Annotated in this window: 57 protein-coding genes and 4 tRNA genes (1 of these 61 cut by a window edge); 25 read left to right on the top strand and 36 right to left on the bottom strand. The window is 55.8% G+C overall.

The annotated features are described in order from the left end of the window. On the top strand, window positions 1-57 hold the 3' end of the coding sequence (locus UR504_RS19085) for an OapA family protein (RefSeq protein ID WP_271369014.1). 582 nt of this gene lie to the left of the window's left edge; only the last 57 of its 639 coding nucleotides appear in the window; its start codon lies off the left edge, out of view; it ends in the stop codon at window positions 55-57. 68 nt (window positions 58-125) lie between these two features. Here the strand turns inward: UR504_RS19085 and rplI are convergent, their stop codons facing one another. From rplI to rpsF, 4 genes are read right to left on the bottom strand one after another with little or no spacing between them, the layout of a single operon-like run. Further along, window positions 126-575 (bottom strand): 50S ribosomal protein L9, encoded by a 450-nt coding sequence (gene rplI / locus UR504_RS19080; RefSeq protein ID WP_024907318.1) that lies wholly within the window; start codon window positions 573-575, stop codon window positions 126-128. A gap of 41 nt (window positions 576-616) precedes the next feature. Then, window positions 617-844: a 30S ribosomal protein S18 gene (gene rpsR / locus UR504_RS19075; RefSeq protein ID WP_000135199.1), complete on the bottom strand. Its 228-nt coding sequence runs from the start codon at window positions 842-844 to the stop codon at window positions 617-619. A 4-nt stretch (window positions 845-848) separates the two neighbouring features. Continuing rightward, entirely contained in the window at window positions 849-1,163 is a 315-nt protein-coding gene (gene priB / locus UR504_RS19070) for a primosomal replication protein N (RefSeq protein ID WP_008502895.1), read from the bottom strand. Between the two features lie 6 nt (window positions 1,164-1,169). Continuing rightward, on the bottom strand, window positions 1,170-1,565 hold the full coding sequence (gene rpsF, locus UR504_RS19065) for a 30S ribosomal protein S6 (protein WP_014068637.1): 396 nt from the start codon (window positions 1,563-1,565) through the stop codon (window positions 1,170-1,172). A gap of 341 nt (window positions 1,566-1,906) precedes the next feature. On the opposite strand from rpsF, the gene yjfY reads away from it, so the two are divergent. After that, the gene (yjfY, locus tag UR504_RS19060) at window positions 1,907-2,182 is read left to right on the top strand and encodes a DUF1471 family protein YjfY (RefSeq protein WP_302235575.1); all 276 of its coding nucleotides are present in this window, start codon (window positions 1,907-1,909) and stop codon (window positions 2,180-2,182) included. A gap of 166 nt (window positions 2,183-2,348) precedes the next feature. Here the strand turns inward: yjfY and yjfP are convergent, their stop codons facing one another. Beyond that, window positions 2,349-3,071 (bottom strand): esterase, encoded by a 723-nt coding sequence (gene yjfP, locus UR504_RS19055; protein WP_302235574.1) that lies wholly within the window; start codon window positions 3,069-3,071, stop codon window positions 2,349-2,351. 137 nt (window positions 3,072-3,208) lie between these two features. Between yjfP and bsmA the strand changes: the two genes are divergently transcribed. The 3 genes from bsmA (at window position 3,209) to UR504_RS19040 (ending at window position 6,066) form a co-directional block, all read left to right on the top strand. Continuing rightward, window positions 3,209-3,538: a biofilm peroxide resistance protein BsmA gene (bsmA, locus tag UR504_RS19050; RefSeq protein ID WP_111965385.1), complete on the top strand. Its 330-nt coding sequence runs from the start codon at window positions 3,209-3,211 to the stop codon at window positions 3,536-3,538. Between the two features lie 136 nt (window positions 3,539-3,674). Then, window positions 3,675-3,962 (top strand): DUF1471 family protease activator YjfN, encoded by a 288-nt coding sequence (gene yjfN, locus UR504_RS19045; RefSeq protein ID WP_111965386.1) that lies wholly within the window; start codon window positions 3,675-3,677, stop codon window positions 3,960-3,962. A gap of 172 nt (window positions 3,963-4,134) precedes the next feature. After that, window positions 4,135-6,066 (top strand): methyl-accepting chemotaxis protein, encoded by a 1,932-nt coding sequence (locus UR504_RS19040; protein WP_302235573.1) that lies wholly within the window; start codon window positions 4,135-4,137, stop codon window positions 6,064-6,066. Here the strand turns inward: UR504_RS19040 and UR504_RS19035 are convergent. Beyond that, complete coding sequence (locus UR504_RS19035; protein WP_302235571.1) at window positions 6,063-7,685, bottom strand: isovaleryl-CoA dehydrogenase; 1,623 nt, start codon at window positions 7,683-7,685, stop codon at window positions 6,063-6,065. The genes UR504_RS19040 and UR504_RS19035 overlap by 4 nt on opposite strands. A 193-nt stretch (window positions 7,686-7,878) precedes the next feature. Here UR504_RS19035 and UR504_RS19030 point away from each other — a divergent pair, with 193 nt between their 5' ends. Then, window positions 7,879-9,153 (top strand): MFS transporter, encoded by a 1,275-nt coding sequence (locus tag UR504_RS19030; RefSeq protein ID WP_126349343.1) that lies wholly within the window; start codon window positions 7,879-7,881, stop codon window positions 9,151-9,153. A gap of 82 nt (window positions 9,154-9,235) precedes the next feature. On the opposite strand, the gene rlmB is transcribed toward UR504_RS19030, so the two are convergent. The 14 genes from rlmB to nnr all read right to left on the bottom strand — a co-directional run bounded on the left by rlmB (window position 9,236) and on the right by nnr (window position 25,001). Continuing rightward, window positions 9,236-9,967 carry a 23S rRNA (guanosine(2251)-2'-O)-methyltransferase RlmB gene (rlmB, locus tag UR504_RS19025; RefSeq protein ID WP_320740019.1) on the bottom strand — a complete coding sequence of 244 codons (732 nt, stop codon included), beginning with the start codon at window positions 9,965-9,967 and terminating at the stop codon, window positions 9,236-9,238. A gap of 66 nt (window positions 9,968-10,033) precedes the next feature. Continuing rightward, window positions 10,034-12,475: a ribonuclease R gene (gene rnr / locus UR504_RS19020; protein ID WP_302235570.1), complete on the bottom strand. Its 2,442-nt coding sequence runs from the start codon at window positions 12,473-12,475 to the stop codon at window positions 10,034-10,036. Between the two features lie 38 nt (window positions 12,476-12,513). Continuing rightward, window positions 12,514-12,939, bottom strand: coding sequence for a nitric oxide-sensing transcriptional repressor NsrR (gene nsrR, locus UR504_RS19015; RefSeq protein WP_111965420.1), 426 nt, complete (start codon window positions 12,937-12,939; stop codon window positions 12,514-12,516). A gap of 192 nt (window positions 12,940-13,131) precedes the next feature. Further along, window positions 13,132-14,430, bottom strand: coding sequence for an adenylosuccinate synthase (locus tag UR504_RS19010; RefSeq protein WP_006178975.1), 1,299 nt, complete (start codon window positions 14,428-14,430; stop codon window positions 13,132-13,134). Window positions 14,431-14,534: 104 nt separating this feature from the next. After that, window positions 14,535-14,732 (bottom strand): DUF2065 domain-containing protein, encoded by a 198-nt coding sequence (locus UR504_RS19005; protein ID WP_003855996.1) that lies wholly within the window; start codon window positions 14,730-14,732, stop codon window positions 14,535-14,537. A 71-nt stretch (window positions 14,733-14,803) separates the two neighbouring features. Further along, entirely contained in the window at window positions 14,804-15,808 is a 1,005-nt protein-coding gene (hflC, locus tag UR504_RS19000; RefSeq protein ID WP_111965392.1) for a protease modulator HflC, read from the bottom strand. Between the two features lie 2 nt (window positions 15,809-15,810). Beyond that, window positions 15,811-17,067, bottom strand: a complete 1,257-nt coding sequence (hflK, locus tag UR504_RS18995; protein ID WP_133293628.1) for an FtsH protease activity modulator HflK — start codon at window positions 17,065-17,067, stop codon at window positions 15,811-15,813. 56 nt (window positions 17,068-17,123) lie between these two features. Beyond that, window positions 17,124-18,404 (bottom strand): ribosome rescue GTPase HflX, encoded by a 1,281-nt coding sequence (hflX, locus tag UR504_RS18990; RefSeq protein ID WP_023310136.1) that lies wholly within the window; start codon window positions 18,402-18,404, stop codon window positions 17,124-17,126. Window positions 18,405-18,478: 74 nt separating this feature from the next. Continuing rightward, window positions 18,479-18,790: an RNA chaperone Hfq gene (hfq, locus tag UR504_RS18985; RefSeq protein ID WP_023334248.1), complete on the bottom strand. Its 312-nt coding sequence runs from the start codon at window positions 18,788-18,790 to the stop codon at window positions 18,479-18,481. 85 nt (window positions 18,791-18,875) lie between these two features. Further along, the gene (miaA, locus tag UR504_RS18980) at window positions 18,876-19,826 is read right to left on the bottom strand and encodes a tRNA (adenosine(37)-N6)-dimethylallyltransferase MiaA (RefSeq protein ID WP_025758256.1); all 951 of its coding nucleotides are present in this window, start codon (window positions 19,824-19,826) and stop codon (window positions 18,876-18,878) included. Then, on the bottom strand, window positions 19,819-21,663 hold the full coding sequence (gene mutL, locus UR504_RS18975; RefSeq protein WP_143344561.1) for a DNA mismatch repair endonuclease MutL: 1,845 nt from the start codon (window positions 21,661-21,663) through the stop codon (window positions 19,819-19,821). The genes miaA and mutL overlap by 8 nt, the downstream gene beginning before the upstream one ends. A gap of 9 nt (window positions 21,664-21,672) precedes the next feature. Beyond that, window positions 21,673-23,007 (bottom strand): N-acetylmuramoyl-L-alanine amidase AmiB, encoded by a 1,335-nt coding sequence (amiB, locus tag UR504_RS18970; RefSeq protein ID WP_136195719.1) that lies wholly within the window; start codon window positions 23,005-23,007, stop codon window positions 21,673-21,675. A 16-nt stretch (window positions 23,008-23,023) separates the two neighbouring features. After that, window positions 23,024-23,485, bottom strand: coding sequence for a tRNA (adenosine(37)-N6)-threonylcarbamoyltransferase complex ATPase subunit type 1 TsaE (tsaE, locus tag UR504_RS18965; RefSeq protein ID WP_013095283.1), 462 nt, complete (start codon window positions 23,483-23,485; stop codon window positions 23,024-23,026). Then, a complete protein-coding gene (gene nnr / locus UR504_RS18960; RefSeq protein WP_320740017.1) occupies window positions 23,478-25,001 on the bottom strand; it encodes a bifunctional ADP-dependent NAD(P)H-hydrate dehydratase/NAD(P)H-hydrate epimerase in 1,524 nt (507 codons plus the stop codon). Before nnr ends, tsaE begins: the two co-directional genes overlap by 8 nt. On the opposite strand from nnr, the gene queG reads away from it, so the two are divergent. Further along, window positions 25,000-26,139, top strand: a complete 1,140-nt coding sequence (queG, locus tag UR504_RS18955; protein WP_127729345.1) for a tRNA epoxyqueuosine(34) reductase QueG — start codon at window positions 25,000-25,002, stop codon at window positions 26,137-26,139. The two genes, nnr and queG, sit on opposite strands and share 2 nt — an antisense overlap. A gap of 270 nt (window positions 26,140-26,409) precedes the next feature. On the opposite strand, the gene UR504_RS18950 is transcribed toward queG, so the two are convergent. From UR504_RS18950 to orn, 4 genes are all read right to left on the bottom strand, one after another. After that, a tRNA-Gly gene (locus UR504_RS18950) sits at window positions 26,410-26,485 on the bottom strand. Between the two features lie 36 nt (window positions 26,486-26,521). Next, window positions 26,522-26,597, bottom strand: a tRNA-Gly gene (locus UR504_RS18945). Between the two features lie 36 nt (window positions 26,598-26,633). Continuing rightward, window positions 26,634-26,709: transfer RNA gene (locus UR504_RS18940), tRNA-Gly, on the bottom strand. Window positions 26,710-26,905: 196 nt separating this feature from the next. Then, a complete protein-coding gene (gene orn / locus UR504_RS18935; RefSeq protein ID WP_023310130.1) occupies window positions 26,906-27,451 on the bottom strand; it encodes an oligoribonuclease in 546 nt (181 codons plus the stop codon). Window positions 27,452-27,558: 107 nt separating this feature from the next. On the opposite strand from orn, the gene rsgA reads away from it, so the two are divergent. The 3 genes from rsgA (at window position 27,559) to mscM (ending at window position 33,020) form a co-directional block, all read left to right on the top strand. Continuing rightward, window positions 27,559-28,611, top strand: coding sequence for a small ribosomal subunit biogenesis GTPase RsgA (gene rsgA, locus UR504_RS18930; RefSeq protein ID WP_302235567.1), 1,053 nt, complete (start codon window positions 27,559-27,561; stop codon window positions 28,609-28,611). Window positions 28,612-28,708: 97 nt separating this feature from the next. Continuing rightward, window positions 28,709-29,677 carry an archaetidylserine decarboxylase gene (gene asd, locus UR504_RS18925; protein ID WP_302235566.1) on the top strand — a complete coding sequence of 323 codons (969 nt, stop codon included), beginning with the start codon at window positions 28,709-28,711 and terminating at the stop codon, window positions 29,675-29,677. Window positions 29,678-29,696: 19 nt separating this feature from the next. Then, window positions 29,697-33,020: a miniconductance mechanosensitive channel MscM gene (mscM, locus tag UR504_RS18920; RefSeq protein WP_302235564.1), complete on the top strand. Its 3,324-nt coding sequence runs from the start codon at window positions 29,697-29,699 to the stop codon at window positions 33,018-33,020. Window positions 33,021-33,064: 44 nt separating this feature from the next. On the opposite strand, the gene epmA is transcribed toward mscM, so the two are convergent. Further along, a complete protein-coding gene (gene epmA, locus UR504_RS18915; protein WP_024907345.1) occupies window positions 33,065-34,042 on the bottom strand; it encodes an elongation factor P--(R)-beta-lysine ligase in 978 nt (325 codons plus the stop codon). 310 nt (window positions 34,043-34,352) lie between these two features. On the opposite strand from epmA, the gene frdA reads away from it, so the two are divergent. The 4 genes from frdA to frdD are packed head-to-tail and all read left to right on the top strand — an operon-like array spanning window position 34,353 to window position 37,646. After that, complete coding sequence (gene frdA / locus UR504_RS18910; protein WP_008502932.1) at window positions 34,353-36,143, top strand: fumarate reductase (quinol) flavoprotein subunit; 1,791 nt, start codon at window positions 34,353-34,355, stop codon at window positions 36,141-36,143. Then, window positions 36,136-36,870 (top strand): succinate dehydrogenase/fumarate reductase iron-sulfur subunit, encoded by a 735-nt coding sequence (locus tag UR504_RS18905; RefSeq protein WP_023310124.1) that lies wholly within the window; start codon window positions 36,136-36,138, stop codon window positions 36,868-36,870. Before frdA ends, UR504_RS18905 begins: the two co-directional genes overlap by 8 nt. A 10-nt stretch (window positions 36,871-36,880) precedes the next feature. Then, window positions 36,881-37,276: a fumarate reductase subunit FrdC gene (gene frdC / locus UR504_RS18900; RefSeq protein ID WP_111965403.1), complete on the top strand. Its 396-nt coding sequence runs from the start codon at window positions 36,881-36,883 to the stop codon at window positions 37,274-37,276. Between the two features lie 10 nt (window positions 37,277-37,286). Beyond that, window positions 37,287-37,646: a fumarate reductase subunit FrdD gene (frdD, locus tag UR504_RS18895; RefSeq protein ID WP_032662398.1), complete on the top strand. Its 360-nt coding sequence runs from the start codon at window positions 37,287-37,289 to the stop codon at window positions 37,644-37,646. 29 nt (window positions 37,647-37,675) lie between these two features. Here frdD and ampR read toward each other — a convergent pair whose 3' ends face one another. Then, on the bottom strand, window positions 37,676-38,551 hold the full coding sequence (gene ampR, locus UR504_RS18890; RefSeq protein WP_271369029.1) for a LysR family transcriptional regulator AmpR: 876 nt from the start codon (window positions 38,549-38,551) through the stop codon (window positions 37,676-37,678). A gap of 132 nt (window positions 38,552-38,683) precedes the next feature. Here ampR and blaACT point away from each other — a divergent pair, with 132 nt between their 5' ends. Next, on the top strand, window positions 38,684-39,829 hold the full coding sequence (gene blaACT / locus UR504_RS18885; protein ID WP_320740015.1) for an ACT family cephalosporin-hydrolyzing class C beta-lactamase: 1,146 nt from the start codon (window positions 38,684-38,686) through the stop codon (window positions 39,827-39,829). A gap of 105 nt (window positions 39,830-39,934) precedes the next feature. After that, window positions 39,935-40,465: a lipocalin family protein gene (locus UR504_RS18880; RefSeq protein ID WP_302235561.1), complete on the top strand. Its 531-nt coding sequence runs from the start codon at window positions 39,935-39,937 to the stop codon at window positions 40,463-40,465. Here the strand turns inward: UR504_RS18880 and sugE are convergent. Further along, a complete protein-coding gene (gene sugE, locus UR504_RS18875; RefSeq protein WP_006178944.1) occupies window positions 40,462-40,779 on the bottom strand; it encodes a quaternary ammonium compound efflux SMR transporter SugE in 318 nt (105 codons plus the stop codon). The genes UR504_RS18880 and sugE overlap by 4 nt on opposite strands. Window positions 40,780-41,040: 261 nt before the next feature. On the opposite strand from sugE, the gene UR504_RS18870 reads away from it, so the two are divergent. Next, a complete protein-coding gene (locus UR504_RS18870; RefSeq protein WP_115876639.1) occupies window positions 41,041-41,640 on the top strand; it encodes a helix-turn-helix transcriptional regulator in 600 nt (199 codons plus the stop codon). Between the two features lie 35 nt (window positions 41,641-41,675). Here UR504_RS18870 and ecnB read toward each other — a convergent pair whose 3' ends face one another. The 3 genes from ecnB to efp all read right to left on the bottom strand — a co-directional run bounded on the left by ecnB (window position 41,676) and on the right by efp (window position 42,687). Continuing rightward, window positions 41,676-41,822, bottom strand: a complete 147-nt coding sequence (gene ecnB, locus UR504_RS18865; RefSeq protein WP_003025482.1) for a lipoprotein toxin entericidin B — start codon at window positions 41,820-41,822, stop codon at window positions 41,676-41,678. A gap of 108 nt (window positions 41,823-41,930) precedes the next feature. Further along, window positions 41,931-42,062: an entericidin A/B family lipoprotein gene (locus UR504_RS18860; protein ID WP_024907352.1), complete on the bottom strand. Its 132-nt coding sequence runs from the start codon at window positions 42,060-42,062 to the stop codon at window positions 41,931-41,933. 58 nt (window positions 42,063-42,120) lie between these two features. Continuing rightward, the gene (gene efp, locus UR504_RS18855) at window positions 42,121-42,687 is read right to left on the bottom strand and encodes an elongation factor P (protein WP_008502940.1); all 567 of its coding nucleotides are present in this window, start codon (window positions 42,685-42,687) and stop codon (window positions 42,121-42,123) included. 40 nt (window positions 42,688-42,727) lie between these two features. Here efp and epmB point away from each other — a divergent pair, with 40 nt between their 5' ends. Further along, window positions 42,728-43,756 (top strand): EF-P beta-lysylation protein EpmB, encoded by a 1,029-nt coding sequence (gene epmB, locus UR504_RS18850; RefSeq protein ID WP_115876640.1) that lies wholly within the window; start codon window positions 42,728-42,730, stop codon window positions 43,754-43,756. A 47-nt stretch (window positions 43,757-43,803) separates the two neighbouring features. Here the strand turns inward: epmB and UR504_RS18845 are convergent, their stop codons facing one another. The 3 genes from UR504_RS18845 to UR504_RS18835 form a co-directional block, all read right to left on the bottom strand. After that, window positions 43,804-44,157 (bottom strand): DUF4156 domain-containing protein, encoded by a 354-nt coding sequence (locus tag UR504_RS18845; RefSeq protein ID WP_023310115.1) that lies wholly within the window; start codon window positions 44,155-44,157, stop codon window positions 43,804-43,806. A 134-nt stretch (window positions 44,158-44,291) separates the two neighbouring features. Continuing rightward, entirely contained in the window at window positions 44,292-45,935 is a 1,644-nt protein-coding gene (gene groL, locus UR504_RS18840) for a chaperonin GroEL (protein ID WP_302235558.1), read from the bottom strand. A 31-nt stretch (window positions 45,936-45,966) separates the two neighbouring features. Further along, on the bottom strand, window positions 45,967-46,260 hold the full coding sequence (locus UR504_RS18835) for a co-chaperone GroES (protein WP_003855929.1): 294 nt from the start codon (window positions 46,258-46,260) through the stop codon (window positions 45,967-45,969). A 179-nt stretch (window positions 46,261-46,439) separates the two neighbouring features. On the opposite strand from UR504_RS18835, the gene yjeH reads away from it, so the two are divergent. Next, window positions 46,440-47,690 (top strand): L-methionine/branched-chain amino acid transporter, encoded by a 1,251-nt coding sequence (yjeH, locus tag UR504_RS18830; protein WP_115876641.1) that lies wholly within the window; start codon window positions 46,440-46,442, stop codon window positions 47,688-47,690. Window positions 47,691-47,714: 24 nt separating this feature from the next. Here yjeH and UR504_RS18825 read toward each other — a convergent pair whose 3' ends face one another. Further along, window positions 47,715-48,179 (bottom strand): FxsA family protein, encoded by a 465-nt coding sequence (locus UR504_RS18825; protein ID WP_023616652.1) that lies wholly within the window; start codon window positions 48,177-48,179, stop codon window positions 47,715-47,717. Between the two features lie 334 nt (window positions 48,180-48,513). Between UR504_RS18825 and aspA the strand changes: the two genes are divergently transcribed. The 5 genes from aspA to UR504_RS18800 all read left to right on the top strand — a co-directional run bounded on the left by aspA (window position 48,514) and on the right by UR504_RS18800 (window position 54,096). Continuing rightward, window positions 48,514-49,950: an aspartate ammonia-lyase gene (aspA, locus tag UR504_RS18820; RefSeq protein ID WP_003855923.1), complete on the top strand. Its 1,437-nt coding sequence runs from the start codon at window positions 48,514-48,516 to the stop codon at window positions 49,948-49,950. A 115-nt stretch (window positions 49,951-50,065) separates the two neighbouring features. Beyond that, window positions 50,066-51,367, top strand: a complete 1,302-nt coding sequence (locus UR504_RS18815) for an anaerobic C4-dicarboxylate transporter (RefSeq protein ID WP_024907357.1) — start codon at window positions 50,066-50,068, stop codon at window positions 51,365-51,367. 113 nt (window positions 51,368-51,480) lie between these two features. After that, entirely contained in the window at window positions 51,481-51,804 is a 324-nt protein-coding gene (gene cutA, locus UR504_RS18810; RefSeq protein ID WP_111965412.1) for a divalent cation tolerance protein CutA, read from the top strand. Then, window positions 51,780-53,471, top strand: coding sequence for a protein-disulfide reductase DsbD (locus tag UR504_RS18805; RefSeq protein ID WP_320740013.1), 1,692 nt, complete (start codon window positions 51,780-51,782; stop codon window positions 53,469-53,471). The genes cutA and UR504_RS18805 overlap by 25 nt, the downstream gene beginning before the upstream one ends. Window positions 53,472-53,520: 49 nt before the next feature. Further along, the gene (locus tag UR504_RS18800) at window positions 53,521-54,096 is read left to right on the top strand and encodes a transcriptional regulator (protein ID WP_032643754.1); all 576 of its coding nucleotides are present in this window, start codon (window positions 53,521-53,523) and stop codon (window positions 54,094-54,096) included. Here the strand turns inward: UR504_RS18800 and UR504_RS18795 are convergent. Then, window positions 54,093-54,683, bottom strand: coding sequence for a LysE family translocator (locus tag UR504_RS18795; protein WP_302235555.1), 591 nt, complete (start codon window positions 54,681-54,683; stop codon window positions 54,093-54,095). The genes UR504_RS18800 and UR504_RS18795 overlap by 4 nt on opposite strands. A 36-nt stretch (window positions 54,684-54,719) precedes the next feature. Further along, a complete protein-coding gene (locus tag UR504_RS18790) occupies window positions 54,720-55,565 on the bottom strand; it encodes an AraC family transcriptional regulator (RefSeq protein ID WP_133293614.1) in 846 nt (281 codons plus the stop codon). Between the two features lie 170 nt (window positions 55,566-55,735). Here UR504_RS18790 and UR504_RS18785 point away from each other — a divergent pair. Further along, window positions 55,736-55,811, top strand: a tRNA-Phe gene (locus UR504_RS18785). Window positions 55,812-56,101: the final 290 nt, after the last annotated feature.

Here is a 56,101-nt window from a genome sequence, read left to right as displayed (position 1 = left end):
GGACAACAGGTGCTGTTTACCCGCCAGCCAGACGGCAGTTTTATCAGGGCGCGTTAAGTGCCCGGAGCTGTAAAAAGCAAAACGCCGGCACAAGGCCGGCGTTTCAACGTGAGCAGAGTAAAAAATTACTCAGCTACAACGTTAACAACCAGTTTAGCGAACACTTCGCTGTGAACCTGGAAGTCAACTTCGTGCTCACCAGTGGTACGCAGAACGCCGTTCGGCAGACGAACTTCGCTCTTAGCCACTTTAACGCCTGCAGCAGTTACTGCATCAGCGATATCGCGGGTACCGATGGAACCGAACAGTTTACCTTCGTCGCCAGATTTAGACGCGATGGTAACGGTGCCCAGTGCGTTGATTGCTTCAGCGCGAGCGTTAGCAGCCGCCAGAACGTCAGCCAGTTTGGCTTCCAGTTCAGCGCGACGTGCTTCGAAAAACTCTACGTTTTTCTTGGTAGCTGGAACAGCTTTACCCTGTGGAACCAGGAAGTTACGTGCGTAACCCGCTTTAACGTTAACCTGATCACCCAGGCTGCCCAGGTTTGCTACTTTATCAAGCAGAATAACTTGCATTACCTTATCCTCTTAAAGTCGTATTAATGGACCGTGCCCGATTACTGATGACGATCAGTGTACGGCAGCAGGGACAGGTAGCGAGCGCGTTTGATAGCGCGAGCCAGCTGACGCTGGTATTTTGCACGAGTACCGGTGATACGGCTTGGGACAATCTTACCGCTTTCGGTGATGTAGTTTTTCAGCGTTGCGATATCTTTATAGTCGATCTCTTGAACGCCTTCCGCGGTGAAACGGCAGAACTTGCGACGACGGAAATAACGTGCCATATGGCTAGTCTCCAGAATCTATCAAATCAATCTGCTCGGCATGCAGAACCATTTTGCTCAGGCCGTTCTTTGCCTTGTGGCAAGAGATGAACCCCTGAACGATTACTGCGCTACCGACCGTTAAACTGTGAGTAATGGCCTGGTTTTCGTGTCCGCTAATAATAACGGGCATTTGGCACCACGCCTGCCGGTGAAACCCGGCTTCCTCTTGCACAGAACGATGCTCAAGCACGAACTGGCAATGCGGAATTCCTGATGGACTGACCTTTCGAAGGGGAGCCCTGCATACGATGCCGGACAACGCCAGACGGTTGGTCATCAGAAATTACTCTTCAGAATCCCCAGCATCAGAATCATCTGCGGTTTCGTTTGCGAAATCATCGCGACGCTCACGGCGCTCGTCTTTCGCTTTAACCATCGGAGATGCTTCGGTAACTGCGTTTTTGGTACGCATAACCATGCTGCGGATAACGGCATCGTTGAAGCGGAAGGTAGTTTCCAGCTCATCGATAACTTCCTGCGGCGCTTCAACGTTCATCAGAACGTAGTGTGCTTTGTGCAGTTTGTTGATCGGGTAAGCCAGCTGACGGCGGCCCCAGTCTTCCAGACGGTGGATCGTACCTTCTGCACCAGTGATGGCAGCAGAGTAACGCTCGATCATACCCGGAACCTGTTCGCTCTGGTCAGGATGGACCATAAAAACGATTTCGTAATGACGCATCGAATTGCTCCTTACGGATTATTCAGCCTCCTGTCTGGGTCAGCCGAGGCCCGGGGAGGCAAGGAACGTGTTAAAGGTCGGCTGAAAAATTGACGCGTCATAATACTTGCGCGCCCCTGGAAACTCAAGCTGATTGCACAAATAATTCGCACAAAGCGCGAAGCGGGTCTAAGTAGGTGATTTAAAATTGGCCACACCCGGAAGCGTTGTTTTTTTGAACAACTGCATCAGAAATGGTCACGCATCCCCGCTGGATGAGTGATTACACTTTAATCAGAGATCGCCTGAATTAAAGAAGGAGCATCCCCCCTCTCGCAGCACGTAGTCGTGGAGCGCATATCATGAAAAAAATCGCATTAGCCATAATGGCGGCGCTTTTGCTCAATGCAAACGCGATGGCAGCCATCAAGATAGACAGCCGACAGGCCAGAAACATGGATGATGTGCAAAGCTTGGGCGTAATTTACATCAATCATAATTTCGCCACGGAAAGTGAAGCAGGTCAGGCCCTAAATGAAGAAACCGATGCGCAGGGCGCAACCTATTACCACGTGATGTTAACCCGTGAGCCCGGCAGCAACGGCAACATGCACGCCAGTGCAGATATTTACCGATAACGCTTTAACGCTAGCACCAGGAAAGCCAACAACGAGAACATAGCCATAGTTGACGTTGCCCCCTGCCCGGGGGCTTTTTTTTGAGAAAGGCTCCGGAATACCATCGGTAAAAGACCCTCTGAGATCCTCCTGAAACGGGAAGATCGGGAGTTAAGTTGCTGCGCATTTAAAGGTGCTGGCGGAAAAATGCCACCGTGGCGTCCAGCGCCGCTGGCGTGATGCGGTGGTGGACGCCCGCTTCCCACAGACAGGTGAGATTACCGTCCAGGCCTGCATTTATTAACGCCTGCTGCAGACGGAAGGTTCCCTCGGGCGGGACCACATCATCTGCATCACCGTGCCATAGCAGCAGTGGGCGATCGGCCACGCGCGGCAATGACCGGGACACATCCCACTCTTCGAGCGTCGCGGTGATTTCCGCTGAATCCTGAGGGGGAAAGAGCGTCTTCGCCAGCGACGTAAAATAGCCCGAGCCCATCAGGCAGGCGACCGACTTCACTTCCGGATGATGCGTCATAATCCCCAGCGCCGTCATACCGCCCATCGACGCCCCGGCGACAGCCAGACGATTGTCGGCAACCAGGCCGGCCTCATAAAGCGCATCGCGCACCCCGGCAAACTCGGTCAGACTCCCGTGCAGAATGTGCCAGAACTGCCCAAGCCGCGCCTGTTCATTGCCCGTAAAGCGGGCGCCGTGGTGAGGCGCATCCGGCATCACCACGCGAAAACCCGCCTGCGCCAGCGCAACCGCAAAATAACTGTAAACCTGCTTCGATGAGGTGAACCCGTGATAAAAAACCACAACAGGCAGCGGTTTATCACGTTTACCCGCAGGCATCGCGTGTAAAATTTCATGGTCGCCGAGGTGGCGTATTTCAATTTCAATCATTGTCGACCCTGTGCGAATGTATGATTCATAATGTTGAGAACTGGGTTACGCTTTCACGTCATTTTCATTCGAAATATACGTCCCAGATAACACTTCGGGAACATTCCCCCAAAACTAAATTCACAGACAACTACACTATGGCTATCAGGAAACGAGATATGGTTATGCGCAGGTTTGCTGCTTTAGTGCTGGTGTTTCTGCTCAGTGGCTGTAGCGCGCTGCAGGGAACGCCGCAACCCGCTCCACCGGTCGCCGATCATCCACAGGAGATTCGTCGTAATCAGACGGAAGGATTACAACGAATGGGCACGATTTCCGCGCTGGTACGCGGCTCCCCGGATGACGCAGAAGCGGCAATAAAAGCACAGGCCGTCGCCGCCAAAGCAGATTATTACGTCATCATTATGATCGACGAAACCATCATAACGGGACAGTGGTATTCACAGGCCATTTTGTACCGTAAATAATGGTTTTCCTTTGAACGAGATTTACACTGCTTTGCGTCCATAGACATTTTCCTGTCCACAATAAACTCCATGCCCGCGTCAATGGAAGGGAGTTTATTCGCGAAGGATTGCCCGGCGGATACCGGAGATATGTGAAATGGAGCTGACAATGAAACGAACTCTTGCTTTGACCTCTCTGTTGCTCTCAGCAGGCCTGGTGAGCACCACCGCGCAGTCAGCAGAATTCGCCAGTGCTGACTGTGTGACTGGCCTGAATGAAATTGGCCAGATCTCCGTGAATAATATCTCGGGGAGCCCGCAGGACGTTGAACGCGTTGTGGCATTAAAGGCCGATGAGCAGGGTGCTTCATGGTATCGCATCATCCAGATGCAGGAAGATCACCACATCGACCACTGGCGAGTACAGGCCATTCTTTACGTGTAATATCCCCCCTGATAAAAGCCACTTATTTTTAGTGGCTTTTCGTTTTTGCAAATCTTTTATCTTATGAAAAACCAATCAATAACAAGAAAATAACATTTTGTTACATTAATTCAGTAAACGTAATCCCCGCTCTGCCGTTGAAGAACCATACCTTTTCAATGATGAGCAATTTATGATCAACATTTTTCGCCGTGCAGGCTTGGGGGCAAAGCTGTCGCTGCTTACGGGCATCAGTGTCGCCACGCTGTTTCTGCTTTTCACTTTTCTGCTCAGTCAAAAAGCCAGCCAGCAGCTTGAAGCCCTCGCCGTCGAAGATCTGCATAATCAGTCTACAGGCATGGTCGACATGGTGCAGATGTTTAATACCAGCCTGAGCGAAGAAGTCGAAAGCTACACCAAACTGTTTACGACATTTCTGCCCCAGCCTTTTAGCGTCGATACTCAGCAGCCCCGGACCATTAACGGGCTCACCGTTCCCCTACTGAAAGGGGGAGAAGCTGAACTCCATGAAAATACCTCTTTTTCCGATGATTTTCTGAGCCGTACGGGAGCAATCTCCACGCTGTTTGTACGCAGCGGTAACGACTTTGTTCGCGTCGCCACCTCCCTGCGCAAAGAGAACGGCGAGCGGGCGATGGGCACCTTGCTGGATACCGCCAGCCCGGCCTTTGCCGCCGTCAACAGAGGGGAAGTCTACCGTGGCCTGGCGCTGCTGTTTGGCAAACGCTATATCACCCAGTATCAGCCGGTTAAAAACGCCGAAGGCCAGGTCATTGCGATCGTCTTTGTTGGCGTAGACATTACGCATTCCTGGAACGTCATGCGCGAGAAAATCCTCACCCGTCGCCTGGGCGAGAGCGGCCACTTCTTCGTGCTGGATCGCAGCAACGGCAAAACGCGCGGGCAATACCTGTTCCATGCCGGTGAAGAGGGACAGCTGCCAAAGTGGGACGGCGCGACGCAGCAACAGCTTTTGAGTGACAAGCCCGGCACGCTGGAACGCGTAAGCGACGACGGCCGCACGCTGAAAATGGCCTATACCCCGCTGCCAGGCTGGAACTGGACTATCGTCGGCGAAGTGGATAAATCGGTGCTGCTCTCAAGCGTTACCGCCATGCGCGATCGCTTCCTGCTGGCCGGCGTGGTCTTATCCATCCTGTTTGCTGGCCTGTTCGTGATTCTTATTCGCCGCGTGCTGACCCGACCGCTGCGCAAAGTGATCCATCTTGCCCGGCAATATGCCGCAGGGGATCTCCGTTCCAGCCTGCCCGTGACGCGCCAGGACGAAGTCGGCCAGCTGATCGACGCCATCAACGGCATCGGCGGCGGCCTGCAAAAAATTGTCCTGCAGGTCCGCGAGGCCGCTGGCGAGATCCATTTGAGCACCAACGCGCTGGCCGCCGACACCGGCGAGATTTCAGAGCAGATCAACAAGCAGGCGAGCAGCGTGGAAGAGACCTCCGCCAGCATGGAGCAGCTGGCCGCCACCGTGCAGCAAAATGCCGCCAACATGGAGCAAACGCAGCAGCTGGTCGGTGAAACCTCGCTCGCGGTCCATCAGGGCGGTGAGACGGTCACCCACGCGGTGTCGACCATGGACGATATTCGCGAAGCGTCAAAACGCATCGAAGACATCACGCGCGTGATCGAATCCATCGCTTTCCAGACCAATATTCTGGCGCTGAATGCGGCAGTGGAAGCGGCCCGCGCGGGTGAGCACGGAAAAGGGTTTGCGGTAGTCGCGCAGGAAGTTCGCGCCCTGGCGGGACGCAGCGCTAACGCGGTGAAGGAGATTGAACAGCTGATTGGCGATACGCTCAGAAAAGTGAGTGAGGGCCATGCGCTGTCTGAAAAGACCCGCCTGGCGATGGATGACATCATCATTCATATCGATAACATCAGCCAGCTGGTCACCGAGATTAACCATGCCTCACGCGAGCAGTCCGCAGGGATTGGCCAGGTTAATCTCGCCATGACCCACATTGGCGAAGCGTCGCATATCAATGCGGATCGCATCTCACGCAGCGAACAAACGGCTCAAACGCTGCGCGAGAAGGGATCACATCTGGCCCAGCTGGTGAGTCTGTTCCAGCTAAAAGGCTAGCCAACTCTGCCCGTCGCACGCAGCAGCAGGTCGCTTTGCACCTGCTCGCTCATCAGCGTGCCGCCACGGGTATCGAGCATCATGCGGCACCACGCCTGCGCCACCGGAGGCGACGCGTGCCGCAGCATTTCGCTCCCGGCATCCAGCAGGAAAAGCTGCTGCGCGATCTCCCGCCCCTGCGCCTCCTGCGGTTTACGCAGTTTTTGCTGAAGCTGTCGCCAGCTGCGGTCGAAGTGTCTGTCCTGCCCTTTTACCTGTGCAAACTCATCGGCAAGCAGATCGTGAATCCCCGGCTGCTTCGCCAGCACGCGCAGCACGTCCAGGCACATGATATTTCCTGAACCTTCCCAGATACTGTTCACCGGCATCTCTCGGTACAGGCGGGGAAGTTCGCTCTCTTCGCAATATCCGATCCCGCCCAGCACCTCCATCGCCTCCGCGACAAACGGGATGCCCGCTTTGCACACGCTAAACTTCGCGGCCGGGGTAAACAGCCGCGCCCATGCCGCCTCCTGCGGATCCGTGCGTTTATCCCACGCCCGCGCCAGGCGAAACAGCAGCGCCGTTTGCCCCTCCAGCACCAGCGCCATCCGGCTTAGCACTTCGCGCATGAGCGGCTGATCGATAAGATTTTTGCCGAAGGTCTGGCGCTGATGCGCATGGTACAGCGCCACGGACAGCGCCCGACGCATCAGTCCGTGGCTGCCCAGCGCGCAGTCAAAGCGCGTCAGACCGCCCATTTTGAGGATCTGCCGTACCCCTTCGCCCTCTTCCCCCAGAAGCCAGCCGGAGGCATCGAGGAACTCCGCCTCGCTGCTGGCGTTGGAGCGGTTCCCGAGCTTGTCCTTGAGGCGCTCCAGCCGGACGGCGTTGCGCTGTCCGTCAGGCAAAAAGCGCGGCACAAAAAAGCAGGACAGCCCGCCCTTCGCCTGGGCCAGCACCAGATGCGCATCGCTTTGCGGGACGGAGAAAAACCATTTATGCCCCACCAGCCTGTAGCTGCCGTCGCTGCATTTTTCCGCTTTGGTGGTGTTGCTCAGCACGTCCGAGCCGCCCTGCTTTTCCGTCATCCCCATACCAATCAGCAGGCCGCGCTTTTGCGCGCCGGGGGCCAGATGCGGATCGTAGCGATCGCTGAGCAGCGGCGTCAGCCAGTCGTGAAATATTTTGGGAAGCGCCTGCTGCAGGAGCGGCGTGGCGGCAAACGTCATGGTGACCGGACAAAGCGTGCCCGCTTCCACCTGAGCATGAAGCACAAAGCGTGCGGCCCGCGCGACAAACGACCCTTTACGCGCCTCCTCTTCCCATGCCAGGTTATGCACCCGATTGGCACACAGCCCCTGCATCAGCAGGTGCCACGCCGGGTGAAAGCGAACGTCATCCAGGCGCTCTCCGGTGGCGTCATAGCGAAGCAACTCCGGCGGATTCACGTTCGCCAGCCTGCCCAGCTCCAGCGACTCTGCGGTACCTAACTGCTGCCCGATGCTGGCGAGCAGCTCAACATCCCACTCGGCCCCCTCGCGCGAAACTGCGTCACGCAGCGCGCAGTCCGAAAGGAAAAGGTTGCTGTTGGAAAGCGGTGCGGGTTGATTGAAAACGGTATGGGTCTGCCAGTGCATACTGTCTCCCTCCTTCAGTGGCAATGACGATAAGTATGGACAGACCGCGCACGCGCTGCATGGGAGGGGAGTCACACGTTCACGATCCCGCTGATATCATTCGTGAAATAGCTCACAGAACATAAGAATAAACTATTTCATGACTTCGCTTTTGTTGAATAATTTATTCCCCCCCCTTTCAGTGAGGAAAGTTATGCAACCGGATGCGCACAAGCGAGCATTAATTGCCGGCTCCATTGGTAACTTTATCGAGTGGTATGAGTTTGCGGTCTACGGTTTTCTGGCGACCGTCATTGCGAAGAACTTCTTTCAGCTTGAAGGGGAAGCGGGGCTTACCAGCCTGATCCTCACCTACGCCTCATTTGCCATCGCCTTCTTCTTCCGTCCTCTGGGTGCGGTGGTGTTTGGACGCATCGGCGACCGAATTGGCCGTAAGCCGACGCTAATCATTGTGCTGGTGCTGATGACGCTGTCCACCGCCGCCATCGGCATTGTGCCGGTCTACGCCAGCATCGGGATTGCCGCACCGCTGATCGTTACGCTGCTTCGGATCCTGCAGGGGCTGTTCGCGGGCGGCGAGTACGGCGGTGCGGTCTCGCTGATGACGGAGTTCGCCCCGAGAGGCAAGCGCGGGCTCTATGGTGCCTGGCAGTCCTTTACCGTGGCGCTGGGCTTGTTAGCGGGCGCCGGCATCGTGGCGCTGCTCTCCGCCCTCCTCACGCCTGAAGCCCTGCACGACTGGGGCTGGCGCATTCCTTTCTTCCTGGCGCTGCCCATGGGCGCTGTTGCGCTGTGGCTTCGCGTCAGCATGGAGGAGACGCCCAGCTTTGTGCAGCAGCAGGACAAACCGGCTGTCGCTCAGGCGGATATTGCCGCCACGCTCAGGGCCATCGTGATGGGGATTGGGCGCGTAATGGTCTGGTCTGCGGCGGGTTACACTTACCTGGTGATTATGCCGACCTATCTCCAGTCGGCGCTACACACCGGGTTTAACCAGGCGCTGCTGATCGCGGTGATTTCGAACGTTGGGTTTGCTCTGACCATCATTCCGTCGGGGATCCTGAGCGATAGGATCGGGCGTCGCACGGTGATGATTATCGCCACCGCGCTGCTGCTGATCCTCGCCCTGCCGCTGCTGAAACTTCTGCAGGCGGAGTCCAGCACGCTGGCGGTGAAAGCGATAGTGGTATTAATTGCGGGCGGTCTGGTGGGCATGCTGGCGGGGCCGGGCCCGGCAATGCTCTCTGAGATGTTCCCGACGCGCGTGCGCTATACGGGCCTGGGGCTGGCCTACTCGTTATCGAACGCGATTTTCTCGGGATGCGCAGGGTTAATCATTACCGGGCTGATTAAGCAGACGGGCAACCTGGATATTCCGGCGTACTACGTGATGGCAACGGCGGTGGTGAGTATTTTCGCACTAATGACGCTGAGGAAGGATGACCATTTGCGGTCGTTAGAGGAGTGAGGCTGTTTTGCCGGGTGGCGGCTTCGCCTTACCCGGCCTACAAAACCGTAGGCCCGGTAAACGAAGCAACACCGTGCGAAAATCAGCTACGCTGACGCACCGCTTCAAACAGGCAGATGCCCGTCGCAACGGAAACGTTCAGAGACGACACGCTGCCCGCCATCGGGATACTGATCAGCTCGTCGCAGTGCTCGCGGGTCAGACGACGCATGCCTTCGCCTTCCGCCCCCATCACCAGCGCCAGACGGCCGGTCATTTTGCTCTGGTACAGAGTATGATCCGCTTCACCGGCAGTCCCGACGATCCAGATGTTCTCTTCCCGCAGCAGACGCATGGTGCGCGCCAGGTTGGTCACGCGGATCAGCGGAACGTTTTCCGCCGCGCCGCAGGCTACCTTCTTCGCCGTCGCGTTCAGCTGCGCGGAGCGATCTTTCGGCACGATCACCGCATGCACGCCCGCCGCATCCGCGCTGCGCAGACACGCGCCGAGGTTGTGCGGATCGGTCACGCCATCGAGGATCAGGAAGAACGGATTCTCCAGCTCGGCAATCAGATCCGGCAGATCGTTTTCCTGATACTGACGGCCCGGCTTCACGCGGGCAATAATGCCCTGGTGAACCGCGCCTTCACTTTTTTCATCCAGGAACTGGCGATTCGCCAGTTGGATCACCACGCCCTGCGCTTCCAGGGCATGGATCAGCGGCATCAGACGCTTATCTTCACGCCCTTTCAGAATAAACACTTCCTGAAAACGCTCCGGTGCGCGCTCGAGAAGGGCCTGCACCGCGTGGATGCCGTAAATCATTTCACTCATTGATGGTTCTCGTAATAAGTATTTCCCCTCCCCCCGTTGGGGAGAGGGTCAGGATGAGGGGAGATTTTACTCCGCCTGCTTTTTCTTGGCCGCGCGCTTCGCTTTGGTGGCAGCCGCTATTTTCTGTGTCTTCGCGGAAGGTTTCTTCGCTGAACGGGCTTCTTTCTTCGCCGCCTTCGGCTTCTGCTTCTTCTCACCGCGGAACGCGCTGTCCGGCTCGAAGCTCACCTTCTTACCGGCCTGACGGCGCTTGCCGCTCGTTTTGCCGTTTCCGCCTTTTTTCGCTCTTTCGCGTTCGGTTTTACCGACGTTACGCGGGGCGCGCTCGCTGGAGATCAGGCTGAAGTCGATTTTACGGTCGTCCATATTCACGGCCTCAACCTTCACTTCCACACGGTCGCCCAGACGATAGGTCTGGCCGCCAGATTCGCCAATCAGACGCTGGCCGACCTGGTCGAAGCGGTAGTAGTCATTATCCAGGCTGGAGACGTGCACCAGACCGTCGATGAACAGCTCGTCCAGACGAACGAAGAAGCCAAAGCCGGTCACGCTGGCAATCACACCTTTGAAGACGTTACCGACCTGGTCCAGCATAAAGTCACACTTCAGCCAGTCCGCAACGTCGCGGGTGGCTTCATCGGCACGGCGTTCGGTCATGGAGCAGTGCTGACCCAGCTGCAGCATCTCTTCCATCGAATAGTGGTAGCCACCGGTTTCAGTGGTGTTCCCTTTATGGCCCTGCTCCTGCGCCAGCAGATACTTGATCGCACGGTGCAGGGAGAGGTCAGGATAACGACGGATCGGCGACGTAAAGTGGGCGTAAGACTGCAGCGCCAGGCCGAAGTGTCCGCGGTTTTCCGGATCGTAAATCGCCTGCTTCATTGAGCGCAGCAGCATCGTCTGCAGCATTTCTGCATCAGGACGATCGCTAATGGATTCCAGCAGCTCGGCGTAATCGCGCGGCTCTGGCTTGTTGCCGCCCGGCAGCTCCAGGCCCAGTTCAGCCAGCACGGAGCGGAACGCGGTGATGGCTTCCGTCGACGGTTTATCGTGGATACGGAACAGCGCAGGCTCTTTGGCTTTCTCAACGAAGCGTGCCGCCGAGATATTCGCCAGAATCATACATTCTTCGATCAGCTTGTGCGCATCATTACGCTGGGTCTGTTCGATACGCTCAATGCGGCGTTCGGCGTTGAAGATGAATTTCGCCTCTTCACTCTCAAACGAGATCCCGCCGCGCTCTTCGCGCGCCTGATCCAGCGTTTTGTAGAGGTTATGCAGCTCTTCGATGTGTTTGACCAGCGGCGCGTACTGTTCGCGCAGATCCTGGTCGCCCTGCAGCATATGCCAGACCTTGGTATAGGTCAGACGCGCGTGCGAGCTCATCACCGCTTCGTAGAACTTGTAGCCGGTTAAGCGCCCTTTGGTGGAGATGGTCATCTCGCAAACCATACAGAGGCGGTCAACCTGCGGGTTCAGGGAACACAGGCCGTTAGAGAGCACTTCCGGCAGCATCGGCACGACCTGGGACGGGAAGTAGACCGAGGTACCGCGGCTGCGGGCTTCGTTATCCAGCGGGGTGTGCGGACGGACGTAATAGCTTACGTCAGCGATAGCAACCCACAGACGCCAGCCGCCGCCGCGTTTTTTCTCGCAGTAGACGGCGTCATCGAAGTCGCGGGCGTCTTCACCGTCGATCGTAACCAGCGGCAGGGAGCGGAGATCCACGCGGCCCACTTTGGATTCTTCCGGCACTTCTTCACGCAGGCTTTCGATCTGCTCTTCAACCGCTTTCGGCCAGATGTACGGAATTTCGTGGGTGCGCAGCGCCATATCAACGGCCATGCCGGTGCCCATATTATCGCCCAGCACTTCGACGATTTTACCTACCGCTTTGGTGCGACGGGTTGGGCGCTGGGTAAGTTCCACCACCACCACAAAGCCCATGCGGGCGCCCATCACTTCTTCAGGTGGGATCAGGATGTCGAAGCTCAGACGGCTGTCGTCCGGCACCACGAACCCAACGCCCGCGTCGGTAAAGTAGCGGCCGACAATCTGGCTGGTTTTTGGCACCAGAACGCGCACGACGCGCGCTTCTCGGCGACCTTTACGGTCGGCGCCCAGCGGCTGTGCCAGGATCTGGTCGCCGTGGATGCACATTTTCATCTGTTCAGATGAGAGATACAGATCGTCTTTACGGCCTTCCACGCGCAGGAAGCCGAAGCCATCGCGGTGACCAATGACGGTCCCTTTCAGCAGATCGAGGCGTTCCGGCAGCGCGTAGCACTGGCGGCGAGTAAAGACCAGTTGCCCGTCGCGCTCCATCGCGCGCAGGCGGCGGCGAAGAGCTTCAATCTGCTCTTCACCTTCAATATTTAATTCAACGGCAAGTTCTTCACGATTGGCGGGTTTTTCGCGTTTTGTTAAGTGTTCAATGATGAACTCGCGGCTGGGGATAGGATTCGCGTATTTTTCGGCTTCGCGTTCCTGGAAAGGATCGTGTGACATGTCGGTTCCTCCGTTGTCAGCTCCGGTGGAAATTTTCTTCATTCCACCAGCAATAATTTATAAAGCGGTTGATTCTCTTCAACCAAATCGGCCAGCGTGTAGTTATCCAGTTCCATGAGAAAACTTTGCACGGCCTTAGAAAGCGCCTGTTTCAGGCGGCAAGCGGGCGTGATGTGGCAGAACTCGCTGCTGCAGTTCACCAGAGACAGCGGCTCCAGTTCACGTACCACATCGCCAACACGAATACTCTGTGCCGGTTTACCGAGACGGATCCCACCATTCTTCCCGCGGACGGCAGCAACGTATCCGGCACGACTAAGTTGATTGATTATTTTGACCATATGATTACGGGATACGCCGTAGACCTCTGTCACTTCAGAGATACTGGTCATCTTCCCCTCGGGTAACGACGCCATGTAAATCAGCGCACGTAAGCCGTAATCGGTGAAACTTGTTAACTGCACATCAACCTCAGGAAAAAGGGAAATCGCGGACAAACCGCAGAGATATTCATTAATGATGATAAACCAGCCAGATAGTTAGCGGCTAATTTATTTGACAGACGGGGCGAAAAAGCGGAGATCCAGGAGCGGTCGCCGGATGGCGCTACGCTTATCCGGCCTACGGGTCTCCCCGCAGGCCAGCAGTCACGAAGATTATGCGTCGAACGGGTCGCGCAGGATCATCGTTTCAGTACGATCCGGGCCGGTAGAAATAATATCGATCGGCACTTCGGTCAGTTCTTCAATGCGCTTGATGTAATCCAGCGCCGCCTGCGGCAGGCCGCTACGCTCTTTCACACCGAAGGTGGTCTCAGACCAGCCCGGCATGGTTTCGTAGATTGGCTCAATGCCTTCCCAGTCGTCAGCAGCCAGCGGAGTGGTGGTCACTTCGCGGCCATCTGGCATACGGTAGCCGACGCAGATTTTCACTTCTTTCAGGCCGTCCAGTACGTCCAGCTTGGTCAGGCAGAAGCCAGACAGGGAGTTGATCTGCACTGCACGACGCACGGCAACCGCATCCAGCCAGCCGGTACGACGACGGCGACCGGTGGTCGCGCCAAACTCGTTACCCTGCTTGCACAGGAACTCGCCGGTTTCATCAAACAGTTCGGTCGGGAATGGACCCGCACCCACGCGAGTGGAGTACGCTTTGATGATGCCCAGGACGTAATCCACATAACGTGGACCCAGGCCAGAGCCGGTTGCCACGCCACCCGCGGTGGTGTTAGAGGAGGTGACGTACGGATAGGTACCGTGGTCGATGTCCAGCAGCGTACCCTGTGCACCTTCGAACATGACGAAATCGCCACGCTTGCGCGCCTGGTCCAGCAGATCGGACACATCAACAACCATACCGGTCAGAATGTCTGCAATCGCCATGACGTCATCCAACACTTTCTGGTAGTCAACAGCGTCAGCTTTATAGAAGTTCACCAGCTGGAAGTTGTGATATTCCATCACTTCTTTCAGTTTTTCAGCGAAGGTCGCTTTGTCGAAGAGGTCGCCCACGCGCAGACCACGGCGTGCAACTTTATCTTCGTAAGCCGGGCCGATACCACGACCGGTGGTGCCGATCGCTTTCGCGCCACGCGCTTTCTCACGCGCTACGTCCAGCGCCACGTGATAATCCAGGATCAGCGGGCAGGCTTCGGAGAGCAGCAGACGCTCACGAACAGGGATACCACGGTCTTCCAGACCTTTCATCTCTTTCATCAGCGCCGCTGGAGACAGCACAACGCCGTTACCGATGATGCTGGTGACGTTTTCGCGAAGAATGCCTGATGGAATAAGATGGAGGACGGTTTTTTCACCGTTGATTACGAGAGTATGGCCTGCGTTGTGACCGCCCTGGTAGCGCACAACATATTTAGCCCGTTCAGTCAGAAGATCAACAATCTTCCCTTTACCTTCGTCACCCCATTGGGTGCCCAGTACGACGACGTTGTTACCCATTTTTTTCAAAATCACCGTTTGCTTAAAAATGGATTCTACCATCGCTTTTTCAGATATACAGCACTTTTTGACCTCAAAATACGCCGATTGCGCCTACTTTTTGATCAGCCAATCGTTTTCCTCAACATGTAGTAGATCACGATGCCCGCAACCACAAGACCGCCGCCAAAACGACGTAAAATATTATCCGGCAGTTGGCTCATGGTGGCGATCATTCGACGCCAGGCGCGTGGATAGAGCATCGGTCCCAGGCCTTCAAGCACCAGGACCAGGGCCAGCGCGAGCCAGATCGTTGAATTCATTTTTGTTCCTTATAAAAGAAAACCACCGCTCCGTTGAGAGCGGTGGTTTGAATACTCAAACGAGCCTGAGTTTATCGCGTTGCGTTAGTCGGCGTCTTCATATAACGGAAGAAATCGCTGTCCGGGCTAAGCACCATCACATCCTGGCTGCTCTGGAAGCTATTCTCGTAGGCACGCAGGCTACGGATAAAGGCATAGAAGTCAGGATCCTGGCTGAAGGCATCAGCAAACAGCTTCGCGGCTTCCGCATCACCTTCACCGCGCAGGATACGGCCCTGGCGCTCAGATTCCGCCAGCGTCTTGGTGACTTCGTAGTCTGCTGCAGCACGCAGCTTCTCAGCCTCTTCCTGGCCCTGTGAACGGTGACGACGGGCTACCGCTTCACGCTCGGCGCGCATACGGTTGTAAATCGCCTCGGACACTTCCACCGGCAAGTTGATCTGCTTGATACGCACGTCAACGACTTCGATACCCAGTGCAGCCATACTGTTCGGATTGATCACCGGCACTTTGCCGTTGGTTTCCGCCTGAACACGTTCAGCCGCTTTGGCAATCGCATCGTCTGCTGCCGGCGTTGAAACTTCATCTTCAGTGCCCGCTGTGCCGGAGTTCAGCGCATCGCGAACTTCCAGGGTCAGACGACCACGGGAGTCGGTCACGATGTCTTTCACATCCAGACGACCAATCTCAGAACGCAGACGGTCAGAGAACTTACGTTTCAGCAGCACTTCTGCCTGAGAAACGTCACCGCCGCCCGTTGCCAGGAAGTAACGGCTGAAATCGCTGATGCGCCATTTGATATAGGAATCAACGATCAGGTCTTTCTTCTCTTTGGTCACAAAACGATCTGCCTGGTTATCCATGGTCTGGATACGCGCATCAAGCGTTTTTACGGACTGAATGAACGGCACCTTGAAGTGCAGACCCGGCTCGTAAATCACCGGGCGTTTGTCGCCATCACGCACGACGCTGCTGAACTGGAACTTGATCCCACGCTCGCCCTCTTTCACCACAAAGATCGAGGTATAAAGCACGACCAGTACGATGACGATGATCGCAATAACTGACTTACGCATCCTTATTCCCCCTGACGCTGGTAGTCGTTACGCTGCGCGTTAGCACGGCGTTGGTCCATAATGTCACCATCGTTCGAAGAAGGCGTTGTGTTCGTGCTGGCGCTGCCTGTTGAGGCTGGCGGCAGACGCAGCAGGTTGTTCGCTCCGCTGGTATCTTTTGCTGCCGGTGCAGAACTGCCCTTCAGCATCTGATCCAGCGGCAGCACCATCAGGTTTCCGCCTTTACTATCGTTAACCAACACTTTGCGGGTGTGGCTCAGCACTTTTTCCATGGTCTCGATATAGAGACGCTCACGGGTAATTTCCGGCGCCGCTTTGTATTCAGGCAGGATCTTCGCAAAGCGAGCCACTTCACCCTGTGCTTCCAGGATGGTCTGGGTCTTATACGCGCGCGCTTCTTCCAGAATACGCTGCGCCTGACCGTTAGCGCGTGGCTGAACTTCGTTGGTGTACGCTTCTGCTTCACGGATGTATTGCTGTTCGTTTTCACGGGCAGCAATCGCATCGTCAAATGCGGCTTTCACCTCTTCCGGCGGACGCGCAGCCTGGAAGTTGACGTCCAGCAGGGTGATACCCATGTTGTACGGACGAATGGTCTCTTCCAGCTCGCGCTGGGTATCGCTACGAATAACGGTACGACCTTCGGTCAGGATACGGTCCATGGTGTATTTTCCGATGACACCACGCAGGGCGCTGTCAGTCGCCTGACGCAGGCTGTCATCGGCGCTGGTCACGCTAAACAGGTAACGCTCAGGATCGGTCACGCGGTACTGCACGTTCATCTCAACGCGCACCACGTTTTCGTCAGAGGTCAGCATCACGCCGGAGGCGGCCAGTTCACGGACCGATTCCACGTTTACCGCGGTCACGTCATCAATGAAGGTTGGCTTCCAGTTCAGACCCGGCTCAACCAGATGGCTGAACTTACCGAAACGGGTGACTACGCCGCGTTCTGCTTCTTTAATGGTGTAGAACCCGCTGGCTGCCCAGATGATGACTACCGCAGCGGCCACGATGCCCACTACGCGGCCCCCCATTGGCGGGCGCGTACTCTGAGTGGAATTGCCACCCGAGCCAGAACCTTTTCCTCCGCCAAGGCCGCCAAGCTTCTTGCTCAGTTTGCGGAAGATATCATCCAGATCCGGCGGCCCCTGCTCGCGACCACCTTTGTTGCCATTTCCCTCAGAGTTGCCGCCAGGTTTGCTGCTTCCCCACGGGTCGCGGTCTTGTCCGTTATTACCGGGCTGATTCCACGCCATGTATATGCTCCATATTTGTTATGCAAGGGCGAATTATTCAGGCATCCCCTTTCTGATCAGACGATATAGTCGACCAGCGCAGGTTCTTGTTTACAGAGGCGACGCCAGTCAACGATCGGCATACGCACCTGCATCCCCACGCTGCCGTCATCCTCCATCCACTCTTTTTCTATCGCCTGAAGCTGATAAAACCGGCTGCGCAGCCTGCCTTCCTGTGGCGGCAGTCGCAGCGTGTGCTGAGCTACCTCACCGGAAAGACGTTCTGTCAAAGCCTGGAAAAGCAGTGGCACACCAATACCGGTCTGGGCAGAAAGCCAGACCCGAATTGGTTTGTTTTCTTCATCTCTGTCGATACGCGGTTCGAAATCGTCCAGCATATCGATCTTGTTCATGACCAACAGCGTTGGGATCTCGTGAGCATCGATCTCTTCGAGCACCACATTCACCGCGTCAATGTTCTCCTGCACGCGCACGTCTGCTGCATCAATCACGTGCAGCAGCAGAGTCGCCTGTCGCGTCTCCTGCAGGGTGGCTTTAAACGCCGCCACCAGGTCATGCGGCAGGTGGCGAATAAAACCTACGGTATCCGCCAGCACCGTTTCACCGACGTCTGCAACGTCAATACGGCGCAGCGTAGGGTCCAGGGTCGCAAACAGCTGGTCTGCGGCATACACCTGGGCCTCAGTTATCTGGTTAAACAGGGTGGATTTACCGGCGTTGGTATAGCCCACCAGCGACACCGTCGGGATGTCGGCTTTGGTGCGCGCCCGACGCCCCTGTTCACGCTGTTTCTCTACACGTTCCAGACGTGAGAGGATCTGGGTAATTCGGCCACGCAGTAAACGACGGTCGGTTTCGAGCTGGGTTTCACCCGGACCGCGCAAACCAATCCCGCCTTTTTGTCTTTCAAGGTGTGTCCAGCCACGCACCAGACGCGTTGCCAGATGGCGCAGCTGCGCCAGCTCAACCTGCAGTTTCCCTTCATGGGTACGTGCACGCTGAGCAAAAATATCTAAAATCAAACCCGTGCGATCGATAACACGGCATTCGCAAAGGGCTTCCAGGTTGCGCTCCTGGGCTGGAGACAGCGCATGATCAAACAACACGACTGACGCGCCGGTTGCTTTTACGGCATCCGCAATTTCGACTGCTTTACCTTCACCAACAAAATACTTTGGGTGCGGCGCTTTACGGCTACCGGTAATCACCTGCATTGCTTCGACACCGGCGGAAGAGACCAGAGATTCAAACTCCTGGAGGTCTTCCATATCTTTGTCTTGCGAAAAATAGATGTGTACCAGCACCGCCTGCTCACCGGCATCATAACGGTCAAACAAGCGTAAACCTCTCTAAAAAGATCAGCGGGGAACGCAGGATCCCTGGCTCCCCGTGTGGATAACAGTGCGAAACCTTATTCGGTCTCGTCGCTGTCCTGCGCCGGCGTTGAAGAACCCTGCGCGCTGCTGCCATGATGGTAGTTACTACCAGTGCCGCCGCCAGCGTTATTGCTGTGATGAGATACCGGACGGGACGGAACAACAGTAGAAATAGCGTGCTTGTAGACCATCTGACTGACCGTGTTTTTCAACAGAATCACAAACTGATCGAAAGACTCAATCTGACCTTGCAGCTTAATACCATTCACCAAATAAATAGAAACTGGAACACGTTCCCGACGCAATGCGTTCAGGAACGGATCTTGTAAAGATTGCCCCTTAGCCATTCTATCTTTTCCTTATATGCTTGTTTTGTACTTAGAACCTTGCGATTCTGAAAAATTGCGCACGATACGCCTCAATTGTACACATTCAGTGAGCGATATCACCAACAACCTCAATCACTTCGTTTAACGCCTGTTGCGGTTTTTCACTGTCTAACCAGTGAACACCCTCCCAACCGCGCAACCAGGTGATCTGGCGCTTCGCTAACTGTCTCGTGGCGCAAACACCTCTATAAACCATTTCATCGTATGAAATCTCACCTTCAAGATACGACCACATCTGGCGGTATCCCACACAACGAATGGAAGGCATGTCCGTATGCAAATCTCCACGGGCAAAAAGCGCCCGCACTTCTGCTTCAAAATCTGAAGCTAACATCTGATGAAAACGCTGCTCAATCCGCTGATGGAGCAGTTCACGGCTCGCCGGGGCGATGGCGAACTGATGCACCTGATACGGCAGAGCGTCTCCTGACGTTTGCGTCAGTTCCGTTAAAGTTTTACCCGAAATGAAAAAAACTTCCAGTGCCCGGGAAAGCCTTTGCGGATCATTTGGATGGATCCGCGCTGCGGCAACCGGGTCAATCTCCGCCAGTTGCTGATGCAAAACGTCCCAACCCTGCTCTGCCGCCTGCTGCTCAATTTTCGCTCTTATTTCCGGATCCGCGGATGGCAGAGGTGACAACCCCTCCAGCAGCGCCTTGAAGTAGAGCATGGTTCCGCCAACCAACAGCGGTATACGCCCCGCCGCCGTTATCTCTGCCATCTCGGCTAAGGCATCCCGGCGAAAATCCGCTGCGGAGTAAGCCTGAGCCGGGTCGAGTATATCCAGCAAACGGTGCGGTGCCGCGCGCAGTTCTTCTGCGTCAGGCTTCGCCGTGCCGATGTCCATCCCTCGGTAGATGAGGGCGGAGTCGACGCTAATCAACTCTACAGGCAAAACTTTACGCAACTCAATGGCTAGCGCCGTTTTGCCGGAGGCCGTTGGGCCCATTAAAAAAATTGCCTTAGGCAGGCTCGCCTTACTTACGTCAATCATGTTTCAGGGCGTTCATCGCCGTTTGTAAATCAACAGGTTGTAATAACCCACCCGGCGGCGCTTTCACCAGATGCGGACAGAGGCGTTCAACCTCAGCCAGCACGCTGATGGCCTGTGCCATGCTCCACGGCGCGTGTTCGCTTGCCAGATGGCGGGCGATCCACTGCGCGGTGTTGGCGGCATCAAACGATGTTTGCTGCGCTAGGTAGCCTATCAGTTCAGGAATCAAGTTTTGTAAATTTTGTTGGCGTAAGGGTAAAGGCACTGCACGAATTGTCACATGTTGTGGTTCGAGCACAGTTTCAATACCCATCTGCGCCAGCTGCGGCTCTGCACGCTGCAATACCCTTGTTTCATCAGGGGATATTTTCAGGCGAACCGGAATCAAGAGCGGCTGCGCACAGGCTGCATTTTCGCCAGGCGTGAGCTGCACCTGTTTAAGCCAGCGTTCGGCGACCGGCAGTGCCATAAGCATCAGTTTGCCGTCACGCTCAAGCAATGCCATGTCGGGCGCGATAATCGTCAGCACCCGGCCAAAACTTTGGCTATGCCCGTCCAGAGAAGGCTGAGCGGCAGGAATGTACTCTTTACGCTCCACGGCTGGCGTTTCCAGCAATTTGCGGTACAACGCTCCCTGCTGCTTCTGATAACCAGGCTGGGCATTCGGGTAGTTCGCGCCCGTTGGACGCGGTGCGCTCCCTGCCGGGGAGAAACGCGGGGTCTCCGGTTCACGCGCGACGGCAGGCTCCGCAAAATGGTTGCGCCCTGCCGCCACACGGTTTTCGGGCAGCGGACGCGGTACAGGAGCGTCGTTCTCCAGCGGCAGCGTTGGCTCTGCCTGCTGCTGCAACACGGTGGCCACGCCCTGATAAATGAAGTCGTGAACCAGACGCGACTGGTGGAACCGCACCTCATGCTTGGCAGGATGAACGTTCACATCCACCTGATGCGGGTCGATGTCCAGATAAAGGACGAAAGCAGGCTGCTGATCGGCCCCAAGCTTGTCTTCGCATGCCTGGCGAATCGCGTGATTGATAAGACGATCGCGCATCATGCGGCCGTTGACGTAGCAATACTGAATTTCCGAGAACGCAGCACTGCTCGCGTTTGGATCGGCAACCCAGCCGCGTAAAGCCAGATCGCCGTGCTGCCATTCTATAGCCAGCGCCTGTTCCAGAAACGGCGTCCCGCAGATAGCGCCCAGGCGACGCTCTTTCTGTCCGCCTTCCGCCACCGCGCGGTACTGACGCATCACCTTACCGTTATGGCTGAGGTTGATGGTGACATCGAAGCGGGCCAGCGCGATACGGCGAATGATCTCGTCGATATGGCCGAACTCGGTCTTCTCGGTACGCATAAACTTGCGTCGGGCGGGAGTGTTGTAGAAGAGATCTAATACTTCAAGCGTCGTCCCGACAGGATGCGCCGCCGGTTTGACCGTCACATCCATGTCGCGCCCTTCGGCGTAAGCCTGCCAGGCTTCCTGCTGTTCAGCGGTACGGGAGGTCAGCGTTAAACGCGAAACCGAGCTGATACTGGCCAGCGCTTCTCCGCGAAAACCGAGGCTAATAATCGCTTCCAGATCGTCCAGAGAGGCGATTTTACTGGTGGCGTGACGAGCCAGCGCCAGCGACAGCTCCTCTTTTTTAATGCCACAGCCGTTGTCCCGAATGCGGATAAGCTTCGCGCCACCGCGTTCGATATCAATATCGATGCGGGTTGCGCCCGCATCGAGGCTGTTTTCCACCAGCTCCTTCACCACCGACGCAGGGCGTTCCACCACCTCACCGGCGGCGATTTGGTTCGCGAGCTGCGGCGGTAGAACCTGAATCGGCATGAATTCTCCTTAGTTGGTCGCGGTCATCTCACCCGGCAGCGCTGCGCTGGCCGTCTGGGCAGCGCCGCTCTGCGGCGCAGACTGCAGAGGATGCGCCTCAAAATATTTGCGTAAACCGTTATAAATCGCTTCGGCAATTTGCTGCTGGTAACTGTCGCTTCCCAACAGACGCTCTTCACCGTTGTTACTGATAAAGCCCGTCTCTACAAGGATGGACGGAATATCCGGCGAGCGCAGAACGCCGAGGCTGGCATGTTCCGGACGACGCTTATGCAGCACGCCAACGCTTTGCAGCTGGTTCAATACGTTAGTGGCGACATCATACCCGACGCGCTGAGAATGACCGAACTGTAAATCCAGCACCGCCTGGCTGAGGTACGGATCGGACTGGCTGTTCGCCAGCACGTCGCCCGCACCGCCTAGCAGTTCAGACTGCTTCTCATGCTCTTCCAGCCAGTTGGCCATTTCGCTGTTAGCGCGACGGTTCGACAGCACCCAAACCGAGGCACCGGTGGCGCTACGATTCGGTGCGGCGTCCGCATGAATGGAGACCAGGAAGTTTGCGTTTTGCTTACGCGCCACGTCCGAGCGCCCCATTACGGAGATAAAGTAATCCCCATCGCGGGTCAACACGCCTTTAAACATAGGGTCGTCATTGAGTAGCGAACGCAGTTTACGCGCGATAGCGATAGTTACGTTTTTCTCTCGCGTGCCGCCAGGACCAATCGCCCCGGGATCTTCCCCGCCGTGACCCGCATCAATGGCGATAATCACTTTGTCACCGCTGACCGTCGCGCGTCGCGCGCTGGCCGCCGGACGCGTCACCGTATCGCTGCTGGTTGCCGCAGTGATGCGATCGTTCTGCGATTTAAACGGATTACGCGCAGGTTCAGCAGGACGCGGCGTATACACCGGTTCTTCCACCCGCTTCGCTACGACCGGCGGCGGCGGCGGCGGTGCGTCGGCATTGATGGTAAAGACCACCGTATAGTTCGCCCCGTTTTGCTGCTTCACCGCCTTCGTTTTGCCCTTTTCGGTCAGATCAACCACCAGGCGTAACGACTGGCTATCCTGCGGCGTACCCGAACGGATACTTTTCACCAGGTTGTTGCCGCTAAACCGCAGCGGTAATCCCTGGATCACGCCTGTCTGCTTGATATCCAGCGCCACGCTGTGGCTGTCTGGCTGTGAAAACGCATACTCAGGATCGCCCATAAAGCTGAACGTAATCCGGGCCTGGCTTTCGCCGTTAGATACCTGAATATCTGAGAGGTTTGCCGCCCCGGCCTGCGCGCACAGCAGCACGGTGGCAGCCAACACCCAACCTTTAACGCGATTTATCATCCCGTCATCCCTACGCTTAACCGGCCAGACGCGCCAGTAAGGAACTGCCTGATGAGGAAACAGCACTGATGCGTGCCTCACGCCCTTGAGCCTGGTAATCTAAGTGAATTTCGACATCCGGGTCAGGCAGCACACCCGCACCTTGTTGCGGCCACTCCACCAGGCAAATGGCGTCGTTGGCAAAATAATCACGGATCCCCATAAATTCCAGCTCCTCAGGATCCGCAAGGCGGTATAAATCGAAGTGGTACACCATGAGATTTTCAAGGGTGTACGGTTCTACCAGCGTGTAGGTTGGGCTTTTCACATTCCCGTTATGCCCTAACGCCTGCAAAAAACCCCGGCTGAAGGTGGTTTTACCCGCACCTAAATCACCATACAGATAAATGACGGTTGCCCCCTGACAGGCCTGCGCCACGCGCTTGCCGAGTTCTAAAGTGGCTTGTTCATCAGGTAAAGGAATCGCTCGATTAGTCATTTTCTACGTCAATCACATCCGGGTTAACAACACGCCGCAGCGTGCAAAAAAGATCCGTGGCCAGCATACCGCGTGTACCGTAACGCGCAGCCAGTTTATCCGCCGCGACACCGTGGGCCACGCAGCCCGCACAGGCTGCATCATAAAGGGGAAGTTTCTGTCCAAGCAATGCGCCGATGATGCCGGAAAGCACATCGCCCATTCCGCCGCTCGCCATGCCCGCATTTCCGGCATCAATAATGCCCAGCATCTCATCACTGGCAACAATGGTTCCTGCCCCTTTTAAAACAGCAACACCTCCGTAACGTTTTACCAGACGCTGAGCAGAAAGTAAGCGATCGCTTTCAATTTCTGCCACGCTGCAGTTAAGCAGGCGCGCGGCTTCGCCGGGGTGTGGTGTCAGAATGCGATTGTGACGCTTATCCGGGTTTATTGCCAGAAGGTTAAGCGCGTCGGCATCCCACAGCATCGGTTTACGAAAATTCTCGACCTTTTGCAGGGCCTGTTTACCCCATGACTGCTGCCCAAGCCCGGGGCCAATCACCACCACATCCGCCCATTCCAGGCTTTCTTCAAGCACCTGGGGCGTAAGCTCATGGACCATCAGTTCCGGCCGGGCGGTGATTATGGGCGCAATATTCTCAATGCGAGTGAGCACTCGCACTAATCCGGCACCGCTGCGCAGAGCCGCTTCACCCGTCATACGAATCGCACCAGCCGTACCGTGGTCTCCTCCCACAATCACCAGCCTGCCGTGATCGCCCTTATGGGACGTTGGTCGGCGCGGCGGGAGCCACGCTGCAAGCTGCGACGCATCAAAACGCGCGAGGCGCATTTCCTGCCCGGCCAGCCAGCTCTCCAGCCCCAGCGCATTGTGGTGCAGCACGCCAACGACGTCTCGCGCTTTACCGGTCAGTAACCCCGGTTTGAGGGCGATAAAGGTCACCGTATGGGCAGCCTGAATGACCGCCCCCGGCGTCGCGCCGGTTTCTGCAATCAGGCCAGAGGGAATATCCAGGGCGACTACCGGCGCGGAATGTCTGTTAGCGTGTTCAATAAGCGCGGCAATATTTTCGCGCGGCGCGCTGTGCAGCCCGGTGCCCAGAAGACCATCAACAATCAGATCCACCTCTTCCGGCCAGACGATATCAGGCGCATGAATTACACCGCCTGCGTTCAGCCATGCCTCCCGCGCCGCGCCAGCCTCTTCCGGCAGCGGTTTATCACTTTCGAGAGCCAGCAAGGTCACGCGGATACCGGCCGCAACCGCCAAACGGGCGACGACGTAGCCGTCACCGTCGTTATTGCCGTGCCCGCACAGAATCAGCCAGTGAGCAGCCTGCGGGTACGCGCTGCGGGCAACGTTAAACGCCGCCTCACCCGCACGCAGCATCAGTTCATAGAGGGTAATCCCGAGGCTGTCTGCGGCCTCTTTTTCGGCACGCCGGAGGTCATCCGCATGCCAGATGGAATGTGGTATACTTGCGGGGTTTTTCTTCACCGTATGGTCCGTCATGTCACAGCCCCTCGATCTCAATGAATTAGCGCAAAAAATAAAACAGTGGGGTGCTGAGCTTGGCTTCCAGAAGGTGGGCATTACCGATACCGACCTTTCCGCCAGCGAGCCGAAACTGCAGGCCTGGCTGGACAAACAATACCACGGCGAAATGGAATGGATGGCGCGTCATGGCATGATGCGCGCCCGTCCTCACGAGCTTTTACCGGGCACATTACGCGTCATCAGCGTGCGCATGAACTATCTACCCGCCAACGCGGCCTTTGCGCGCACGCTAAAAAATCCCTCTTTGGGTTACGTCAGCCGGTACGCTTTGGGTCGTGATTACCATAAGCTCTTGCGTAACCGCTTAAAAAAACTCGGGGAAACCATTCAGCAGCACTGTGTTTCGCTGAATTTTAGACCCTTTGTCGATTCTGCGCCTATTCTTGAGCGCCCGATCGCCGAAAAAGCCGGGCTTGGATGGACAGGTAAGCACTCACTTATCCTCAGCCGTGACGCCGGATCGTTCTTCTTCCTGGGCGAACTGCTGATTGATTTACCGCTGCCGGTAGACGGCCCGGTCGAAGAAGGCTGCGGGCGCTGCGTGGCCTGCATGACCATCTGCCCGACGGGTGCTATCGTCGAGCCTTACACTGTTGATGCACGCCGCTGCATCTCCTACCTCACTATCGAGCTGGAAGGGGCCATTCCAGAGGAATTCCGACCACTTATTGGCAACCGCATCTACGGTTGCGACGACTGCCAGCTGATCTGCCCGTGGAACCGCTATTCACAGCTCACGGACGAAGAGGATTTCAGCCCGCGTAAGGCGCTGCATGCGCCGCAGCTCATTGAGCTGTTCGCCTGGAGCGAAGCATGGTTCCTGAAAGTGACGGAGGGTTCGGCCATTCGCCGTATTGGTCATTTGCGCTGGCTGCGTAATGTTGCCGTCGCGCTGGGGAATGCCCCGTGGGAGGAAGCGAATATACGGGCGCTTGAAAGCCGTCGAGGTGAGCACCCACTTCTTGATGAGCACATCGAGTGGGCGATTGCGCAGCAAATTGAGAAACGTAATGCCTGCGTTGTCGAGGTGCAGCTGCCGAAGAAACAGCGTCTGGTGAGGGTGATTGAAAAAGGGCTTCCGCGGGATGCCTGAACTATTCACAGCCTGTGAATAAAATTACAAACTCAAGCGCCATCTGGGCTGGAGAAGAGGTCAAGTGATCTCAATAACATTTTGAAATCAAATTTTATCCTTTAAATACAGTGCGTTATGTAGATATTATTCACCCTGCTAAGTTTTAACCCTGTTTCGGTTAAGCGCAGTTTCTGTGGATAACTCTGTTCACAAGAGTATTTCAGAGACAATAGAAAACGTCCCCAGCGACGCTTTTCGCTGTGGATATTTTAGAGATGAAGAAAAATTTGGAGCGGGAAACGAGACTCGAACTCGCGACCCCGACCTTGGCAAGGTCGTGCTCTACCAACTGAGCTATTCCCGCTTGGGTGGTCCGTGCTGTGGAAGCACTTTCAAATTTTGGAGCGGGAAACGAGACTCGAACTCGCGACCCCGACCTTGGCAAGGTCGTGCTCTACCAACTGAGCTATTCCCGCTTGGGCAGTCTGTGCTGTGAAAGCACTTTCAAATTTTGGAGCGGGAAACGAGACTCGAACTCGCGACCCCGACCTTGGCAAGGTCGTGCTCTACCAACTGAGCTATTCCCGCAAATCTGCACTGCTTTTGTTGCTGTCGTAACGTGTAATTCTCTGTCGTTACGGGAGGCGCATTATACGAGAAATCCTTTTAGCTGCAACCCCCCTTAAAGCGATTTTTTCGAAATTAAGTTCAAATGCTTATTAAATCGGCAAGCTGAACAATTTAACGACAAAAACCCGGCCACGCAAGGCGCCGGATCGCAAAATCACAGCTTAATAAAGTTTTCGCGGTAGTAAGAAAGCTCCGCCACGGACTCTCGGATATCGTCCATTGCCTGGTGCGTCCCCTGCTTTTTAAAGCCGTCGAGGATTTCAGGCTTCCAGCGACGCGCAAGCTCTTTCAGGGTGCTGACATCCAGATAGCGGTAGTGGAAGTAAGACTCCAGCTCCGGCATGTACTTAAACAGGAAACGGCGATCCTGGCCGATGCTATTGCCGCAGATAGGGGATTTGCCTGCCGGAACCCACTGTTTCAGGAACTCAAGCGTCGCCAGCTCCGCCTCACGGTCGCCGAACGTGCTCGCCTTCACGCGCTCCACCAGGCCACTGCCGGTGTGGGTACGCACGTTCCATTCATCCATCAAAGCCAGCTGGTCGTCGGACTGATGCACCGCAATCGTTGGCCCTTCAGCCAGGATATTCAGGTTGGCGTCCGTCACCAGAGTTGCAATTTCAATGATGCGATCGCGCTCGGGATCCAGCCCGGTCATTTCGAGATCGATCCAAATCAGGTTGTTTTCATCCGCGCTCATGTTATTTTCCACCCTTCTCGCATAACCGGCAGTAGCAGGTTAACTAGTATTAATTAGAGTGTATCATAGAGGTTTTGCCCCTTACGGGCGACCAGGAGCCAGCGCGATTGAGTAAAAATAAACTCTCCAAAGGGCAGCAGCGCCGCGTAAAAGCCAACCACCAGCGCCGTCTTAAAACCACTTCGGAGAAGCCGGATTATGACGACAACCTGTTTGGTGAAGCGACAGAAGGCGTAGTCATCAGCCGTTTCGGTATGCATGCCGATGTCGAATCCGCCGACGGTGACATTCACCGTTGCAATATCCGCCGGACCATTCGTTCCCTGGTGACCGGCGATCGCGTGGTCTGGCGTCCGGGTAAAGAGGCAGCTGAAGGTGTCACGGTTAAGGGCATCGTTGAAGCCGTGCATGAACGCACGTCGGTGCTCACCCGCCCGGATTTCTACGATGGCGTAAAACCAATTGCCGCCAACATTAACCAGATCGTCATTGTTTCGGCGATTTTACCCGAACTTTCGCTCAACATTATCGACCGATACCTTGTCGCCTGCGAAACGCTGCAGGTTGAACCGATCATCGTGTTGAATAAAATCGATCTGCTGGATGACGACGGCATGGCCTTCGTGAATGAGCAGATGGATATCTACCGTAAGATCGGGTATCGCGTGCTGATGGTCTCCAGCCATACCAAAGATGGCCTTAAGCCGTTAGAAGAGGCGCTGACCGACCGTATCAGCATCTTTGCGGGCCAGTCCGGCGTGGGTAAATCGAGCCTGCTGAACAACCTGCTTGGCCTCCAGCAAGAGATCCTGACTAACGATGTGTCCAACGTCTCGGGTCTGGGCCAGCACACCACCACCGCCTCGCGTCTGTATCATTTCCCGCACGGCGGCGACGTGATCGACTCCCCAGGGGTGCGTGAGTTCGGTTTGTGGCACCTTGAGCCGGAACAAATCTTTAACGGATTTGTCGAATTCCATGATTATTTAGGCGCTTGTAAATACCGCGACTGTAAACACGATAACGACCCAGGCTGCGCTATCCGTGAAGCGGTTGAGAAAGGCGAGATCGCGGAAACCCGCTTCGAGAATTACCATCGTATTCTTGAGAGCATGGAAGACGTAAAAACGCGTAAAAACTTTTCTGATTCTGATAACTGACAACTAAGCTAAGCATCGCTAAAATCGTCCCCTTTTTTCAGGTTCCGGCGGCTTAACGCCGGATCAGGAACGACAAAACAATGGCCTGGAGGCTACCTTGTTAAACGCATTTAAACTTTCGCTTCAATACATTCTGCCAAAACTGTGGCTCACTCGCCTGGCGGGCTGGGGCGCGAGCAAACGCGCAGGCTGGCTGACCAAACTGGTCATCGATCTTTTCGTAAAATATTACAAGGTCGACATGAAAGAGGCGCAGAAGCCGGACACCGCCAGCTATCGCACCTTCAACGAGTTCTTCGTGCGCCCGCTGCGTGACGAAGTGCGCCCGGTGAACACCGATCCTAACGTCCTGGTGATGCCAGCAGACGGCGTGATCAGCCAGTTGGGTAACATCGAAGACGACAAAATCCTGCAGGCGAAGGGCCATAACTACAGTCTGGAAGCGCTGCTGGCAGGTAACTACCTGATGGCGGATCTGTTCCGCAACGGTACGTTTGCCACCACCTATCTGTCACCGCGCGACTATCACCGCGTGCACATGCCGTGTAACGGTATCCTGCGTGAAATGATTTATGTCCCGGGCGACCTGTTCTCCGTCAATCACCTGACCGCGCAGAACGTGCCGAACCTGTTTGCCCGTAACGAGCGCGTCATCTGTCTGTTCGATACTGAATTTGGCCCTATGGCACAGATTCTGGTGGGTGCAACCATCGTAGGCAGCATTGAAACCGTCTGGGCAGGCACCATCACGCCACCGCGCGAAGGCGTGATCAAACGCTGGACCTGGCCTGCCGGTGAAGCGGAAGGCTCTGTGGCCCTGCTAAAAGGTCAGGAGATGGGTCGCTTCAAGCTGGGCTCCACCGTGATCAACCTGTTTGCACCAGGCAAAGTGAAGCTGGCTGAACAGCTTGAAAGCCTGTCGGTTACCAAACTGGGTCAGCCGCTGGCGGTCTCAACCGAAACCTTCGTGACGCCGGAAGCAGAACCTGCTCCGCTGTCACAGGAAGAGATCAACGCCGAGCACGACGCCAGCCCGCTGGTTGACGACAAAAAAGACGAAGGCTAACAACAGAAGGATCGCTGACGTGCGCCCGATTATCGTTCTACTGATGGCCTGGTGCCTCAGCATGGGGGCGTACGCAGCGACAGCCCCCGACGCCAAACAGATAACCCAGGAACTGGAGCAGGCAAAAGCGGCCAAACCCGCTCAGCCAGAGACCGTCGAGTCGCTCCAGGCTGCCCTGAACGCGCTTGAGGAGCGGAAAGGCTCTCTTGAGCGCGCTCAGCAGTATCAGCAGGTTATCGACAACTTCCCCAAACTCTCGCAGACGCTACGCTCGCAGCTGAATAATTTGCGTGACGAACCGCGCGATGTGCCCGCAGGGATGACCTCCGACGCGCTGAACCAGGAGATCCTGCAGGTCAGCAGCCAGCTTCTGGAAAAGAGCCGCCTTGCTCAGCAGGAGCAGGAGCGCGCGCGCGAAATTGCCGATTCCCTTAGCCAGCTTCCGCAGCAGCAAACCGACGCCCGTCGCCAGCTTAATGAAGTTGAGCGCCGCGTGGGTACGCAAAGCGGCAATACGCCACAGGCTCAGGCCCAAAATCTGGGCCTGCAGGCAGAATCGGCTCGCCTGAAGGCCCTTGTCGATGAGCTTGAGCTGGCGCAGCTTTCCGCCAATAACCGCCAGGAGCTGTCGCGGATGCGCTCTGAACTCGCTCAGAAGCAGAGCGAGCAACTGGATGCGTATCTCCAGGCCCTGCGCAATCAGCTCAACAGTCAGCGTCAACGCGAGGCGGAGCGCGCGCTGGAAAGTACCGAACTGCTGGCAGAAAACAGCGATAACTTGCCTGCCGGAATCGTCGAACAGTTTAAGGTCAACCGCGAGCTTTCTGCCGCGCTGAATCAGCAGGCGCAGCGTATGGATCTGGTTGCCTCGCAGCAGCGTCAGGCCACCAATCAAACCCTTCAGGTTCGCCAGGCGCTCAACACCCTGCGCGAGCAGTCCCAGTGGCTCGGGTCATCAAACCTGCTGGGCGAAGCGCTACGTGCCCAGGTCGCGCGCCTGCCGGAAATGCCGAAGCCGCAACAGCTGGATACCGAGATGGCCCAGCTGCGCGTTCAGCGACTGCACTTTGAAGATCTCCTTAATAAACAGCCGCAAATCCGCCAGATCCGTCAGGCTGACGGACAGCCCCTGACCAGCGAGCAAAACCGTATTCTGGAAGCCCAGCTGCGTACCCAGCGTGAACTGCTGAACTCTTTGCTCCAGGGCGGGGATACGCTGATTCTGGAGCTGACCAAGCTAAAAGTCTCCAATAGCCAGCTGGAAGATGCGCTGAAAGAGGTGAACGAGGCGACGCACCGTTATCTCTTCTGGACGTCCGACGTGCGTCCGATGACCTTCTCGTGGCCGATTGAGATCGTCCAGGACCTGCGCCGCCTGATTTCGCTGGACACCTTCAGCCAGCTGGGACAGGCCAGCGTGATGATGTTCACCAGCAAAGAGACCATTTTCCCGCTGCTGGGGGCGTTGATTCTGGTGGGCTTCAGCATTTACTCGCGCAGACATTTCACTCGCTTCCTGGAGCGTTCCAGCTCCAGGGTCGGGAAAGTCACCCAGGATCACTTCTGGCTAACGTTGCGCACCGTATTCTGGTCGATTCTTGTCGCCTCCCCGCTGCCGGTGCTGTGGATGACGCTGGGGTATGGCCTGCGTGAAGCCTGGCCCTATCCGCTCGCGGTTGCGATTGGCGATGGCGTCACCGCCACGGTGCCGCTGCTGTGGGTAGTCATGATTTGCGCCACCTTCGCGCGCCCAAATGGCCTGTTTATCACCCACTTTGGCTGGCCGCGCAATCGCGTTGCGCGCGCCATGCGTTACTACCTGATGAGCATCGGGCTGATTGTGCCGCTGATTATGGCGCTGATCATGTTCGACAATCTCAACGACCGGGAATTCTCAGGCTCGCTGGGCCGTCTCTGCTTTATGCTGATATGCGGGGCGCTGGCCATCGTCACGCTCAGCCTGAAACGCGCGGGTATTCCGCTCTATCTCGATAAATCCGGCAGCGGCGAAAACATGTTCAACCGGCTGCTCTGGAACCTGCTGCTTAGCGCGCCGCTGTTTGCGATGCTGGCGGCCGCGGTGGGCTATCTGGCAACCGCGCAGGCGCTGCTGGCAAGGCTGGAAACCTCGGTGGCCATCTGGTTCCTGCTGCTGGTGGTGTACCACGTGATCCGCCGCTGGATGCTGATCCAGCGGCGCCGTCTGGCCTTTGACCGTGCCAAGCATCGCCGGGCAGAGATCCTCGCCCAGCGCGCGCGAGGTGAGGAAGAGCCAAACCACGTCAACAGTACGGAAGGCACGACGGAAGCGGACGAGGTCGAACTGGATCTGGATGCCATCAGCACCCAGTCCCTGCGTCTGGTTCGTTCCATACTGATGCTGATTGCCCTCCTGTCGGTGATCTTCCTGTGGTCAGAGATCCACTCCGCATTCGGCTTCCTGGAGAACATCTCTCTTTGGGACGTGACGTCCACGGTGCAGGGTGTTGAAAGCCTGGAGCCGATCACCTTAGGGGCGGTGCTGATTGCCATTCTGGTGCTGATCATTACCACGCAGCTGGTGCGCAACTTCCCGGCGCTGCTGGAGCTGGCGCTGCTGCAGCATCTGGATTTAACGCCGGGGACGGGTTATGCGATTACGACCATAACCAAATATCTGATCATGCTGTTTGGCGGACTGGTTGGCTTCTCGATGATCGGTATTGAGTGGTCGAAGCTGCAGTGGCTGGTGGCGGCCCTTGGTGTAGGGTTAGGTTTTGGTTTACAGGAGATTTTCGCCAACTTCATCTCTGGCCTGATCATTCTGTTCGAAAAACCGATCCGTATTGGCGATACCGTCACGATCCGCGATCTGACCGGCAGCATCACGAAGATCAACACCCGCGCGACAACGATCAGCGACTGGGATCGCAAAGAGATCATCGTACCGAACAAGGCGTTTATTACCGAGCAGTTCATCAACTGGTCGCTGTCAGACTCCGTTACCCGTGTAGTGCTGACGGTACCGGCGCCATCGGACGCTAACAGCGAAGAGGTCACCCAGATCCTCTACACAGCCGCAGAGCGCTGCTCGCTGGTGATCGATAACCCGGCACCGGAAGTGTTCCTGGTGGATTTACAGCAGGGGATCCAGATTTTCGAGCTGCGTATCTACGCCGCCGAAATGGGCCACCGTATGCCGCTGCGCCATGAGATCCACCAGCTGATTCTGGCAGGCTTCCGCGAGCACGGTATTGATATGCCGTTCCCACCGTTCCAGATGCGTCTGGAAAGCCTGGACGGGCGTAAAACGGGAAGAATGTTGACGTCAGCGGCACGTACGCGCCCGGCGGGGAGTTTGTAAGATAAGCAGGGCGACCCTCTCCCACGGGAGAGGGTTAACTGCCGTCAGGCGCGATCTACGGTAAACGCAATCACATCGCCAAGCTGCTCTGCGCCCAGGGCCAGCATCACCAGACGATCCACACCCAGCGCCACGCCGGAGCAATCCGGCAGACCCGCTTTTAAGGCTTCAAGCAAATTAACATCAATAGGCTGCTGCGGCAGACCGCGCGCGGCGCGCTTGCGGTTATCCTGCTCGAAGCGCTGCTGCTGCTCGCGGGCATCAGTCAGTTCGTGGAAGCCGTTCGCCAGTTCGATGCCTTTGTAATAGACCTCAAAACGCTCTGCGACACGATGATCTTCGGTACTGATCTGCGCCAGTGAAGCCTGGCTTGCCGGGAAGTGATAGACAAACGTCGGACGGTCTTTGCCAATCTGCGGTTCTACGCCGAAGGTGAACAGCAGCTGCAGCAGCGTGTCGCGATCCTCTTCGGTATCCGCCACGTTGCTCAGATCCAGCTTTGCCGCTACTTCACGCAGCTGGGTTTTATCCGCCGACAGCGGATCGATTTCCAGATGGCGTTGGAAAGCCTGCTGATAGGAGAGCGTTTCGGCTTCTGAACAGTCCAGCACCTGCTGGAGCAGATCGTCCACCTCATTCATCAGGCGGTACATATCATAATGCGGGCGGTACCACTCCAGCATGGTGAATTCCGGGTTGTGGTGACGACCCATCTCTTCATTACGGAAACTGCGGCACAGCTGATACACCGGGCCACATCCCGCTGCCAGCAGGCGTTTCATGTGATATTCCGGGCTGGTCATCAGGTACAAATTCATCCCCTGAGAGTGGCCGGGGCCAACAAAACGGGTTTCAAACGGGACCAGATGAATATCCGTTACCGTTGCCTGACTCATGCACGGCGTTTCCACCTCAAGGACTCCGCGGTCGGCAAAGAAACGGCGGATCTCCGCCATAATTGCAGCGCGTTTTAACAGATTAGGGATGGATGCGCTCGGCTGCCAGGTGGCCGTTTCGCTCATGAGTTGTTCTCCGATTTCAGACAAGGGCACGAAGTCTACTCGTTAGCAGGGGCAGAGACAAATTTTGCGCAGTAAAAAAGCGCATTTCATTTAGGTGAACTTTTTCGTGACGTATTTCATCAATCTTCATGATAAATCGCCGTACAGAACAGCAAAAAAATCGAACACGTCAAATTTCCCTGACATCTACACGGTTATACTGTTTTACCCATAAAGGAGCAGTGGAAACGCTTTCGCAATCGTCCTTTTGGACGGGTGAACTACCTTTAGTTTGTCGCGTTGCGAAATAACAAAAATCTGGAGGAATGTCGTGCAAACTTTTCAAGCCGATCTTGCCGTAATAGGCGCTGGCGGGGCTGGATTACGTGCTGCGATTGCTGCAGCACAAGCTAATCCCAACGCTAAAATCGCATTGATTTCAAAAGTCTATCCAATGCGTAGCCACACTGTGGCAGCAGAAGGAGGATCCGCCGCCGTTGCGCAGGATCATGACAGCTTTGAATACCATTTCCACGACACGGTTGCAGGGGGCGACTGGCTTTGCGAACAGGATGTCGTTGACTACTTTGTGCATCATTGTCCAACGGAAATGACCCAGCTTGAACAGTGGGGATGTCCGTGGAGCCGCCGTCCGGACGGCAGCGTCAACGTTCGCCGCTTTGGCGGAATGAAGATTGAACGCACCTGGTTCGCCGCCGATAAAACCGGCTTCCATATGCTGCACACCCTGTTCCAGACCTCCCTTCAGTTCCCACAAATTCAGCGCTTCGATGAACATTTCGTCCTCGACATTCTGGTTGATGACGGACACGCGCGCGGCCTGGTGGCGATGAATATGATGGAAGGCACGCTTGTCCAGATCCGCGCCAACGCGGTAGTGATGGCGACGGGCGGTGCGGGTCGCGTTTATCGTTATAACACCAACGGCGGCATCGTCACCGGTGACGGCATGGGCATGGCGCTCAGCCATGGCGTACCCCTGCGCGATATGGAGTTCGTCCAGTATCACCCAACCGGCCTGCCAGGCTCCGGCATTCTGATGACGGAAGGCTGCCGCGGTGAGGGCGGTATTCTGGTCAACAAAAACGGCTACCGCTATCTGCAGGATTACGGCATGGGCCCGGAAACCCCGCTCGGCGAGCCGAAGAACAAATACATGGAACTTGGCCCGCGCGACAAAGTCTCTCAGGCCTTCTGGCACGAGTGGCGCAAAGGCAACACTATCTCCACGCCGCGAGGCGACGTCGTTCACCTCGACCTGCGTCATCTGGGCGAGAAGAAGCTGCTGGAACGTCTTCCGTTCATCTGCGAGCTGGCAAAAGCCTACGTTGGCGTCGACCCGGTGAAAGAGCCGATTCCGGTACGTCCAACGGCGCACTACACCATGGGCGGGATCGAAACCGACCAGCAGTGCGAAACCCGAATTAAAGGCCTGTTCGCCGTTGGCGAGTGTTCCTCTGTGGGCCTGCACGGCGCCAACCGTCTTGGGTCTAACTCGCTGGCAGAGCTGGTCGTCTTTGGCCGCATGGCGGGCGAGCGCGCGATGGAGCGGGCGGCTACCGCAGGCGAAGCCAACGGTGCCGCACTGGATGCGCAGGTTGCAGACGTTGAAAAACGCCTGAAAGATCTGGTGAACCAGGAGGGTAACGAGAACTGGTCTAAGATCCGCGACGAGATGGGCCTGTCGATGGAAGAAGGCTGCGGTATCTACCGTACGCCAGAGCTGATGCAAAAAACCGTCGACAAGCTGGCGGAACTGCAGGAGCGCTTCAAGCGCGTGCGCATCACCGATACCTCCAGCGTATTCAACACCGACCTGCTCTACACTATCGAGCTGGGCCACGGTCTGAACGTAGCGGAATGTATGGCGCACTCTGCGTTGGCGCGTAAAGAGTCACGTGGAGCCCACCAGCGTCTGGACGAAGGCTGCACCGAACGTGACGACGTCAATTTCCTGAAACACACTCTCGCCTGGCGCGATGCGGATGGCACCACACGTCTGGACTACAGCGACGTGAAAATCACCACGCTGCCGCCGGCTAAACGCGTGTACGGTGCAGAAGCAGAAGCCGCCGAGAAGAAGGAGAAGGCGAATGGCTGAGATGCAAAAAATGAAGGTTGAAGTGGTGCGCTACAATCCGGAAGTGGACGCCGCACCGCACAGCGCTTTCTATGAAGTCCCTTATGACGAGCAAACCTCCCTGCTGGATGCGCTCGGCTATATCAAAGACAACCTGGCGCCGGATCTGAGCTACCGCTGGTCCTGCCGCATGGCAATCTGCGGATCCTGCGGCATGATGGTCAACAAGGTGCCGAAGCTGGCCTGTAAGACCTTCCTGCGCGAGTACACCAAAGGCATTAAGGTCGAAGCGCTGGGCAACTTCCCGATTGAACGCGATCTGGTGGTCGATATGACCCACTTTATCGAAAGCCTGGAAGCCATTAAGCCGTACATCATTGGCAACCCGCGCACGCCGGATCAGGGGCCAAACACCCAGACGCCAGCTCAGATGGCGAAATACCATCAGTTCTCTGGATGCATCAACTGCGGCCTCTGCTACGCCGCCTGTCCACAGTTTGGCCTGAACAAGGAGTTCATCGGCCCGGCCGCCATTACCCTGGCGCACCGCTATAACGAGGACAGCCGCGATCACGGTAAAAAAGAACGTATGGCGCAGCTCAATAGCCAGAACGGCGTCTGGAGCTGTACCTTTGTGGGCTACTGCTCCGAAGTCTGTCCGAAGCACGTCGACCCGGCCGCCGCTATTCAGCAGGGTAAAGTGGAAAGCTCGAAAGACTTTCTTATCGCTACCCTGAAACCACGCTAAGGAGTGCATGATGACGACTAAACGCAAAGCCTACGTGCGGCCTGTGCCGTCAACCTGGTGGAAAAATCTGCCGTTTTATCGCTTCTACATGCTGCGTGAAGGCACGGCGGTACCGGCGGTCTGGTTCAGCCTTGAGCTGATGTACGGCGTTTTTGCCCTCAAGCATGGCCCGGAAGCCTGGGCCAGCTTCGTCGGTTTCCTGCAAAACCCGATCATTGTTGTGCTGAATCTGATCGTGCTCGCGGCCGCGCTGCTTCATACCAAAACCTGGTTTGAGCTGGCGCCAAAAGCGGCGAACATCATCGTAAAAGACGAGAAAATGGGGCCAGAGCCGGTGATTAAAGGGCTCTGGGCAGTGACGATTCTGGTCACTGTGGTCATTCTGTTTGTCGCACTGTTCTGGTAAGGAGACTACTGTGATCAATCCAAATCCAAAACGTTCTGACGAGCCGGTCTTCTGGGGACTGTTTGGCGCAGGCGGCATGTGGAGTGCCATCATCGCCCCCGTCATCATCCTGCTGGTCGGCATTATGCTGCCGCTGGGGCTGTTCCCGGGAGATGCGCTGAGCTACGAACGCGTACTGGCGTTCGCGAGCAGCTTTATCGGCCGCGTGTTCATCTTCCTGATGATCGTCCTGCCGCTGTGGTGTGGCCTGCACCGTATTCACCATGCGATGCATGACCTGAAAATCCATGTCCCGAGCGGGAAATGGGTGTTCTACGGTCTGGCAACCATCCTGACCGTAGTAACGCTGATTGCCGTGGTCACCCTCTGACGCTTCAGGCCCGCCATCAGGCGGGCCTTCTATTTTTGCATCTTCCCCACCAGCCACTGGGCAAACTCGCGCATTGCGGGCGTTTCTGCCCGTGACTGCAGCCTCGTGAGCCAGTAGCTGCCGAGGTCAATCTGCGTTGCAAATGGCTGCACGATGCGCTCGCTGTTCAGCAGATGGGTGAACATATCGACAGGGGCAATCGCGATGCCCGTACCTGCCTGCGCGGCTTCCAGCATGGTGACGGACGAATCAAATACCATTACCCGGTGCGTCGGTGAAGGCGGGTTTTCTCCCGCGGCCTGCATCCAGGCGGTCCACTCGTCGCGCCGGTAAGAGCGCAGGAGGGTAAACTTCAGGATATCGGAAGGGGTGTGCAACGCGGCAGCAATGTCAGGTGTGCAAAGCGGCGCAAGCGGTGCAGGGCAAAGAAACGTCGCTTCCGTGCCGTGCCACGCCCCGCCGCCATAACGAATGGCGTAATCAAGTCCTTCAGCCGCCGGATCGACACGGTTGTTATGGGTGGAAAGCTGAAGATCAATATGCGGATAGCAGCGGCGGAAGTCCGCGAGCTGCGAGAATAACACCCCCGTCGCAAATGTCCCGACCACGCCAATTTTGAGCTTCTCCTGCGCGCGCTGGCTGGCAAAGCGATCCAGCATTCCGGCGATACGATCGAACGAGTCATTCAGCACCGGCAGCAAATTCTCGCCTTCGGTAGTCAACATCAGCCCTCGCGAAACGCGAACGAAAAGCTGGCAGTTAAGGTGCTGCTCCAGCGTCTTGACGTGCTGGCTAATCGCGGAATGGGTGACATTCAGCTCAATAGCGGCATGCGTAAAACTGAGGTGCCTGGCGGCTGCTTCAAACGCCCGCAGGGAGTTCAGAGGAAGATAGCTGCGCGTCATGGTCTCGTCCGTTAGAAAAATTAACAGCTAATGCTAAATTTAACCGTTTGTCAGCCATAGTCAAATCCAACAGACTATAGCGGTCTGACGGGCCCGGACACTCCCTTGAACTGCTATTACGGAAGATAACTGATGATGACAAAATCCCTAAGCTGTGCCCTGCTGCTCAGCGTTGCCAGCTCTGCATTCGCCGCACCGATGTCCGAAAAACAGCTGGCTGAGGTGGTGGAACGGACCGTTACGCCGCTGATGAAAGCGCAGGCCATTCCGGGTATGGCGGTGGCGGTGATTTATCAGGGTCAGCCGCACTACTTTACCTTCGGTAAAGCCGATGTTGCGGCGAACAAACCTGTCACTCCACAAACCTTGTTCGAACTGGGTTCTATAAGTAAAACCTTCACCGGCGTACTGGGTGGCGATGCCATTGCTCGCGGTGAAATATCGCTCGGCGATCCGGTGACAAAATACTGGCCTGAACTGACGGGCAAACAGTGGCAGGGGATCCGCATGCTGGATCTGGCAACCTATACCGCAGGCGGTCTGCCGTTACAGGTACCGGATGAGGTCACGGATAACGCCGCTCTGCTGCGCTTTTATCAAAACTGGCAGCCGCAGTGGAAGCCGGGCACCACGCGTCTTTACGCCAATGCCAGCATCGGTCTTTTTGGCGCGCTGGCGGTCAAACCTTCCGGCATGAGCTATGAGCAGGCCATAACGACGCGGGTCTTTAAGCCGCTCAAGCTGGACCATACCTGGATTAACGTTCCGAAAACGGAAGAGGCGCATTACGCCTGGGGATACCGCGACGGTAAAGCGGTCCACGTTTCGCCAGGAATGCTGGATGCAGAAGCCTATGGCGTAAAAACCAACGTGCAGGATATGACAAGCTGGGTGATGGTCAACATGAAGCCGGACTCGCTTCAGGATAGTTCACTCAGGAAAGGCATTGCCCTGGCGCAGTCTCGCTACTGGCGCGTGGGGGCCATGTATCAAGGGTTAGGTTGGGGAATGCTTAACTGGCCGGTCGATGCCAAAACCGTGGTTGAAGGCAGCGACAATAAGGTGGCGCTGGCACCGCTGCCTGCGAGAGAAGTGAATCCACCGGCACCGCCGGTCAACGCGTCCTGGGTCCATAAAACAGGCTCAACCGGCGGGTTTGGCAGCTACGTGGCATTTATTCCTGAAAAACAGCTCGGCATAGTGATGCTGGCGAATAAAAGCTATCCGAACCCTGCCCGCGTTGAGGCGGCATACCGTATCCTCGACGCGCTGCAGTAAAACATTGCCGGGTGGCGCTGCGCTTACCCGGCGAAACACACCGCACAAAAACCACATTTTCCTTGCCGTCATCTACACTTAACAAAAAACAGTAAGGAAACTCCTATGCGCATTCTGCCTGTTATCGCCGCGGTGACAGCCGCGTTTTTAGTGGTTGCCTGCAGTTCCCCTACCCCACCGCCTGGCGTTACCGTCGTCACGCCTTTTGATGCACAACGCTTCCTTGGAACATGGTATGAAATCGCGCGCCTCGACCATCGGTTTGAGCAGGGCTTAGAGAAGGTCACTGCAAATTACAGCCCGATGGATGATGGCGGTATTCAGGTGATCAACCGGGGCTATAATCCCGATCGGGAGATGTGGCAGCAGTCGATTGGGAAAGCGTACTTCACGGGCGACCCGCGACGGGCCGCGCTAAAAGTCTCTTTCTTTGGCCCGTTTTATGGTGGCTATAACGTGATCGCGCTCGACAGAGAGTACCGTCACGCGCTGATCTGCGGGCCGGATCGCGACTATCTGTGGATACTTTCCCGCACGCCAACTATTTCGTCAGAAATGAAACAGCAGATGCTGGACGTCGCGACCCGGCAAGGGTTTGATGTGTCAAAACTGATCTGGGTAAAACAACCCCATTAATGGGTGCTGAGCTTAAGCCCAATGATCCCCGCTACAATCAAGGCGAGGCTGGCGATACGCGCCAGACTCGCTGACTCTCCCAGTAGCAGAATGCCGGTGATGGCGGCCCCCACCGCACCAATGCCCGTCCAGACGGCATAAGCCGTTCCCACAGGCAGCGAGCGCATCGCCCAGGATAACAGGACAATACTCACGATCATCGCGGTTACGGTAATAACGCTGGGCGTCAGGCGGGTAAATCCGTGGGTGTACTTGAGACCAATCGCCCAAACCACTTCGAGCAGACCGGCAATAAAAAGAATGATCCAGGACATTTCAGGCTCCTTAACTTAATAGAAGTTGGGGCCGTCCCCGGTGAAAGAAACGCTTACGGGTCGTCCCGTAAGGCAGAGATTACGCCCCATATTTTGGTTAGCGTGCTATTTTTTTTCAATCTTTTTTTGCTGAACACGTTAAGGCAAGAAATAGCCGCAGTATGGCGCGTAGTTCCGGCATTTAGCACTCATCCGACTTCTCTATGATGATGTGCTTTCTGATGGCAGGAAGCCAAACCACTAGCCGACTGCGAATAAAATATGTTCAAAATTCTCTTGATTGACCGTTGTCACTTTACCCGCACGGGGTTTGAAGCATGGCTCAATCATTCCGGTTTGTTCCCGGGACACTACGTTGTGACCGGGCTGAATAATCTGTTCCTTGCCAGGGAGCACATTCTGCAATGGAAACCCACGCTGGTTATCGCCGATTTGTACGGCTTCAGGCAGGATATTCATCATTTTCAGCAGCTCTCGTCTTTGCTCAACGCCAGTGAACGCTTACCGTTTATTTTGCTGCAATCGGGAGAGGACAACGGCATGACAGACTGGCTCGGACACTTCCCGGTGTGGTCGTCGCTGTTGAAAAACGCCAGTCTCGAAGAAGTGGCAACGACTATAAATGATGCATTAACCTCACGCTCATGCGCTGAAAGGCCCACGGCAGCCGCCCCCTTGCTGACCCGGCAGGAAGAGAAAGTGCTTACATTATGGATGGACGGCGCGAGCAATCAAAAGATTGCTGCCCACCTGAGTATCAACGGAAAAACGGTCTATACCTATAAACGCAATATCCGCATGAAATTGCATATGGATACGCGTTTTTCTCCGTTCTTATCCCTGCAGGAATCAAAAAGCTGACGGTACGAAACGGCTGGTCTCGTACCGTGTGTTAATTACTGCTGAGCTTTAGTTGCCGCACCAGAGATTGCGCTACCACCTTCAGAAATATCCTGACCAACGCCACGCGTGGTATTACAGGCTGTTAATACTGAAGAAAGTACCAAGACTGAAAAGATCGCTGCAATTGTCTTCTTAACCATAATATCTTCCTTTTATAGCCAAAGTTGTTTTGTGTATAGCAACTTAAGGATAGACAAGATCCCGCCGGATGACGGAAAAGGAAGCATTTTTAGGAAAATTAGACGAACTTAGCTGGCGGCGTGAGAAATGATATGACCGAGATCCTGGATATCTTGTCCCATTCCACGGGTGGTGTTACAGCCGGAAAGCAATGCACTGGAAAGCGCTAACAGAAGCAGAATTTTAACGGTACGTTTCATCATCCCTGCCTGCAAAAATCAGGCGCAGCGGGCGCTGCGCCTTCAATCATGACGTAAATTACTTCACGCGGGACACGTATTCGCCGGAGCGGGTATCCACTTTGATCACTTCGCCAGTCTGTACGAACAGTGGAACTTTAACCACTGCGCCGGTAGACAGTTTGGCTGGTTTACCGCCGGTACCTGCGGTATCACCTTTCAGACCTGGATCGGTTTCAACGATTTCCAGTTCTACGAAGTTTGGTGGGGTCACAGCGATAGGCTGACCGTTCCACAGGGTTACGATGCACTCAGCCTGGTCCAGCAGCCATTTAGCGCTATCACCTACCGCTTTCTCATCAGCAGACAGCTGTTCGAAAGTGGAGTTGTTCATGAAATGCCAGAACTCGCCATCGTTGTACAGATAGGTCAGGTTCATATCAACAACATCAGCGCCTTCAGCGGAGTCAGTAGACTTGAAGGTTTTCTCAACACGGGTACCGGTCAGCAGACGGCGCAGCTTAACGCGTGCGAATGCCTGGCCTTTACCTGGTTTAACGAATTCGCTGGCTTCAACCGCGTACGGTTCGCCGTCCATCATGATTTTAAGACCAGCACGAAAATCGTTGCTATAGTACGTTGCCATAAGGCCCTCTAAATTTGTTAACTGGTAGCTAAGCCACAAAATGGCGCATATTGTAACCCTAAACACCCCGTCCAGAGAAGATTGGTTATCGCAACTTGCCGATGTAATCACCAGTCCTGATGAATTGCTGCGTCTTTTAGACCTCGATCAGCACCCAGAGTTGCTTGCCGGCCGCGAGGCAAAGCGCCTTTTCGCCCTGCGCGTTCCCCGTGCGTTTGTGGCGCGGATGGAGAAAGGCAACCCCGACGATCCGCTATTAAAACAAACACTTACTTCGCAGGATGAGTTTATCACCGCGCCGGGATACAGCACCGATCCGCTGGAAGAGCAGAACAGCGTGGTGCCTGGTTTACTGCACAAATATCTCAACCGTGCCCTGCTGCTGGTAAAGGGCGGCTGCGCGGTAAATTGTCGTTATTGCTTCCGTCGGCACTTCCCGTATGCCGAAAACCAGGGCAATAAACGCAACTGGCAGGTCGCGCTGGACTATATTGCCGTCCATTCAGAGCTGGATGAGATTATTTTTTCCGGCGGCGATCCGCTGATGGCAAAAGATCACGAGCTGGACTGGCTGCTGACACAGCTGGAAGCCATCCCGCACATCAAACGTCTGCGCATTCATAGCCGTTTGCCGATTGTTATTCCGGCACGTATCACGGACGGCCTGGTGGCACGCCTTGAGCAGTCTCGCCTGCAGGTGTTGCTGGTGAACCATATCAACCACGGGAACGAAATTGACGATGATTTTCGCGCAGCGATGGCGCGTCTGCGTAAAGCGGGCGTAACGCTGCTGAACCAGAGCGTGCTGCTGCGCGGCGTGAATGACAGCGCCCGCGTGCTGGCTGACCTGAGCAATGCCCTGTTTGATGCGGGCGTGATGCCCTATTACCTGCACGTGCTGGATCGCGTTCAGGGCGCGGCCCATTTCATGGTGACGGATGAAGAAGCCCGGCAGATCATGCGCGAACTGTTAACGCTGGTTTCAGGCTATATGGTGCCGAAGCTGGCACGGGAGATTGGCGGAGAGCCAAGCAAGACGCCGCTGGACTTGCAGCTGCGGCAGCACTAGTTTCCCCTCACCCTAACCCTCTCCCACAGGGAGAGGGAAAAAGGCAATCAGTTCGGGCACTTGTAGACCTGGCCGTTCATCTGGCTGGCGGTCGGCACGAAGCTGGACAGCATACTCTGCGTTGGGCTGCTCACGCCGTAAATGACGTTACCGCCCATTGCCGCAGCCTGGTTACGCAGGGCATTCGCCGCACCGCGCATCGAGCCACCTTCTTCGCCATGCTGACCTGACATCCAGTTGCTTTGCTCACCGGTTGCCGTGCCTAACAGCTGGCATTCACTGCCAGGCTTATCTTCCACAAAGCGAACGCCCTGGCCCGCTGCCGACAGCTCATTGCTGGAGCTACAACCCGCCAGCAGCAATGCTGCCCCTACAATCCCTGCACAGACTTTTACGCGCATGTTATTCCTCGTTTTCAATAAGCTGGACAGTAGTTGTCCGTGTGTAAATCTTATACCTAAAAGATGACCAAAAGAAAAACCCCCGAGCATTTCTGCCCGGGGGTTTTTCACATTCTACGACGTAGAGCGCACGATTACATCATGCCGCCCATACCGCCCATGCCGCCCATACCAGCAGCACCTAAGTCAGGCGCATCGCCTTTAGGCAGGTCGGTCACCATGCATTCGGTGGTGATCATCAGACCAGCAACAGAGGCCGCATACTGCAGAGCAGAACGGGTCACTTTAGTTGGATCCAGGATACCGAAGTCGATCATGTTACCGTATTCTTCAGTTGCTGCGTTGTAACCGTAGTTACCTTCGCCCGCTTTCACGTTGTTCGCAACCACAGATGGCTCTTCACCGGCGTTAGAAACGATCTGACGCAGAGGGGCTTCCATTGCGCGCAGCGCAACTTTGATGCCTACGTTCTGGTCTTCGTTCTGAGCGGTCAGGCCAGCCAATTTAGCGGCAACACGCACCAGCGCGACACCACCACCAGCAACCACGCCTTCTTCTACCGCAGCACGGGTCGCGTGCAGAGCATCGTCAACGCGTGCTTTTTTCTCTTTCATTTCAACTTCGGTAGCAGCACCGACTTTGATTACCGCAACGCCGCCTGCCAGTTTCGCTACGCGCTCCTGCAGTTTTTCACGGTCGTAATCGGAAGTCGCTTCTTCGATCTGCTTACGGATCTGACCAACGCGGCCCTTAATAGCGGCTTCTTCACCCACGCCATCGATGATGGTGGTGGTGTCTTTGTTGATCACAACGCGTTTCGCCTGGCCCAGGTCTTCCAGGGTCGCTTTTTCCAGCTCCATACCGATCTCTTCAGAGATCACGGTACCGCCAGTCAGGGTAGCGATATCCTGCAGCATCGCTTTACGGCGATCGCCGAAGCCAGGTGCTTTAACCGCAGCCACTTTCACGATGCCGCGCATGGTGTTAACCACCAGGGTCGCCAGCGCTTCGCCTTCAACGTCTTCAGCGATGATAACCAGAGGCTTGCCTGCTTTTGCAACGGCTTCCAGTACTGGCAGCATTTCGCGGATGTTGGAGATTTTCTTATCAGCCAGCAGGATGAACGGGCTTTCCAGCTCAACAGCGCCAGTTTCTGGCTTGTTGATGAAGTATGGGGACAGGTAACCGCGGTCGAACTGCATACCTTCTACCACGTCCAGTTCGTCTTCCAGACCGGTACCGTCTTCAACGGTGATTACGCCTTCTTTACCGACTTTGTCCATCGCTTCAGCGATCAGTTTACCTACGGTTTCGTCGGAGTTAGCGGAGATAGTACCAACCTGAGCAATGGCTTTAGAGTCAGAGCACGGTACGGACAGCGCTTTCAGTTCTTCAACAGCGGAGGCGACAGCTTTGTCGATACCACGTTTCAGATCCATTGGGTTCATGCCCGCAGCAACGGCTTTCAGACCTTCGGTGATGATTGCCTGCGCCAGTACGGTCGCGGTAGTGGTACCGTCACCTGCAGCGTCGTTCGCTTTAGAGGCAACTTCTTTCACCATCTGCGCGCCCATGTTTTCGAACTTGTCTTCCAGCTCAATTTCACGTGCTACAGAAACACCATCTTTGGTGATGGTTGGCGCGCCGAAGGATTTATCCAGCACTACGTTGCGGCCTTTCGGGCCCAGGGTCACTTTAACTGCATCTGCCAGTACGTTTACGCCGCGGAGCATTTTTACACGAGCGTCGTTACCGAATTTTACGTCTTTAGCTGCCATGTTCTTATTTCCTCAAATTCTCGTGCGTAAATTACGCTTCAACAATTGCCAGAATGTCGCTCTCGGACATGATCAACACTTCTTCATTGTCGATCTTCTCGGATTTCACGCCGTAGCCATCGTTGAAAATTACGATGTCACCAACTTTAACGTCCAGCGGCTGCACAGTTCCGTTTTCCAGGATGCGGCCCTTACCGACAGCGATGATTTCGCCACGCGTTGATTTGGCTGCTGCAGAACCGGTCAGAACGATGCCGCCAGCAGACTTGGTTTCAACTTCTTTACGTTTGACGATCACACGATCATGTAACGGACGAATACTCATTGATAGCTCTCCTTTGAGAAAGTCATTATCAGTTATGGATGACGCCGGCCCGCATGCGGTTTTCCGACTAGTGCCCTGAGAGATGGGGATAGCTTTTTACCCCTTCAAGGGGGAGTTGAAAAAAAAATTTGCGAAAGTGTTACCATCGCCTCTCTTTTGGTACTGGCAGGGCGATGTCAATGAGTGGACTCAAGCAGGAGTTGGGACTGGCGCAGGGCGTCGGACTGCTCTCAACCTCCTTGTTAGGTACGGGCGTGTTTGCCGTACCCGCACTGGCGGCGCTGGTGGCTGGAAATAACAGCCTGTGGGCGTGGCCGGCGCTGATTGTATTGGTTTTCCCGATAGCCATTGTGTTTGCCATCCTGGGGCGGCATTTCCCCAGCGCGGGCGGCGTGGCGCACTTTGTCGGACTGGCCTTTGGCCCGCGGCTGCAGCGTGTAACCGGCTGGCTGTTTCTCTCCGTCATTCCGGTTGGCCTTCCTGCGGCGTTGCATATTGCGACCGGATTTGGTCAGGCGCTGTTTGGCTGGCATAACGAGCAGTTATTGCTGGCCGAGCTGGGTACGCTGGCAATCGTCTGGTGGGTGGGCTCTCGCGGCGCCAGCTCGAGCGCCAACCTGCAGACGCTGGTTGCGGTGCTGATTGTCGCGCTCGTTGTCGCTATCTGGTGGGCGGGCGATATCACCATCAAGGAAATTCCCTTCCCTGCGCTGACAGACGTCGACCATTCACAGCTTTTCGCCGCGCTCTCCGTCATGTTCTGGTGTTTTGTCGGCCTGGAAGCCTTTGCCCATCTGGCGTCTGAATTTAAGCAGCCTGAACGTGATTTCCCCCGCGCCCTGATGATAGGCCTGCTGCTGGCTGGCACGGTCTATTGGGCGTGTACCGTGCTGGTCTTACACTTCCACGCGTTCGGAGCGGATCTCGCCGCCGCGGCATCGCTGCCGGGTATCGTGGTTGATCTGTTTGGTGTGAAGGCACTGTGGATAGCCTGCGTCATCGGCTATCTGGCCTGTTTTGCCAGCCTCAACATTTATATCCAGAGCTTTGCCCGTCTGGTATGGTCGCAGGCGCTCTACAAACCCGAGAATCGTCTCGCGCGCCTGTCTAAACGCCAGCTTCCGCTGAATGCCCTGAATGCCGTACTGGGCTGCTGCGTGGTGAGCACGCTCTGTATTTACGCACTGAAGATTAATCTGGACGCGCTCATCGTCTACGCCAACGGCATTTTCATCATGATCTACCTGCTGTGCATGCTGGCGGGATGCCGTTTGCTAAAAGGTCGCTATAAAGCTCTGGCGGTCGTCGGGGGTGTGCTTTGCCTGCTGCTGCTGGCGATGGTGGGCTGGAAGAGTTTGTACGCAATTGTCATGCTGGCAGGGCTGTGGGTGTTTTTGCCGAGGCGCGGTGCGCTCCCGGAGGCCCGGTAAGCGAAGCGCCACCGGGCAAAAACATTACCGATCGTCTTTATGGTCTAAACGGTCGTGCTGTTCATCCTTACGCTGATACTCCCCTTCGAAGGTATCGCCCGGTCCGGTGCTAAATCCGCCCCCCGGCATTCGGCTAAAGCGCAGATGCGGCAGCAGCTTCATGGTCAGGTGTTTTTGCACCGGCGGCAGAAGCAGCAGCAGGCCGAGGAAGTCAGTGAAGAACCCCGGCAGGATCAGCAGCAGCCCCGCAATAATCAACGACACGCTTTTGATCATCTCTTCCGCCGGGCTTTCCCCTGCGGCCATCTTCTGCTGCATTATCAGGAAATTTTTGAAACCCTGATTACGCACCAGCGACATGCCGATGACGGAGGTGAAAATCACGAGAATCAGCGTCAGCAGGACGCCCAGCACATGGGCAACCTGAATAAAAATGGAAATCTCAATGTAAACATAGAGGAAGAAAGCAATAAACGGTATCCAGCGCACTGGCATCTCCTGTATGGCAAGGGCCATCGGCCCCTGTCTGAATGTGTTCGCGACGCGCGTTTGTATGAAATGGTGACGGTTAGCGAAAATTCAATCAGTTTGCACGGATATTTTTTTTGGAAATTTTAAAGCGGTGACCCATTTCACAGATTAATAATTATCATGGAATCGGCTCGATAATAAGTGATCCAGCTTACGGCAATTCGCTATCATCAGCATATGATCTCGAGCATCTGGCTGATTGAGGGAATAATCGTCGGCCAGAAAATATTCAAAACCACATAAATACTGTGTGTTTAGTACAATCCATCGGCAGCTTGAAAAGAAGGTTCACATGTTAAACAACATTCGTATCGAAGAAGACTTGTTGGGTACCAGGGAAGTTCCAGCGGATGCCTACTACGGTGTCCACACTCTGAGAGCGATTGAAAACTTCTACATCAGCAACAGCAAAATCAGCGACATCCCTGAGTTTGTCCGTGGCATGGTGATGGTGAAGAAAGCCGCAGCACTGGCCAACAAAGAGCTGCAAACCATTCCTAAAAGCGCGGCAAATGCGATTATCGCAGCCTGCGATGAAGTGCTGAACAACGGCAAATGCATGGACCAGTTCCCGGTTGACGTCTATCAGGGCGGCGCGGGCACCTCCGTCAACATGAATACTAACGAAGTACTGGCAAACATTGGCCTGGAGCTGATGGGTCACCAGAAAGGTGAATACCAGTACCTGAACCCGAACGACCACGTTAACAAATGCCAGTCCACCAACGACGCCTACCCAACCGGCTTCCGTATTGCGGTGTATGCCTCCGTGGTGAAACTGGTGGATGCAATCAACCAACTGGGTGATGGCTTCCAGCGTAAAGCGGTTGAGTTCCAGGACATTCTGAAAATGGGTCGTACCCAGCTGCAGGATGCGGTGCCGATGACCCTCGGCCAGGAATTCCACGCGTTTAACGTACTGCTGAACGAAGAGACCAAAAACCTGCTGCGCACCTCCGAGCTGCTTCTGGAAGTGAACCTGGGCGCCACCGCCATCGGTACGCGTCTGAACACCCCGGATGGCTATCAGCAGCTGGCGGTACAGAAGCTGGCTGAAGTCTCTAACCTGCCGGTTGTGCCTGCAGAAGACCTGATTGAAGCGACCTCAGACTGCGGCGCTTACGTCATGGTACACAGCGCGCTGAAACGTCTGGCAGTGAAACTGTCCAAAATCTGTAACGACCTGCGCCTGCTCTCTTCCGGTCCGCGCGCTGGCCTGAATGAAATCAACCTGCCAGAGCTGCAGGCCGGTTCATCCATCATGCCGGCCAAGGTGAACCCGGTGGTGCCAGAAGTGGTGAACCAGGTTTGCTTCAAAGTCATCGGTAACGATACGACCGTGACCATGGCCTCTGAAGCGGGTCAGCTGCAGCTGAACGTGATGGAGCCGGTGATTGGCCAGGCGATGTTTGAATCTATCCACATCCTGACGAACGCCTGCTACAACCTGCTGGAAAAATGCATTAACGGCATCACGGCGAATAAAGAAGTCTGTGAAGGTTATGTCTACAACTCCATCGGGATCGTCACCTACCTCAACCCGTTCATCGGTCACCACAACGGCGACATCGTCGGTAAGATTTGTGCCGAAACCGGTAAGAGTGTACGTGAAGTAGTACTGGAGCGCGGGCTGTTGACCGAAGCCGAGCTGGACGATATCTTCTCGGCCCAAAACCTGATGCACCCGGCATATAAAGCGAAACGATATACCGATGAAAGCGAACAGTAACCGTTCAGGCTAGGCTTCTTAAGGCACGTCACTTGTGACGTGCCTTTTTTCTTTTTAGGCGTTACCAAAATACAACAATTCAATATCAACTTGTTAATAAGCAAGGCAGGTCCTTATGTTTGGAGCAGAACTCGTCATCGTCTTGTTGGCGATTTATTTGGGAGCACGACTCGGGGGTATCGGCATCGGTTTTGCCGGCGGTCTTGGAGTGCTCGTTCTTACCCTTATCTTTCAGATTAAACCCGGCGCTATACCGTTCGACGTTATCGAAATCATCATGGCTGTTATTGCCGCTATTGCCGCCATGCAGGTGGCAGGCGGTATGGACTACCTGGTAAGCCTGGCGGAGCGTATGCTACGCCGCCATCCAAAATACATTACCTTCCTTGCTCCGCTGGTGACATGGTTTATGACCATTCTCGCCGGTACGGGCCACACCGCTTTCTCCACGTTACCGGTGATTACCGAAGTGGCGAAAGAACAGGGTATCCGTCCGTCGCGTCCGCTCTCCATTGCGGTCGTCGCGTCCCAGATCGCCATTACCGCCTCACCGATTTCCGCGGCGGTGGTCTTCTTCGCCGGTATCCTTGAGCCGATGGGCGTGAGCTACCTGACGCTGCTGGCGATCTGTATCCCGGTGACGCTGATCGCGGTGATGATTACCGCAGTGCTGTGTAACTTCCTCGGCGCTGAACTGAAAGACGATCCGGTTTATCAGGAGCGTCTTGCAAAAGGTGAAGTGAGCCTGCGCGGCAGTCAGGTCTTCGAACTGAAGCCACACGCGAAACGCTCCGTGCTGCTGTTCCTGATTGGTATCGTTGCCGTCATGTTCTACGCGACCGCCATCAGCGATACCGTAGGTCTGATCCAGAACCCGGTTCTGCCGCGTAACGAAGCGATTGTCGTGTTTATGCTGACCATCGCCACGCTGATTAGCATCACCTGTAAAATTGATACCAGCGAAGTGCTGAACGCCAGCACCTTTAAATCCGGTATGAGCGCCTGCGTGTGCGTGCTGGGTGTGGCGTGGCTCGGTGATACTTTCGTTAAAGCGCACATCAGCGACATTCAGACCGTGGCCGGGGACCTGCTGCACAACTATCCATGGCTGCTGGCGGTCGTGCTGTTCTTTGCTGCGACCCTGCTTTACTCTCAGGCCGCGACCACCAAAGCGCTGATGCCTGCGGCACTGATGCTGGGCGTAACGCCGTTGACCGCCATCGCCTCGTTTGCTGCCGTCTCCGCCCTGTTCGTGCTGCCTACCTACCCAACCCTGCTGGCGGCGGTAGAGATGGATGACACCGGCTCAACCCGTATCGGTAAGTATGTGTTTAACCATGCGTTCCTGATCCCGGGCGTTGTCGCCATTTCACTTTGCGTGATCCTCGGCTTTATCATCGGTGGCGTGGTGCTGTAAACCGCTCCCGGTTGTAAAAATAGTTAAAATCGGGCCGCTCTGCGGCCCGTTTCATTAATGACCAACCGCCTTGCGTGATATAGTTAAACCTTTCGTGATGAGGAGGTCGACTTGTGAACACGCCTGATGCTGTTGTCGTACTTTGTACCGCCCCTGATGAAGCCTCTGCCCAGGATCTCGCCGCCAAAGTGCTGGCCGAAAAACTGGCAGCCTGCGTTACGCTCCTCCCCGGTGCCACCTCTCTTTACTATTGGGAAGGTAAGCTGGAGCAAGAGTACGAGGTCCAGATGTTGCTCAAAACCAATCTGGCAAATCAGCAGGCACTCCTGGACTGCCTCAAATCTCATCATCCTTACCAAACCCCGGAGCTGCTGGTGGTGCCAGTGGTTCATGGCGATAACGACTATCTCTCATGGCTCAACGCTTCCTTACGCTGATTCTGCTGCTGTGCAGCACATCAGTATTTGCCGGGTTATTTGACGCGCCCGGCCGTTCGAACTTCATCCCTGCCGACCAGGCGTTTGTTTTCGATTTTCAGCAAAACCAGCATGACCTTACGCTCAACTGGCAGGTGAAAGAGGGCTATTACCTCTATCGCAAGCAGGTGAGCATTACGCCTGCTCAGGCCAGCGTGGGCGCATTACAGATGCCCGCTGGCGAGTGGCATGAAGATGAGTTTTACGGCAAAAGCGAGATCTATCGCCAGCGCATGATCGTGCCTGTTACGGTGAATCAGGCGGATAAAGGCGCGACGCTGACGGTGACCTATCAGGGGTGCGCGGATGCCGGATTCTGCTATCCGCCGGAAACGAAGGTTGTTCCGCTCAGCGAAGTGAAAGCGGCTGCTGCCGTTTCCCCTCTCCCCTCGGACGAGAAGAGCGAAGACCACGCAGACCTTCCATTCTCGGCGCTCTGGGCCTTCCTGATTGGGATTGGCATTGCCTTTACACCCTGCGTGCTGCCCATGTATCCGCTCATCTCTGGCATCGTGCTGGGCGGCAAACAGCGCCTTTCCACAGCCCGCGCGCTGCTGCTGGCCTTAATTTACGTGCAGGGTATGGCATTGACCTACACGGCCCTTGGACTTGTGGTTGCCGCTGCCGGGTTACAGTTCCAGGCCGCACTGCAGCATCCTTATGTGCTGATTGGCCTGTCGGCGATATTTATCCTGCTGGCGCTGTCGATGTTTGGCCTGTTCACGCTGCAGTTGCCCTCCTCGCTGCAAACCCGCTTAACGCTGATGAGTAATCGCCAGCAGGGTGGTTCGGCAGGCGGCGTGTTCGCAATGGGTGCCATTGCCGGGCTGGTTTGTTCCCCTTGCACCACCGCGCCGCTTAGCGCCATCCTGCTCTATATCGCCCAGAGCGGAAACATGTGGCTCGGCGGCGGAACGTTGTACCTGTATGCCCTGGGCATGGGTCTGCCGCTGATTCTGGTCACGGTTTTCGGCAATCGACTGCTGCCGAAGAGCGGCCCGTGGATGGAAACGGTGAAAACCGCATTTGGCTTTGTCATTCTGGCGCTGCCGGTGTTCCTGCTGGAGCGTATCATCGGTGACGTCTGGGGTATGCGCCTGTGGGCTATGCTCGGCGTAGCGTTCTTCAGCTGGGCATTTATCACCAGTCTGGGAGCGAAACGACCGTGGATGCGTTTGGTGCAAATTATCCTGCTCGCCGCCGCGCTGGTAAGCGTACGCCCGCTGCAGGACTGGGCGTTTGGTTCACCCGTGGGTCAGATGCAGGCGCATCTGAACTTCACCCAAATAAAGAACGTGGAAGAACTTAACAGCGCCCTAGCGGAGGCGAAAGGCAAACCGGTGATGCTCGATCTCTATGCCGACTGGTGTGTCGCCTGCAAAGAGTTTGAAAAATACACCTTTAGCGATCCGCAGGTGCAGCGCGCCCTGAAAGAGACGGTGCTTCTTCAGGCGAACGTCACCGCCAACGATGCGCAGGATAGGGACCTGCTGAAACAGCTTAACGTTCTCGGTCTGCCCACCATTTTGTTCTTTAATGAACGGGGTGAAGAGCAGCCAGAAAAGCGTGTAACCGGGTTTATGGATGCAGCGGCATTCAGCGCGCATTTGCGCAATCGCCAACCGTAAACAACACTTTAGACGGGACAAACCGTTGGGAATAGCGGAGGAGATAACCGTGCAACGTGAAGACGTACTGGGACAAGCTCTGCAATTACTTGAGATTCAAGGGATCGCCAGCACCACGCTTGAGATGGTAGCCGACCGTATCGATTACCCCCTGGATGAACTTAAGCGCTTCTGGCCGGATAAAGAGGCGCTACTCTATGATGCCCTGCGCTATCTCAGCCAGCAGGTTGATATCTGGCGCAGGCAGCTGATGCTGAATGAAGAACTGACTGCGGAGCAGAAGCTGCTGGCGCGCTATACCGCCCTGACGGAATGTGTCAGCAACAACCGGTACCCGGGTTGTCTGTTTATCGCCGCCTGCACTTATTTTCCCGACCCTGGGCATCCTATCCACCAGTTAGCAGATCAGCAAAAACGGGCGGCTCATGACTTCACCCATGAGCTGTTGACCACCCTGGAAGTCGACGATCCGGCGATGGTGGCGAAGCAGATGGAACTGGTGCTGGAAGGTTGCCTCAGCCGCATGCTGGTAAACCGTAGCCAGGCCGATGTGGATACAGCGCACCGCCTGGCGGAAGATATTCTGCGCTTTGCTCAGTGCCGTATGGGCGGGGCGCTGACCTAAGCCAGCATGCCAGCCCAGGAAGAGACGATAAGACACAGCGCCATCAGGCGTTGAAACCGCACCATCGCTACGGTGGTGCGAAAAATTCGGTTCACCGCTTTACCCAGCCACGCCCAGCACATCAAACAGGCTATTGAGATCAGCAGAAACCATAGCGCCATTAGCGCAATATCCCGCAATGCATGATCGCCAGCAGGCGCAAACAGACTGACGACGGCCAGCGCCATCATCCAGGTTTTAGGGTTCACGATCTGCAGCAGTGCAGCCGCCTGAGCGGTAAATTGGATATGGTTCTCAGCGCTGAGACGAGCGGCCGGGGCGCGAAACAGCTGCCAGCTCATCCAGCTTAGCCACAGCACGCCTGTCCAGCTCATGAGCTGACGTATTAGAGGATACTGACGCAGCACTTCCCCTGCGCCGGCGCCTGATATCAGCACAATCGCACTGGCCGCGATACATCCGCCCAGAATAGCTGGTACGGTATTTTTAACGCCAAAGCGCTGGCTGTTCGTCAGCACCAGAATATTGGTTGGCCCCGGCGTAATGGAGGCGACAAAGGCGAACAACAGAAAGGGTATCAAACTCACAGGTGGCTCCTTTTTATTAGAGCCATGAATGTGCCGCTATTTTTTGGAAACGTCTGGAAGGTTTGTGCACAACCGGCGGTAGTGTGCAGGAGAGATACGGTAAGCCCGCTGAAACCAGCGCCCCAGATGGCTTTGATCGGCAAATCCCACTGCCGCAGCCACATCAACAGGCTGGTCGCCACACGCAAGCAGCTGTCGGGCCTTTGCCAGACGCAGTTGAATAAGCCATGCGTGAGGCGCCAGGTTGAACTCGCGCTTAAAACAGCGCGTCAGGGTGAAGCGATCGGTGCCCGTCTCGCGCGCAAGGTCTGATAGCCCTACGTTCTCGCCGATATGTGCATAGAGATAGTCGCGCGCACGGTACGCCACGGCAGCACTTTGTAACTGCGACGGCAGCTTTTTACGCCAGTGGCAATGGGCGGTGATCCGGGAGAGCAGATTATCCATTGCGCTCTGCTGAACGATCTTCAACTCATTATTATGCAGGGTGGAAAATGTCTCGCCGATAGCGCGCACCAGCTGCGGCTCCCGCGTCAGCGTTTGGGCAAAGTGGAGTGAATAACTCCCGGGAGTAGATTCGTAAAGCCCCTGTAGCGCACGGATAAGCCAGCGCTCATCAAGATAGAAGGTCAGATAGGTAAAACCACCCTCTACAGGCGCATCTCCGTCGTGGATTTCACCAGGCTCGAGGAGGAAAGCGTCGCCCGGCTGGCTGCGATGACGCTCACGGCGGCAGTGAAACTGCTGCGTGCCGGAGAGGGTTATCCCTACCAGGTAGCTATCGTGCCAGTGCGGATCAAATGCATGCCCTTCGAAATGCGCTTTAATCGTCTCAATACCCGTATCTGCATGCTGACGCAGTTCAAGCCAGTCATTCACCATTACTGCCCTCCTCTTACTATCAGCATTGCCGTATTACACTGGTTCTGTCTGGAAGATTTGTGCATTTTCGCGGCGAAAGCGGACAGATTGCCGTAAACTTAAGCAGTTGAACAGCTTTTCCCGAAATAATGTTGACGATAGAGCGTGATTGCGGTTTAATGCGCTCCGTTGCCCGGATAGCTCAGTCGGTAGAGCAGGGGATTGAAAATCCCCGTGTCCTTGGTTCGATTCCGAGTCCGGGCACCACTATTTAAAGAACCCAGCCTATGGCTGGGTTTTTGCTTTTCTGCGTTTATAAATCCCTTCTTTGTATTCTTGTTTCTCTTTGTCGTGGGATCGTGCGGTCTGTATTGCCAATTTGCAGCTTTGCCTTATCGGGCCTACTAAACCCGTAGATCCGGCAAGTGCAGCGACACCGTGAGCACAAAGCAAAAAACCCCGCACCTTTCGGTACGGGGTTCTTCTATTTTGATGCCTGGCAGTTCCCTACTCTCACATGGGGAGACCCCACACTACCATCGGCGCTACGGCGTTTC

It is taken from the genome of Enterobacter sp. 241F3, assembly GCF_034106785.1.
Lineage (GTDB): Bacteria > Pseudomonadota > Gammaproteobacteria > Enterobacterales > Enterobacteriaceae > Enterobacter > Enterobacter vonholyi.
This window is presented reverse-complemented; position numbering and strand designations above follow the sequence as displayed.

Bases quoted from the DNA above. Each gene is read 5' to 3' on its own strand.
- rplI (WP_024907318.1), bottom strand. From the start codon at position 575: ATGCAAGTTATTCTGCTTGATAAAGTAGCAAACCTGGGCAGCCTGGGT.
- rpsR (WP_000135199.1), bottom strand. From the start codon at position 844: ATGGCACGTTATTTCCGTCGTCGCAAGTTCTGCCGTTTCACCGCGGAA.
- priB (WP_008502895.1), bottom strand. From the start codon at position 1,163: ATGACCAACCGTCTGGCGTTGTCCGGCATCGTATGCAGGGCTCCCCTT.
- rpsF (WP_014068637.1), bottom strand. From the start codon at position 1,565: ATGCGTCATTACGAAATCGTTTTTATGGTCCATCCTGACCAGAGCGAA.
- yjfY (WP_302235575.1), top strand. From the start codon at position 1,907: ATGAAAAAAATCGCATTAGCCATAATGGCGGCGCTTTTGCTCAATGCA.
- yjfP (WP_302235574.1), bottom strand. From the start codon at position 3,071: ATGATTGAAATTGAAATACGCCACCTCGGCGACCATGAAATTTTACAC.
- bsmA (WP_111965385.1), top strand. From the start codon at position 3,209: ATGGCTATCAGGAAACGAGATATGGTTATGCGCAGGTTTGCTGCTTTA.
- yjfN (WP_111965386.1), top strand. From the start codon at position 3,675: ATGGAGCTGACAATGAAACGAACTCTTGCTTTGACCTCTCTGTTGCTC.
- UR504_RS19040 (WP_302235573.1), top strand. From the start codon at position 4,135: ATGATCAACATTTTTCGCCGTGCAGGCTTGGGGGCAAAGCTGTCGCTG.
- UR504_RS19035 (WP_302235571.1), bottom strand. From the start codon at position 7,685: ATGCACTGGCAGACCCATACCGTTTTCAATCAACCCGCACCGCTTTCC.
- UR504_RS19030 (WP_126349343.1), top strand. From the start codon at position 7,879: ATGCAACCGGATGCGCACAAGCGAGCATTAATTGCCGGCTCCATTGGT.
- rlmB (WP_320740019.1), bottom strand. From the start codon at position 9,967: ATGAGTGAAATGATTTACGGCATCCACGCGGTGCAGGCCCTTCTCGAG.
- rnr (WP_302235570.1), bottom strand. From the start codon at position 12,475: ATGTCACACGATCCTTTCCAGGAACGCGAAGCCGAAAAATACGCGAAT.
- UR504_RS19010 (WP_006178975.1), bottom strand. From the start codon at position 14,430: ATGGGTAACAACGTCGTCGTACTGGGCACCCAATGGGGTGACGAAGGT.
- UR504_RS19005 (WP_003855996.1), bottom strand. From the start codon at position 14,732: ATGAATTCAACGATCTGGCTCGCGCTGGCCCTGGTCCTGGTGCTTGAA.
- hflC (WP_111965392.1), bottom strand. From the start codon at position 15,808: ATGCGTAAGTCAGTTATTGCGATCATCGTCATCGTACTGGTCGTGCTT.
- hflK (WP_133293628.1), bottom strand. From the start codon at position 17,067: ATGGCGTGGAATCAGCCCGGTAATAACGGACAAGACCGCGACCCGTGG.
- hfq (WP_023334248.1), bottom strand. From the start codon at position 18,790: ATGGCTAAGGGGCAATCTTTACAAGATCCGTTCCTGAACGCATTGCGT.
- miaA (WP_025758256.1), bottom strand. From the start codon at position 19,826: ATGATTGACGTAAGTAAGGCGAGCCTGCCTAAGGCAATTTTTTTAATG.
- mutL (WP_143344561.1), bottom strand. From the start codon at position 21,663: ATGCCGATTCAGGTTCTACCGCCGCAGCTCGCGAACCAAATCGCCGCC.
- amiB (WP_136195719.1), bottom strand. From the start codon at position 23,007: ATGATAAATCGCGTTAAAGGTTGGGTGTTGGCTGCCACCGTGCTGCTG.
- tsaE (WP_013095283.1), bottom strand. From the start codon at position 23,485: ATGACTAATCGAGCGATTCCTTTACCTGATGAACAAGCCACTTTAGAA.
- queG (WP_127729345.1), top strand. From the start codon at position 25,000: ATGTCACAGCCCCTCGATCTCAATGAATTAGCGCAAAAAATAAAACAG.
- nnr (WP_320740017.1), bottom strand. From the start codon at position 25,001: ATGACGGACCATACGGTGAAGAAAAACCCCGCAAGTATACCACATTCC.
- orn (WP_023310130.1), bottom strand. From the start codon at position 27,451: ATGAGCGCGGATGAAAACAACCTGATTTGGATCGATCTCGAAATGACC.
- epmA (WP_024907345.1), bottom strand. From the start codon at position 34,042: ATGAGCGAAACGGCCACCTGGCAGCCGAGCGCATCCATCCCTAATCTG.
- UR504_RS18905 (WP_023310124.1), top strand. From the start codon at position 36,136: ATGGCTGAGATGCAAAAAATGAAGGTTGAAGTGGTGCGCTACAATCCG.
- frdC (WP_111965403.1), top strand. From the start codon at position 36,881: ATGACGACTAAACGCAAAGCCTACGTGCGGCCTGTGCCGTCAACCTGG.
- ampR (WP_271369029.1), bottom strand. From the start codon at position 38,551: ATGACGCGCAGCTATCTTCCTCTGAACTCCCTGCGGGCGTTTGAAGCA.
- blaACT (WP_320740015.1), top strand. From the start codon at position 38,684: ATGATGACAAAATCCCTAAGCTGTGCCCTGCTGCTCAGCGTTGCCAGC.
- UR504_RS18880 (WP_302235561.1), top strand. From the start codon at position 39,935: ATGCGCATTCTGCCTGTTATCGCCGCGGTGACAGCCGCGTTTTTAGTG.
- sugE (WP_006178944.1), bottom strand. From the start codon at position 40,779: ATGTCCTGGATCATTCTTTTTATTGCCGGTCTGCTCGAAGTGGTTTGG.
- UR504_RS18870 (WP_115876639.1), top strand. From the start codon at position 41,041: ATGTTCAAAATTCTCTTGATTGACCGTTGTCACTTTACCCGCACGGGG.
- ecnB (WP_003025482.1), bottom strand. From the start codon at position 41,822: ATGGTTAAGAAGACAATTGCAGCGATCTTTTCAGTCTTGGTACTTTCT.
- UR504_RS18860 (WP_024907352.1), bottom strand. From the start codon at position 42,062: ATGAAACGTACCGTTAAAATTCTGCTTCTGTTAGCGCTTTCCAGTGCA.
- efp (WP_008502940.1), bottom strand. From the start codon at position 42,687: ATGGCAACGTACTATAGCAACGATTTTCGTGCTGGTCTTAAAATCATG.
- epmB (WP_115876640.1), top strand. From the start codon at position 42,728: ATGGCGCATATTGTAACCCTAAACACCCCGTCCAGAGAAGATTGGTTA.
- UR504_RS18845 (WP_023310115.1), bottom strand. From the start codon at position 44,157: ATGCGCGTAAAAGTCTGTGCAGGGATTGTAGGGGCAGCATTGCTGCTG.
- groL (WP_302235558.1), bottom strand. From the start codon at position 45,935: ATGGCAGCTAAAGACGTAAAATTCGGTAACGACGCTCGTGTAAAAATG.
- UR504_RS18835 (WP_003855929.1), bottom strand. From the start codon at position 46,260: ATGAGTATTCGTCCGTTACATGATCGTGTGATCGTCAAACGTAAAGAA.
- yjeH (WP_115876641.1), top strand. From the start codon at position 46,440: ATGAGTGGACTCAAGCAGGAGTTGGGACTGGCGCAGGGCGTCGGACTG.
- aspA (WP_003855923.1), top strand. From the start codon at position 48,514: ATGTTAAACAACATTCGTATCGAAGAAGACTTGTTGGGTACCAGGGAA.
- UR504_RS18815 (WP_024907357.1), top strand. From the start codon at position 50,066: ATGTTTGGAGCAGAACTCGTCATCGTCTTGTTGGCGATTTATTTGGGA.
- UR504_RS18805 (WP_320740013.1), top strand. From the start codon at position 51,780: ATGGCTCAACGCTTCCTTACGCTGATTCTGCTGCTGTGCAGCACATCA.
- UR504_RS18790 (WP_133293614.1), bottom strand. From the start codon at position 55,565: ATGGTGAATGACTGGCTTGAACTGCGTCAGCATGCAGATACGGGTATT.